This is a genomic window from Klebsiella sp. GG_Kp173 (assembly GCF_040062415.1).
GTDB lineage: Bacteria > Pseudomonadota > Gammaproteobacteria > Enterobacterales > Enterobacteriaceae > Klebsiella > Klebsiella quasipneumoniae.
This window is the reverse complement of the sequence record NZ_JBEAFZ010000011.1, coordinates 1-56,396: the sequence shown is the minus strand read 5'-3', so window position 1 is coordinate 56,396 and position 56,396 is coordinate 1. Positions and strand designations below refer to the sequence as shown.

Below are 56,396 nucleotides of genomic sequence, written 5' to 3'. Positions count from 1 at the left end.
ATGCCTGCCGAACAACACAACATAATTTTTTTCATAAGTACCGCTCCTGATGAGGTTGGATGTGCGGACTATAGTCAAAATGGATGCATTACGGAAAGCGATTTCCGTTTATGGATTTATTTATTGTGACCATGATCACCTATGGCAGGCTTTCACTTTCCGGTGTTGTGGGCGATCATCCCGGCGAGACAATCATTCGCAAAGGTAGGAGTATGAACATTCAGTTAATGAATGTGGCCGTGGACATCATCGAGCAGCGGCTGGCGCCGCTGGCGAATGTTCTGACGCGCAACAACCACATTACGGCGATGCGCGATAGCTTTGCGCTGGCGATGCCATTTGTGATTGTTGGCAGCCTGTTGGTTCCCATTTTGTTTCCGCCCGTTTCCATCGACGGCGCCTCGCGTTTCGGCCAGGTCTATTTGCTGCTGCGGCCTATCCTGCTGCCGACCTTTCAGCTAACCATTGGCCTGGTGGCGCTGATTGTCGCTTTCGGCGCCAGCGCCAGTCTCGCCAAGCAGTACCGTCTGCCGGAACGGCTCTGTGGTTTAACCGGGTGTCTGGCTTTTCTGCTGTTTATCGGCTTTCGCGAGACTGCGGTGAGCAACGTTTATCTCGGCGGCATGGGGATATTTACCGCCCTGATATCCAGTACCTATTCCATTGAAATAATTCGTTTTTTCTACAAAAAAGGCTGGTGTATCCGCCTGCCTGATGAAGTGCCGCTGATGACTCGCAATGGCTTTCAACTGCTGATCCCGCTGCTGGTGGTGATGCTGTCGATAAGCGTGATGAATGCCATACTGCTGCAGACGACCGGGCGCATCGTACCGGAGCTAATCAGCGAAGCGGTGCGGCCGCTGGTGCTGGCGTCCGACACGTTGATGGCGGTACTTATCTCTTTGTTTATCTGTAACTTACTCTGGTTTATCGGTATCCACGGCGCGCTGATTATCACCGGGATTATGAACCCCTTCTGGATGACCTATCTGTTTGAAAATCAGCAGGCTTTGGCGGCGGGTTCGCCAACGCTGCCGCATATTTATCTGCAGGGATTCTGGGATTTTTACCTGCTGATCGGCGGTATCGGCTCCACTCTGCCGCTGGTATTGATGGCGATGCGCAGCCGCTCACGGCAGCTGAAAAGCGTGGCCAAAATTGGCCTGCTGCCGTCGCTGTTTAATATCAACGAGCCGATACTGTTTGGTTTTCCGGTGATCATGAACCCGGTTTTTTTACTGCCGTTTCTCTTTGTTCCGCTGATAAATGCCTGTATTGCATGGTATTTGACTCAGCTGGGCATCCTCGATCGCGCGGTGGCGATGCTACCCTGGTCGATGCCTTCTCCGCTGGGGGCGGCATGGTCGGCGAACGGCAGTTGGAAAAATTTGTGCATGAGCCTGTTCGCGATGTTTAACGCCTGGATGCTTTATCGCCCCTTCTTCAAAGTTTACGAACGCCAGCTCGCGGAAACCGAGCGCTGATCCCCTCGCCGTCGGCGGCTTATCCCCCGACGGCACCTGTTCACTTTCTCTTTCTTCCGCTCTGCTGCCGGCTTCCGGCGGTATTCTTGTTATTTTATGTGATCAGTCTCACGAATATATTCGTCGCAGAGCGAATTTTGTGAACCAGATAGGCAATTATGGAAAGCGCTTTCCATTAGTGGATGTACATTTCCATTTTTGATCCGTAAATTTCCCCTCCGTTATCGGTTCGTGTTAACAAACATAACGTGGGAAAAAAATAATGATAAAGCTGAAACACTCAATACCTCTGGCTCTCCTCTCGCTGGCCGGGACCAGCAGCCTGGCCTGCGCCGATCCGAAGTATGATTTTGCGCTGCATGGCTATATTCGCTCCGGGATCCTTGCCAATTCTGATGGCAACCGCGCGGACTCCGTCGGCCTGATGCCGGACGGCAAGTGGCGACTGGGCAACGAAGAAGACACCAAGATCGAACTGATCCCCACCGTAACGCTGACGGCGGACAGCGGCGTGGTGGCGAAAGTGCAGGCCAACCTCACTCACCAGTCGAAATGCACCTCCGACTGGAACTGTCAGGATGACGATGGCCATGATGTGCAGTTTCGTGAAGGGTTCGCCGAGCTGAGCAATCTGGATTTTGCGCCGGAGATGACCTTCTGGGCCGGTAAGCGCTACAGCAGCTCCAACACTTCCAGCCATCAGTTTGACTGGGAGTACATTCAATACAATGGCACCGGCGGCGGCTTCGATAACATGGATCTGGGCTTCGCTCGCTTCGATGCCGGGGTCTACGCCTTTTCGCCCACCGATGAAACCAAAGCCTACCCGGTGGATAAGGGAGATCAGGGCTACCCGGATGACTACTCCCTCAACCTGTGGCTGAAAAAGATCGCCGGGACAGGCTTCGATCTGGAGCTGATCGGCCACCACATGAACCGTAACGAAAAGCATCCGACTTCCGCCGAAAAGGGCTATGGCGTGACCGGTATTTATAACTTTGACGGTTTTTATGGCCTCACCGGGGGGTACTCCCGCCTCGCATTGCAGTACGGCAAAGGGCTGGCGGCGGGCGACTCGCTGGGTAAAAACGGCTGGGGCTGGGCCAATCTGGAAAACACCCAGTCCTGGCGGGTGGTGCTGGATAGCGTGGCCTCGATGGGCGATCTGGAAATCTCCACCTTCGCCTTCTGGCAGAAGGATAAAAACTACCGCTGGTGGACGGAAGATGACAATGGCTGGGGACGCTCGATGTGGGTCGCCGGTATCCGCCCCTATCATCAGATCACCCGCAACTTTGCCATGCAGTACGAGCTGGGCTACGAATACCTGGATGACAAAAACTACAAAGGGGTTAACGGCAAAGGCAAAGGCGGCCTGACCAAAGTCACCGTTGCGCCAACGCTGACTTTTGACTCCGGCTTCTGGGCGCGCCCGCAGCTGCGTTTCTTCGTCACCTACGCGAAGTGGGACAAAGGTGTCTCCGATGCGCTGGACGGCAACTACAACTGGGATACCAATACCATCACCGCCGGCGGTTATTCCCGCAGTGGCTCAACCGACACCGTTAACTTCGGCGTACAGGCCGAAGTCTGGTTCTAAGGAGAGACAGCGATGAAGCCGATGAAAAACCTGCTGCTAATGGGGCTGCTGTCCGCGCTGGGGGCCGGCGGGGCGCTGGCCGCCGAGCGCTCGCATTTTGAACACTTTATCACTCGCGACGGCGCCGCTCTCAAGGATGGCGATAAGGTGTTTCGCTTCGCCGGGATCCACGCGCCGGAGCTGCACCGCATTGAAGACGACGCCCGCGGCCCCTGCAGGGCAGACCCGCGCGGCTGGGGGCAATACTTTAAATGGCCGACGGCCCAGGAGCAGCAAAACTGGATCCAGGCGATGGTGCAAACCGGGGCGAAAGCCCAGCGCGTCTACGTGCTGTCGGTGCAGCAGGAGTTTGACAAGGCCTGCGGCCGCGAGACCCATATTCTCGCGCCGGAAACGGCGGACGGCATGCCGCGGCTGAATGAGAAAGCCATGCGGGTGTATGACAACATGATTGCCGAAGCGGATAAACAGGGATTGCGACTGATCCTGCCCTTTATCGACCACTGGTGGTGGTGGGGCGGGCGCGAGCAGCTGGCGGCGTTCTACCACGAAAAAGCGGAAGACTTTTATCGTACCGATAGCAAGACCTTCAAAGCCTATCTGGATGTGATCCGTCAGGTCATCACCCGGACAAATACCGTCACCGGCCGCGCCTATTTTGATGAGAAGGCGATCATGGCCTGGGAGACCGGTAACGAGCTGGAGGATACCAATGCCGATTTTCTGCAGCAGACCGCGGCGTGGATTAAAAAGTGGGCTCCCAACCAGCTGGTGATGGATGGCACCTATAAGAAAATCAATTCTTTTGCGTTGACTGACCCCAATGTGGATATCGTCAGCAATCACTATTACACCAACGCCGATAATAACCATCCCGGGCAGGTGACGCAGGATCTACGCGCCGTCGGCGGGCAAAAAGTCTATCTCGTCGGCGAGTTTGGCTTGCTGCCGGCGGATCAGCTGAACGCCATTATGCAGTCGATTGTTCACAGCGAGGTCAACGGGGCGCAAGCCGCCGGGGGGCTTATCTGGGGCTTCCGCGGCCATCGTCACGACGGCGGCTTCTACTGGCATAAGGAGTCGACCGGACACTACAGCTACCACCTGCCGGGGTTTGCAAAAGAAGGCGAAGCGAATCAGGAGCAGGCGGTGGTTGATCTGGTGCGCACCGCCGCAGCGCAGATGGCCGGACAGCAGAGGATGGCGCCGCTGCCGAAGCCGGACGCGCCTCTGCTGCGCGAGACCACCTCGCCCTTCGCGATCAACTGGATGGGTGCCGCGGTAGGACGTAGCTACGATGTCGAACGCGCTGGCTCGCCGACCGGGCCGTGGACGGTGGTGGGCCGGGATATATCCGATGGCGTTAACGAATGGAACCCGGAAACCATGGTTCTGTTCCGCGACGATTATCGTCAGCTTCAGCTCGGGCGGACGTACTACTACCGGGTGACGGCGAAAAACGAGAGCGGTCGTTCTGTCCCTTCCAATGTGATTAGCGTGAAGCATAGTGAGGTGAATCAGCCGCCGGCTATCACGCTGGAACCCGCCTTAACTACCACTCAGGACCAGGGCGTCGAGCTTACGGCCAACTGGCAGGACGATGGCCTGCCGTCGCGAGAGGTGAAAGTGGGCTGGCAGCACGCCGGCGACGGACAGGTACATTTCTGCCATGCCGATCGGCCGCAAACCCGGGCCTGGTTCACGGCGCCAGGCACCTATGCGCTGACGTTCACTGCCGACGATGGGCTGCTGAAAAGCAGCAAAACCGTGACCGTGACGGTGGGCGAGGCGACGGGGAAGGCGCCGGCGGATTTCTGTCGTTATCACGGCAAAGTCTATGGCGTGGCTGAGGGGCGCCTGACGGTAATGAAGAGTGATAAAGACGCGCTGGCAGTTGGCGAGGACGGTTTTCTCGGCCCATTTGCCAGCGAGGGGGATAAGATCAGCTGGCAGGTGCAGGCGCCGTGGAGCGGTCAGTTCCAGCTCAACGTAACCTTCAACGGCAAATGGGGCGGCAAGCAGAACTCCTTTGTCGTCAACGGGGGCGCTCCGCAGGCCGTGGCCTTCCCGCAGACGGATGAGCAGGGCCAGCAGCTGCGGATACCCGTAACGCTGAAAGCGGGGAGCAATCAGGTTGACTTCGGCCGCTTCGCCGGCGACTGGGGCTATATGTTTATTAAATCGATCGAAGTGGTCGCGGAGTAGTACGCTCAGGCTGCGCCAGACGGGCGCAGCCTTTTTTCGAAAGGAGAGGTTATGCAGCAGTATCAGTTTCCGCAAGGGTTTCTGTGGGGGGCGGCGGCGTCCGGCCCGCAAACGGAAGGGGTCACCAATAAACGCCATCGTTCCATCTGGGACAGCTGGTTTGCTGAACAGCCGGAGCGATTTTATCAACAGGTAGGGCCGCAAACCGTGTGTGATACTTATCATCAGTATCCGCAGGACGTGGCGCTGATGAAACAGACCGGCTTCAACTCGTTTCGAACCTCGATTCAGTGGTCACGACTGATCGCGGATTTTGAAACCGGCTCGCCGGACCCGGACGCGGTGCGTTTTTATCACGCCTATCTTGATGAGATGATCGCCAACGGCATTGAGCCGATGATCAATCTCTACCATTTTGATATGCCTGAGGTGCTGCAGAAACAGTACGGTGGCTTTGAATCGGCGCACGTAGCAGAGCTGTTCGCCCGCTTTGCCCGCACCGCCTTTAACCTGTTTGGCCATAAGGTTAAATACTGGATAACCTTCAACGAGCCGATTGTACCGGTTGAGGGAGGCTACCTGTACGACTTCCACTATCCGTGTAAGAAAGATGGCCGGCTGGCGGCGCAGGTGGCGTTTAACATTATGCTGGCGCATGCCAAAGCGGTAACGGCTTATCGTGAACTGGCGCTGGCGGGCGAGATCGGCGTGGTGCTCAACCTGACTCCGAGCTATACGCTCACCGACAGCGACGCGGATAAAAAGGCCGCCTGGTATGCCGACCTGTTTTTTAACCGCAGCTTCCTTGACCCGCTGGTAAAACATGAATTCCCTAAAGCGCTGTGCGAGATCCTCGCCGCCCACGACTGCCTGCCGACGACCAGCAAAGACGACGTGGCGTTGATCCTCAGCGCGGAGATCGATTTTCTTGGGGTGAACTATTACGTGCCGCGGCGGGTAAAAGCGCGTGAGAGCGAATATGACCTCGATTATTTCACCCCGGAATACTATTTCGAAAACGCGGTGAACCCGCAGGGCCGCTTTAACCCCTATCGTGATAACAACGAGATCCTGCCGCAGGCTATTTACGACATTGCCGCCAATATTCGTGAAAACTACGGCAATATTAAGTGGTATCTCGCGGAAATCGGTATCGCGATGGATCGACAATCAGAGGGAGAGCCCGCGGCGGACGGGGTCATAGACGATACTTTCCGCATTCAACTGATGGAAGAGCATCTGGTGCAGCTGCACCGCGCTATCGCCGACGGCGCGAACTGCTTTGGCGTGCATCAGTGGACGTTTATCGACAACTGGTCGTGGATCAATGCCTTCAAACGGCGCTACGGCTTCTGGCGACTGGATCTGGAGACTGGCGAGCGACAGATAAAACGCAATGCGCTGTGGTTTGCCGAACTGGCGACCAGCAACGGTTTTACCCGCGACAAATAGCGCGCTGCGCCAGCGCTCCCTCCTGGCGGCGCGCAAAGAGGGAGCGTGCGAGGTCACACCAGTTCGTCTTTATTAATGCCCAGCCGCTTCATGCGCGACAGGAGCGTGGTGCGCTTCAGCCCCAGCCGCTGGGCGGCGCCCTTCGGCCCGGCCACCACGCCGTTGCTCTCCTTCAGCACCCGGACGATCAGTTGATATTCATCTTCGCCTTCCTCAGGCAGGACCTCTGGCGACCGCGGAGGCTCGATGATATCCCGCTCCGGCAGGGAGAGCTGCAGCACGTTGCCGCGGGTCAGCAGGACCGCCCGTTCGATGACGTTTTCCAGCTCGCGCACGTTGCCCGGCCACTCCATGCGCGTCAGGGTGCGCAGGGTTTCCGCCGGGATGCTGTCGATATTGCGTCCCATGCGGCGGGCGATTTTGAAGGTAAACGCCTTCACCAGCAGCGGGATGTCGTCGGGACGCTCGCGCAGCGGCGGCAGGTGGATCGGGAACACGTTGAGCCGGTAGTAGAGATCGCTGCGGAATTCCCTGTCGATAACCATTTGCTTGAGATCGCGGTTGGTGGCGGCGATCAGTCGGACGTCGGTCTGGATCAGCTTGTTGCTCCCCAGGCGTTCGAACTCCTGCTCCTGGAGGACGCGCAGCAGCTTGGGCTGCAGCTCCAGCGGCATATCGCCCACTTCATCAAGGAACAGGGAGCTTTTGTCCGCCAGTTCGAAGCGGCCGATACGCTGGGCGCTGGCCCCGGTAAACGCGCCGCGTTCGTGGCCGAACAGATCGCTCTCCAGCAGCCCGGCGGGCATCGCGGCGCAGTTCATCTTCACCATCCGCCGACTGTTTCGTCCGCTGAGGTTATGAATGGCGCGGGCGATAAGCTCTTTACCGGTGCCGGTTTCGCCGAGGATCAGCACGGTGCTGTCGCTGTGGGCCACCATCTCGACCTGCTTGAGCACATTGTTCATCGCCTCGCTGCGGCCGATGATCTCCCCGAATTCGCTCTCGACATTGTTGAGCTGCTCGGTGAGGGCGAGGTTCTCATCCACCAGTCGCTCTTTCAGGCGCTGAATTTCGCGGTAGGCGAGGGCGTTATCGATAGCGATCGACACCCGCTCGGCGATCTGCCGCAGCAGCTTGAGATTGGTGGTGGTAAACACCTGTTCGTCGCACTGCGCCAGCTTCAGCACGCCGAGCAGGGTGTTGCCGGACATCAGCGGCAGCAGGCACAGGGTCTGGATCTTGTTGCCCCACATCTCGAAGAGCATTTTCTCGTACGGCGCGAGAGTGTCATGCTCGTGCAGGTTAAGCAGCAGCATCTCTTTGCTTTTGAACACCCGCTCGGTGAGGGTGCCGGCTTCATCCACCTCGCTCTGGTCGTGAACCGGATGGCTGGCGTCAAGATAGTGGGTGGAATAGATGTTGAGCTTCCCTTTGCGGTTGCTGCGCAGCACTACGCTGATGGCATCGATCCGGAAGTAGCGATGGATCTCTTTCGCCACCTCGCTGACCAGCTCGTCGATATCCAGACGCGAGAGGACCGCGTTGGTGATCGCCACCAGGATGCGAAAGTTGTCGCGCTCGTGGCACAGCAGATCGTAATCGACGTTGTTGCTGACCCGGTTCTGAATCTGCTCGGTGACGACGGCGACGATCTGCGCGAAGGTATGCAGCCGCTGGAACTCTTTCTCGCTCCATGGCCGGTTGTCACGACGCAGAAATTCGCAACCGCCGAAGATCCGCCCGTCGGCCGCCAGCGGCAGCAGCGAATAGTACCCGAACGGGCGATAGATCCCGCTACGGATAAGCTGCGGCCAGGTGTCGGCAAAGGTCTCATGATCGCAATGCAGGGCATCCGGCCGGGAGAGTAAGCGGCGCACCGGACCGTGGGCGAGCACGGTTTCATCTTCGTAGCTCACCGGCTGGCCTGCCTCATCGCAGGCGTATCTGGCCGCGCGGTGGTTGCCTGCGTTCCACAGGATAATGGCCGCTTCGTCGGCCAGCGCGGACTGTTGCACCAGGCGGGTCAGGGTTTCGCTCAGCGCAGCCAGATCGGGCTGCTGTAATAAAAGCCGGGTGATATCAAACAGACCCTGCTGGCCGAGATCGCTCATCGGTGTATACGACATGGCTTACATCCAAAACGCGCCGGCAACGCGGCGCATAAGAAAATGATGGTACAAATAATAGTATGTTAATAAGGCGGTTGTGACCGCCGTTAACCCATCCGTGGGCGCCCGCTGGTTTGGGCGGGATACTCATGCTGGCTTTTCCCGGCTTACGCTGCGCTTAGCCGGCTACAAGTGCGCGGAGTTTTGTAGCCGGATAAGGCGCCAGCCGCTATCCGGGCCCCGACGCCGTCGTTAACAAATTCTCGGCAGCGGCTCGGCGTGGGGAAGATCGAGCGTCCGCTTCACGCCGTACAGCCCGACGGAACGCACGCCCGGGCGGGCGACCACCTCGCCGATTATCGCCGCCTCGCATCCCAGGGCGTGAGACCGTAGATGCGTCAGCACATTTTCCGCTTCTTCGCGGGCGACGGCGATCACCAGCTTGCCTTCATTGGCGAAGTTCAGGGCGTCCAGCCCGAGCAGCTCGCAGACCCCGCGCACGGTGTCGTTGACCGGCAGCTTCGCCTCGTGCAGTTCTATGCCGCAGCCGCTGGCGACGGCGAACTCATGGGCGACGGCGTTGACGCCGCCGCGGGTGGCGTCGCGCAGGGCTTTTACGCCGCGCAGCGGCCGCAGGGTTTGGATCAGCGGCGTCAGCACCGCGCAGTCGCTGGACAGCGCGCCGTCGAGCCCCATCTGCTCACGCAGATTAAGGATGGTGGCGCCATGATCCCCCAGCGTGCCGCTGACCAGCAGCACATCGCCGGCGCTGATCTGCTGCGTCCCCCAGCGAACGTCCGCCGGGATGGCGCCGATGCCGGCGGTGTTGATAAACAGCTTATCCGCCGCGCCGCGCGGTACCACTTTGGTATCGCCGGTGACGATGGCGATCCCTGCCGCCCGAGCGGTATCGGCCATGCTGGCGACCACCGCTTCCAGGGTAGTCATCTCCAGCCCCTCTTCGAGAATAAACCCGCAGGAGAGATAGCGCGGGATGGCGCCGCTGACCGCCACGTCGTTGGCGGTACCGCAGACGGCCAGCTTGCCGATATTGCCGCCGGGAAAGAACAGCGGGTCAATCACATAGCTGTCGGTGGAGAAGGCGAGGCGATCCCCCTGAGCGGCAAGCGCCGCCAGATCGAGGCGCGCCTGATCCTCCTGCTCCGCCAGCCAGGGGTTGGCGAAAGCCTGCATAAACAGGTCGCCGATCAGCTGCTGCATTGCCTGACCGCCGCTACCGTGGGCTAACTGGACGCTTTTCATGCTTCATATTCCTGACTGCGATATTGATACCAGGCGGCGCAGGCCCCTTCCGAGGAGACCATCAGCGCGCCAAAGGCGCTTTGCGGATTGCAGGTGCTGGCGAAGAGCGGGCACTGGTGCGGTTTACAGCGACCGGTCAACACCTCGCCGCAGCGGGCGCGCGGGTCGTCGCACACGCGCTGCGGCGCCGGGCGGAAATGGGCCTCGGCATCTAAGCGCTGATAGGCCGGCGTGAGGCGCACGCCGGAGTCGCTGATGACCCCCAGACCGCGCCATTCGCTGTCGCCATCAAGGCAAAACACGTCGGCCATCGCCGCCTGCGCCAGCGGGTTGCCGGCATCCGGCACCACGCGACGGTACTGATTTTCCACTTCGCTACGCTGCGCTATTGTCTGCTCAACCAGCATCACCGCGCCTTGCAGTAGATCAAGCGGTTCGAAACCGGCGACCACTAACGGGCGATGATAGTCGCTGGCGATAAAGCCGTAGGCTTCGGTGCCGATCACCATACTGACGTGGCCGGGGGCGAGAAAGGCGTCGATACCGTTGTCCGGCTGATCCAGCAGACTGCGCAGGGTCGGCAGCAGGGTGATGTGCTGACAGAAAAAGAAGAAGTTTTCGACGTTGCGCTCCCGCGCCTGACGCAGGGTGAGGGCGGTGGCGGGCATGGTGGTTTCGAAACCGAGACCGAAAAAGACCACTTCACGCTGCGGGTTTTGCTGCGCCAGCCGCAGGGCGTCCATCGGCGAGTAAACGATGCGAACATCGGCGCCGCTGGCTTTCGCCTGCAGCAGTGAGCCGTTTTTGCCTGGCACGCGCATGGCGTCGCCGAAGGTACAGAAGATCACCCCCGGGCGGCTGGCAATCTCAATGCAGGCGTCGATGCGCCCCATCGGCAGGACGCATACCGGGCAGCCGGGCCCATGAATAAATTCAATATTCTCCGGCAACAGCTGGTCGAGACCGAACTTAAATATGGCATGGGTATGGCCGCCGCAGACCTCCATGATGCGTAGCGGTCGCGCGGCGGTGTGCGGCAGCAGATGGGCACGCTGCTGAAGATGGGCCACCAGCTGCATGACCTGCTCGGGGGCGCGGTATTCGTCAACGTAACGCATTATCGCTCCTCGCCGTACAGCAGGGCGCCGACGTCCGGCTCCACGTCAAACATATTTTGCAGCGCCTCGAGCGTATCGCGCGCTTCGGCTTCATTGATCACGCTCATGGCGAACCCGACGTGCACCAGCACCCACTGGCCGAGACGCGGCTGACCCTGCTCGTCAACGGCGCCCACCAGCGTCAGGTCAACGTCGCGCTGAATGCCACAGACTTCCACCTTCGCCAGCACGCCGTCGATGGCGCAAATTTGTCCCGGAATGCCTATGCACATCGTTGCGTCTCCAGCCAGGTGAGCCACTGGTCCATGCCTTCGCCGCTGGTGGCGGAGAGGAGGATAATTTCAATATGCGGATTGACCTCGCGGGCGCAGGCCAGGCATTTATCCACGTCAAAGTTGAGATACGGCAGCAGGTCGACCTTGTTGAGCAGCATCAGGCTGGCGGCGGCGAACATATGCGGATACTTCAGCGGCTTGTCTTCGCCTTCTGTGACCGACAGTACCGCCACCTTATGGCGTTCGCCGAGATCAAAGCTCGCCGGGCAGACCAGGTTGCCGACGTTTTCAATAAACAGAATGCCGTGGTCAGCCAGCGGCAGTCGCGGGGCGGCGTCGGCGATCATTTGGGCGTCAAGATGGCAGCCTTTCCCGGTGTTGACCTGGATCGCCGGAGTGCCGGTGGCGCGAATGCGGGCGGCGTCATTGACCGTTTGCTGGTCGCCTTCGATCACCGCGCAGTCGGCACGCCCTTTCAGCCGGGTGAGGGTTTCGGTGAGCAGGGTGGTTTTGCCGGAGCCGGGGCTGGAAACCAGATTCAGCACCAGCTGCTGCTTTGCCGCAAAGCGCGCGCGGTTGCGCGCCGCCAGGCGGTTGTTTTTATCCAGCACGTCGATTTCCACTTCCAGCATCCGCCGCTGGCTCTGGCCCGGGGCGTGAGTCCCCGCTTCGCCATGGCCGTAATGCAGATCGCCCTCTGTCGTGCGGGTGGGGGCGAAGTGGTCAGTTTTGACGCCGGTGATGGTCATCGTCTGGCGTGGGGCGGGCGCGAAGGGGGCGCTGCGGAACGCGGAATGCGGGTTTTGTTCGTCTCCTTCAATATAGAGGTTGCCTTCGCCACAGCCGCATGTCGTACACATAATTTACTCCAATTCTAAACGCTGAATCTGTAAGCCGTCATCCGCCACGATCTGTAGCTGGTCGTTATTGCAGTGCGGGCAGCGGCGGACGTGCTGCGAGACAAGATGGACGTACTGCTGACAGCGTTCGCACCAGCATTCAGCCTGTTGTTCGGCGATATGCAGTTCACACCCCTCCGCCAGCGTGCCGCGGCAGACCAGCTCAAAGCAGAAGGTCAGGGCGCTGGCTTCGACGCAGGAAAATGCCCCGACCTTAAGCCACACGCCGGTCACCCGTCGCGCGCCGGCCTGCTGCGCCTGTTGTTCAATAATTTCCAGCGCCCGCTGGCTGAGGGTGATTTCGTGCATAGTCGCCTCCGTATCGCGATGCGCCTTTTATGCAATAACGATGCCAGAACAGACTCATGGCGGTGGGAAATGTCGATGACGACGCGCCGGGGCTGTCATCGACATGTCGCGTCGGCAGGAGATAAATATAAAAACATAATTAAATCAAATAAATAAAATGTGGCACGGAAAATGCTTAAACGGTGCATCTCATGCTACGGAGAAACCGATATGACTATTTGGGAAATAAGTGAAAAGGCGGATTACATCGCCGACCGTCACCGGCAGCAGCAGGAGCAGTGGCATATCTACTGTAACTCGCTGGTTCAGGGGATCACCCTGTCGAAAGCCCGCCTGCATCACGCGATGAGCTGCGCGCCGGACAAAGAGCTGTGCTTCGTGCTGTTCGGCCATTTTCAGGTGTTCGTCGCCCTGGCGGAAGGCTTCAACAGCCACACCATCGAATACTACGTCGAAAACAAAGGCGGCGGTGATAAGTATCTGATTGCTCAGGCCACGCTCGCCGCGGATGGCACGGTGGACGGGCGGATCAGCAACCGCTCCCGCGATCAGGTGCTGGAGCACTATCTGGCGATTATCGCCACCGTCTATGACCGTCTGTACGACGCCATGGAGCAAGACCAACCGGTGGACTTAAGCCATCTGGCCCTGACCCACTGATCGCAAGGTGTCGACATGTGTCGAAAATGACACCTGCGCAACCTGATTTCGTCAAAAGTGACTTTCACCCGAGGATGACCCGGTGAACCGTTTTGTAATTGCTGACTCCACTGTCTGTATCGGCTGCCGCACCTGCGAAGCCGCCTGCTCTGAAACGCATCGCCAGCATGGCCTGCAGGCGATGCCGCGGCTGCAGGTGATGCGTAATGAAAAAGAATCGGCACCGCAGATGTGCCACCACTGCGAAGACGCCCCCTGCGCCGCTGTCTGTCCGGTTAACGCCATCCAGCGCGTCGATGGCGCTGTCCAGCTCAACGAGAGCCTGTGCGTAAGCTGCAAACTGTGCGGCATCGCCTGCCCGTTTGGCGCGATCGAATTTTCCGGCAGCCGTCCGCTGGATATTCCGGCCAATGCCAATACCCGACTGGCGCCCCCCGCGCCGCCGGCGCCGGCCCGCGTCAGCTCGCTGCTCGACTGGGTGCCTGGGGTGCGCGCCATTGCCGTGAAATGCGACCTCTGCCACTTCGATGACCAGGGTCCGGCCTGCGTGCGGACCTGTCCGACCAAAGCGCTGATGCTGGTGGATAGCCGTGATATCGCCCTGGCCAGCAAGCGTAAACGCCAGCTGACCTTTAATACCGACCTTGGCGACTTGTCGCTGTTCCAGGCGCAACAGGGGGAGAGGGAATGAGTGTAATTGGATTAGTCAATCAGGCGGTGACATGGTACGCCGCCAGCGCCGTGCTGGCCTTTGTGTTTGCCATGCGTAAACCGCTCAGCGGCGCCATTGCCGGGATCGGCGGCGCGGTGGCCAGCGCCATGCTGGTGGTTGCCGGCGGCGCCGCGCTGTTGATGCCGGATCGGATCCACGGCGGCATGCTGCAGTTTCTCCATCTGACGATGCGGGTGGGCGGCGTGAACGCCCTGTGGCTGCTGGCCATTGGCCTGTCGGCGCTGCCGGTGTCGCTGTTTAACATTAGCTGGCATCGCCACCCGCAGGTGAAGGCCAACGGCCTGCTGGTCAACCTGCTGCTGGCCGCCGCCACCTGTGCGGTGGTGGTGACCAATATCGGCTCGCTGGTGGTGATGGCGGAGATCATGGCGCTCTGCGCGGCGTTTCTCACCGGCTGCGCCGCCTCCGGCAAGCTGTGGTTTGCCCTGGGTCGTCTCGGCACGTTGCTGATGGCCTGGACCTGCTGGCTGGTGTGGTCGACCTACGGCACCCTCGAGCTGGCGCAGATCAATCTTCAGGCGGTGGATATGATGCAGAGCCCACTGCTGTGGCTGCCGGGGCTGGCGGGGTTCGCCCTGCTGGCGGGGGCTATCCCGCTGCACGGCTGGGCGCCGCAGGCGCACGCCGGGGCCAGCGCGCCGGCCGCCGCGCTGTTTTCCACTGTGGTCATGAAGGTCGGTCTGTACGGCATGTTAACCGTTTCGCTGGCCGGCGGCGTGCCGCCGCTGTGGTGGGGCGTGATGCTGCTGGTGCTGGGGATGATCACCGCCTTTATCGGCGGGCTGTATGCGTTGATGGAACATAACATTCAGCGCCTGCTGGCCTATCACACCCTGGAGAACATCGGCATTATCCTGCTGGGGCTGGGCGCCTTCGTCACCGGCGTGGCCACCCGCAACAGCACGCTGATGGTGCTGGGTTTCATCGGTGGCATGTATCACCTGATTAACCACAGCCTGTTCAAAACTACGCTGTTCCTCGGCGCCGGGGCGGTGTGGTTCCGCACCGGCCATCGCGATATCGAGAAGCTGGGCGGCATCGGAAAAAAAATGCCGCTGATCTCCCTCGCCATGCTGGTGGGGCTGATGGCGATGGCGGCCCTGCCACCGCTGAACGGCTTCGCCGGCGAGTGGGTTATCTACCAGTCCTTCTTCAAAATGAGCACCAGCGACCTGTTTATTGGCCGTCTGCTGGGGCCGCTGCTGGCGGTCGGTCTGGCGATCACCGGCGCGCTGGCGGTGATGTGTATGGCCAAAGTCTATGGCGTCACCTTCCTCGGCGCGCCGCGGAGCAAAGAAGCGGAAAACGCCACCTGCGCCCCCTGGCTGATGACCCTGAGCGTGGTCATGGCGGCGGTCTTCTGCCTCGTTGGCGGCATTGCCGCGCCGTGGCTGCTGCCGCTGGTGAGCGGTGCCTTCCCGCTGCAGGCCCAGGTGTCGAGCGTGGTGTCGCAGCCGATGATCGCGCTGCTGCTTATAGCCTGCCCGCTGCTGCCGTTCTTGTTGATGATCTTCTTTAAAGGCGATCGCCTGGCGGCGCGCTCGCGCGGCGCGGCCTGGGTCTGCGGCTACGATCACGAACAGTCGATGGTGGTCACTGCCCACGGTTTCGCCATGCCGGTGAAAGAGGCCTTTGCGCCGCTGCTGAAGCTGCGTCACTGGCTGAATCCGGTGCGTCTGGTGCCGGGCTGGCAATCGGCCTCGGCGCCGGCGCTGCTGCGCGGAATGGCGCTGGTTGAGCTGGCGGTGCTGGTGGTGATTGTCATTTCGCGAGGAGCCTGAGAATGAGTTTGTTAATTGCATTGCTACAGGCGCTGGCGCTGTTTGCCGTCGCGCCGCTGTTATCCGGGATCGTTCGCGTCGCCCGCGCGCGGCTGCATAACCGCCGCGGTCCGGGCGTGCTGCAGGAGTATCGGGATATCCTGAAACTGCTGGGCCGCCAGAGCGTCGGTCCCGACGCCTCGGGCTGGGTGTTCCGCCTGACGCCGTACGTCATGGTGGGCGTGATGCTGACCATCGCCACCGCCTTGCCGGTGGTGACGGTGGACTCTCCGCTGCCGGTGCTTGGGGATCTCATCACCCTGATCTACCTGTTCGCCATCGCCCGTTTCTTCTTCGCGATTTCCGGTCTGGACACCGGCAGCCCATTTACCGCGCTGGGCAGCAGCCGCGAAGCGATGCTCGGCGTGCTGGTGGAGCCGATCCTGCTGCTGGGCCTGTGGGTCGCCGCGCAGGTCGCCGGCTCGACGCACATCAGCACCATTACCGATACCCTTTATCACTGGCCGGCAGCGCGCAGCATTCCCTTGATTCTGGCGCTGTGCGCCTGCGCCTTCGCCACCTTTATCGAGATGGGCAAACTGCCGTTCGATCTGGCGGAAGCGGAGCAGGAGCTGCAGGAGGGGCCGCTTTCCGAGTACAGCGGTAGCGGCTTTGGCATCCTGAAGTGGGGCATCAGCCTCAAACAGCTGGTGGTGCTGCAGATGTTTGTCGGGGTCTTTTTCCCGTGGGGCCAGATGACCAGCTTCAGCGTCGGCGGCCTGCTGCTGGCGCTGGTGGTGGCCGTCGTCAAGCTGGTGGTGGGCGTGCTGATCATCGCGCTGTTCGAGAACAGCATGGCGCGTCTGCGTTTTTGTGCCACCTCCCGCGTCACCTGGGCCGGGTTTGGTTTTGCCTTTTTAGCCTTCGTCTCCTTGCTGGTGGCGTGATTTAAGAGAGTTTGAGCATGTCTGAAGAAAAAATCGGTCAACACTATCTTGCGGCGCTGCACCAGGCCTTTCCGGGCGTGGTGCTGGACGAAGCCTGGCAGACCAAAGACCAGTTAACCATCACCGTGAAGGTCAATTACCTGCCGGAAGTGGTGGAGTTTCTCTACTACCAGCAGGGCGGCTGGCTGTCGGTGCTGTTCGGCAACGATGAACGTAAGCTGAACGGCCACTACGCGGTCTATTACGTACTGTCGATGGAGCAGGGCACCAAATGCTGGATCACCGTGCGCGTGGAAGTGGACGCCAACAAACCGGAATACCCGTCGGTGACGCCGCGCGTGCCGGCGGCGGTGTGGGGCGAGCGCGAAGTGCGCGACATGTACGGCCTGGTGCCGGTTGGCCTGCCGGACGAACGCCGGCTGGTGCTGCCGGACGACTGGCCGGACGAACTCTATCCGCTGCGTAAAGACAGCATGGACTACCGCCAGCGTCCGGCGCCGACCACCGACGCCGAAACCTACGAGTTCATCAACGAGCTCGGCAGCAAGAAAAACAACGTGGTGCCGATCGGCCCGCTGCACGTCACTTCCGATGAGCCCGGCCATTTCCGCCTGTTCGTTGACGGTGAGAACATTATCGATGCCGATTACCGTCTGTTCTATGTCCACCGCGGCATGGAGAAACTGGCGGAAACCCGCATGGGTTATAACGAAGTGACTTTCCTGTCTGACCGCGTGTGCGGCATCTGCGGCTTCGCCCACAGTACCGCTTATACCACCTCGGTGGAGAACGCGATGGGCATCGTGGTGCCGGAGCGGGCGCAGATGATCCGCGCCATTCTGCTGGAGGTGGAACGCCTGCATTCGCACCTCCTGAACCTTGGTCTGGCCTGCCACTTCACCGGCTTCGACTCCGGCTTTATGCAGTTCTTCCGCGTGCGCGAAACCTCGATGAAGATGGCGGAGATCCTCACCGGCGCGCGTAAAACCTACGGTCTGAACCTGATCGGCGGGATCCGCCGCGACCTGCTGAAAGAGGACATGATCCAGACCCGTCAGCTGGCGCAGCAGATGCGTCGCGATGTGCAGGAGCTGGTGGATATGCTGCTCAGCACCCCGAACATGGAGCAGCGCACCGTCGGCATTGGCCGGCTGGACCCGGAAATCGCCCGCGACTTCAGTAACGTTGGCCCGATGGTGCGCGCCAGCGGCCACGCCCGCGATACCCGCGCCGACCATCCGTTCGTCGGTTACGGCCTGCTGCCGATGGAGGTTCACAGCGAGCAGGGCTGCGACGTGATATCCCGCCTCAAGGTGCGGATCAACGAGGTTTATACCGCGCTGAACATGATTGATTACGGTCTCGATAACCTGCCCGGCGGTCCGCTGATGGTGGAAGGGTTCACCTATATCCCGCACCGCTTCGCGCTGGGCTTCTCCGAGGCGCCGCGCGGCGACGATATCCACTGGAGCATGACCGGCGACAACCAAAAACTGTACCGCTGGCGCTGCCGGGCGGCGACCTACGCCAACTGGCCGACCCTGCGCTACATGCTGCGCGGCAACACCGTTTCCGATGCGCCGCTGATCATCGGCAGCCTCGACCCGTGCTACTCCTGTACCGACCGCATGACCGTGGTCGATGTACGCAAGAAGAAGAGCAAAGTGGTGCCGTACAAAGAGCTGGAGCGCTATAGCATCGAGCGTAAAGACTCGCCGCTGAAATAAGGAATCGCCATGTTTACCTTTATTAAAAAAGTCATTAAGACCGGCACCGCGACGCACGCCTACCCGCTGGAGCCGATGCCGGTAGATAAAAACTTCCGCGGCAAGCCGGAGCATAACCCGCAGCAGTGTATCGGCTGCGCGGCCTGCGTGAATGCCTGCCCATCGAACGCCCTGACGGTCGAGACCGATCTGGCCACTAACCAGCTGGCGTGGCAGTTCAACCTCGGGCGCTGCATCTTCTGCGGCCGCTGCGAAGAGGTCTGTCCGACGGCGGCGATTAAGCTGTCGCCGGAGTATGAGCTGGCGGTGTGGAAGAAAGAGGATTTCCTTCAGCAGTCGCGCTTCGCTATCTGCCACTGCCGGGAGTGCCAGCGGCCGTTCGCGGTGCAGAAGGAGATCGACTACGCCATCGCGCTGCTCAAGCATAACGGCGATACCCGCGCCGAGCTGCACCGCGAAAGCTTCGAAACCTGCCCGGAATGCAAGCGCCAGAAATGTCTGGTGCCGTCCGATCGTATTGAACTGACCCGCCACATAAGGGAGGCCAGCTGATGAGCACTTTACTTGGCCCGCGCGATGAAAACGGCATTCCGGTGCCGATGACGGTGGATGAATCCATCGCCAGCATGAAGGCCTCGCTGCTGAAGAAAATCAAACGTTCCGCCTACGTTTATCGCGTCGACTGCGGCGGCTGTAACGGCTGCGAAATCGAAATCTTCGCCACCCTTTCGCCGCTGTTCGACGCTGAACGCTTCGGGATTAAGGTTGTGCCTTCGCCGCGCCATGCCGATATCCTGCTGTTTACCGGGGCGGTGACCCGCGCGATGCGCTCCCCGGCGCTGCGAGCCTGGCAGTCGGCGCCGGATCCGAAGATCTGTATCTCCTACGGCGCCTGCGGCAACAGCGGCGGCATCTTTCACGACCTGTACTGCGTCTGGGGCGGTACCGATAAAATCGTACCGGTCGATGTCTATATTCCGGGCTGCCCGCCGACGCCCGCCGCCACCCTGTACGGCTTCGCCATGGCCCTCGGCCTGCTGGAGCAGAAAATTCACGCCCGCCTGCCGGGCGAGCTTGACGAACAGCCGACCGAGCTGCTGCACGCCGATATGGTGCAACCCCTGCGGGTGCGCATCGACCGCGAAGCGCGGCGTCTGGCGGGCTATCGCTATGGCCGGCAGATTGCCGACGACTATATGCGTCTGCTCGGCCAGGGCGACAGCCAGGTGCTGCGCTGGCTGGAGGCGGAAAAAGATCCGCGTCTGACCGAGATCGTCACCCATCTCAACCAGGTGGTTGAGGGGGCGCGTATCCGATGAGCGAGACGGTGGTGTTCAGTCAGCTGAGCCGTAAATTTATTGATGAGAACGACGCCACGCCGGATCAGGCGCAGCAGGTGGTCTATTACAGCCTGGCGATTGGCCACCACCTCGGCGTCATCGACTGTCTTGAGGCGGCGCTGAGCTGCCCGTGGGACGCGTATCTGGCATGGATCGCCACCCTTGAGGCCGGGAGCGTCGCGCGGCGCAAAATGGAGGGCGTGCCGAAGTATGGCGAAATCGTCATCGACAGCAGCCATGTGGCGATGCTGGCCAACGCCTTTGATAAAGCGCAGTCCGCGCAGACCCCGCAGCAGCAGGCGTGGAGTAAAACGATGCTCAGCATGCTGCATGATATTCACCAGGAGAGCGCCATCTATCTGATGGTGAGGAGATTACGTGACTGACGTTTTACTCTGTGTTGGCAACAGTATGATGGGCGACGACGGCGCCGGACCGTTGCTGGCGGAGATGTGCGCGGCGAACCCGGCCGGCCAGTGGGTGGTCATCGACGGCGGCAGCGCGCCGGAAAACGACATCGTGGCGATCCGTGAATTACGCCCCGAACGCCTGCTGATTGTTGATGCCACCGACATGGGCCTTAACCCCGGCGACATTCGCGTCATCGACCCCGACGACATCGCCGAGATGTTTATGATGACCACCCATAACATGCCGCTCAACTATCTGGTCGATCAGCTGAAAGAGGACGTCGGCGAAGCGATCTTCCTCGGCATTCAGCCAGATATCGTCGGTTTTTATTATCCGATGACCCAGCCGGTGAAAGAGGCCGTAGTCCGGGTGTACCAGCAGCTGGCAGGCTGGCAGGGCCACGGTGGCTTTGCCCGGCTGGAGGCCGCAGACGATTAACCCTGCGGCGATCAGGGCTCCCCGACGGCGCGCGACTGGCCTGCCGGGAGCCCCGTTACCGGCGGCGCCAGCTCAAGATTCTCTATCACTAATTTACCGGGCGACACCGAGACTCTGACCTGCGTGCCGACCGGAAATCCCGCCTGCTCCAGCCAGTCGCCGTTCAGGCTCAGGGCCGCGTGGCGGGTGTAGCGCCGCGTCTCCCGCGTTTTGCGGTTCTCATGGCGTTTTCTGACATAACCCACGGTTAACTGGCGAATGGCCCTGACGATCCCTCTGGCTGCGGGGGGCTGCTGTGCGTTCATGATCTGCTCCTTGCTGAAGATACCCCTGAAAATATACTGGATAAAATACCAGTTGTTGTGAACGGGAGGCAAACCAGAAACTGGAATCAGGCTCGAGAAAAAAACATGTAATGGATGCAACAGAAAGCAGACGCCCGTCCCCCGGTCAGCGCAGGGGGACGGGCGAGCGCCGGAGACGCGCTTAGTCGAGGTCGGCGCCGTTGCTGGCTATTACCTTCTGGTACCAGAAGAACGACTTTTTACGCTTGCGCGCCAGCGTGCCGTTGCCGGCGTCGTCGCGATCGACATAGACAAAGCCGTAGCGTTTGCTCATCTCGCCGGTTGACGCCGAGACCAGATCGATACAGCCCCAGCTGGTGTAACCCAGCACCGGAATACCGTCGCCGATGGCGTCGCGCATCGCCTTGATGTGCTCGCGCAGGTAGCTGATACGATAATCGTCATTGATCTCGCCCCTGGCGTCGATCTCGTCCCGGGCGCCGAGCCCGTTTTCCACCAGGAACAGCGGCTTCTGATAGCGGTCGTACATCATGTTCATGGTGATGCGCAGACCCAGCGGGTCGATGCCCCAGCCCCATTCGCTGGCCGGAATGTGCGGATTCTTCAGCGACTTGACGATATTGGCGGCATTGGTGTTGCTGGCGTTCATCTCCGCCGAGGCGCAGCGTGAGGCGTAGTAGCTAAAGGAGACGAAATCGACGGTGTTTTTGAGGATCTCGTCATCGCCCGGCTGCTTCGCAATGGTGACCCCCTTTTCCCGGAACACCCGCGCGGCCCACACCGGGTAGGCGCCGCGCGCCTGGACGTCAATAAAGAACAGGTTTTCGCGGTCCTTCTCCAGCGCCATCCAGACATCTTCCGGCTTGCAGGAGTAAGGGTAGAAATTACCGCCCGCCAGCATGCAGCCGATCTGATTTTGCGGGTTTATCTCGTGGGCGATTTTTGTCGCCAGCGCGCTGGCCACCAGCTCGTGATGCGCGGCCTGGTACTTCACCTGCTCCTGGTTTTCTCCCTCTTCAAACACCAGACCGGCGCCGGAGTAGGGGCTGTGCAGCATGATGTTGATTTCATTGAAGGTGAGCCAGTATTTCACCAGACCGTCAAAAGCTTCAAAGCAGGTGCGGGCGTAGTGGCTAAAGAAATCCACCATTTTGCGGTTGCGCCAGGAGCCGTACTCCATCACCAGGTGCATCGGCACGTCAAAATGGCACAGCGTGACCAGCGGCTCGATACCGTGCTTTTTGCACTCTTCGAACAGCGAGCGATAGAAGGCGATGCCCTGCGGATTCGGCTGCTGCTCGTCGCCGCGCGGGAACAGGCGGCTCCAGGCGATGGAGGTGCGAAAGACGCTGAACCCCATCTCCGCCATCAGGGCGATATCTTCCTTGTAGCGGTGGTAGAAATCGATCGCCTCGTGGCTGGGGTAGAATTCGTCTTCGCGAAGCGTGAAGCGCTTCTCCAGGCCTAATTTTACCGGCAGACGGTGGGCGCCGTGGGGGAGGGTATCCACGGTGGCCATCCCTTTCCCCCCTTCGCGCCATGCGCCTTCAGACTGGTTGGCGGCCAGTGCGCCGCCCCATAAAAATCCCTGTGGGAAACTCGCCATGCGTTACCTCGTTATCAATGATGTGTTCAGGCGTGGGTTGCCTGGGCCTGGGCCTGGCGCGCTCGGGCGTCGGCGGCGGCCTGTTCAACGGGAATATCTTCAAAGCCGAGGATCAGCGTCAGGGCAAACGACAGCACTACCGACAGCGCCATCACGCCAAACACCCAGACGATGGTCATTGGATTGGCTGGATCGAAAAACTGCACGCTGGTGAACAGCCCCGGCGCCGCCATCGAGTGGCTGGCCAGTCCGGCGATACCCGCCACCGCGCCGCAGATAAAGCCGCTGATCAAGCTGGCGATCAGCGGGCGTTTCAGGCGCACCGCCACGCCGTACAGCGCCGGTTCGGAAATCCCGGCCAGAATCGCCGATGCCGCGGCGGCCAGCGCCGTCTGGCGCAGTTCCGGGTTTTTGGTTTTCCACGCCACCGCCAGCGAAGAGCCGCCGAGCGACAGGTTGGCGCCGATCTCCGACGGCATTACCATGCCCTCTTTGCCGGTTTCGGCGATGGTCTGAATGATGGTCGGCGTAAAGACCCGGTGCATGCCGGTCATCACCAGCAGCGGCCACAGCCCGCCCATGATCGCCACCGACAGCCAGCCGAGATAGCTGTGGATCGTATAGACCAGCGCGGAAATGGCGCTGCCGATCCAGATGCCGAGCGGGCCAATCAGCAGGATCGCCAGCGGGGCGGCGATCAGCACGATCAGCATCGGCTTAAGGAAGTTTTTCGTCACCGCCGGGGTAATGCGATCCACCCAGCGTTCGATATACGACAGGCACCAGGTCATCACCAGCGCCGGGATCACCGTGTAGGTGTATTTCACCGCGGTCACCGGGATAAAGGCAAATTCAACGTGTTCGCCCTGAGCGGCTTTGGCCATTAATTCGATAAACCCGGGATGCACCAGCACCCCGGCGATAGCGATGGCCAGCGACATATTGGTTTTGAATTTCACCGCCGCGGAGGCGGCCACCATCAGCGGCAGGAAGAAAAATGCGCCGTCGCCGATAAGCGTCAGGAGGGTCAGCGTCGGCGAGCCTTTCGGCAACGCGCCGCTCATCTCAAGGATCATCGACAGCAGCTTGACCATCGATCCGCCGATAATCGCCGGGATCAGCGGCGACATGGAGCCGATCAGTGCGTCAAGGATCCCGGCGCCGATGCGTTTCAGGGTGACCGGCGCTTTGCCCTGCGGCTCGACCGGGCGCAGGTCGCCGGGCAGCAGATTCAGCACCTCGCGATAGGCCTGTGAGACCGTGTTGCCGATGATCACCTGGCACTGGTTATCGCTGCGCACGACGCCGAGCACCCCGGTCAGGCCTTTCAGTGTAGGGCTATCGACCTGTTCGTTGTCTTTGACCACGAAGCGCAGACGAGTCATGCAGTTGGTCACGGCGACGACGTTATCGACTCCGCCTAATGCCGCGACTATCTGTTGCGCCAGGGCTGCATAATTTTTCGACATCGGATTTTATCCTGTTTATCAATAGGGTACTGATCTGTTACCGCGCCGTATCGCCGGGCGATACCATGTTTTATAGGAAACCGGTTCCACAAAATCATGGTGAGTTTCATTTAATTGCACAAGAAATAAAAAAATAGGATCTCAGTTTTGTGATTTTGATCGCTAATCGTCGCGGTGAGCAGGGGAGTGCTGTAAAAGCGGGAAACGTGCAGTACACTGCCTGCAACTTTTGCAACAGGAAGAATCACATGGCAACGATGCTGGAGGTCGCTAAGCGCGCGGGGGTATCGAAGGCGACCGTGTCGCGGGTGCTGTCGGGCAACGGCTATGTCAGCCAGGAGACCAAAGACCGGGTGTTTAAGGCGGTGGCGGAGAGCGGCTACCGACCGAATCTGCTGGCGCGCAACCTGGCGACCAAAACCACGCAAACCCTCGGCCTGGTGGTGACCAATACCCTGTACCACGGCGTCTATTTCAGCGAGCTGCTGTATCAGGTGGCGCGGATGACCGAGGACCAGGGGCGGCAGCTGATCCTCGCGGATGGCAAGCACAGCGCGCAAGAGGAGCGGGAGGCGATCCAGTACCTGCTGGATCTGCGCTGCGATGCGATCATCATCTACCCGCGTTTTCTCACTGTCGACGAGATGGATGAGATCGTTGAGAACCACTCGCAGCCGATCATGGTGCTTAATCGCCGCCTGCGCCGCCACGCCAGCCACTGCGTCTGGTCCGATCAAAAAGCGTCGGCGATGCGGGTGGTGGAGCGGCTGATTGCCCTGGGCCACCGCGATATCGCTTTTATTACCGGCTCCCTTGACTCGCCCACCGGCGTTGAGCGTCTTGCCGGCTACAAAGACGCGCTGGCTGGCCACGGCATTACCCTGAACGAGGCGCTTATCGCCGAAGGGCGCTGGACGCCGGAAACCGGCGCGGCGGCAGTGGAGAGCCTGCGTCAGCGCGGGGTGACCTACAGCGCGCTGGTGGCAAGCAATGACGATATGGCCATCGGGGCGATGAAGCAGCTTCACCAGCTGGGCATTAAGGTGCCGGAGCAGGTCTCGGTGGTGGGGTTTGACGATATTGTGCTGGCGCCGTACATGGTGCCGTCGCTCGCCAGCGTCCGGGTGCCGGTGACGGAGATGATTAAAGAGAGCATTAATCGCCTGATATTTATGCTCGATGGCGGGGAATTCAATGTTCAGCAGAGCTTCCCAGGGGCGCTGATCGAGCGTGAGTCGCTGGTGGCGGGTCCCTGCGCCTGACGTCGTCAGCTGTCATCGTCACTACTGACGATGACAGCGCATTACCGATTAAAATCTATTTATTATCAATAACATAAAAATTGGAACGTATTATGCATACTCCGGCGCCTAACCCTCTTACTGCTGGAGAAATGGATGAACCGTTTCATTATCGCCGATGCGAGCAAATGCATCGGCTGTCGCACTTGCGAAGTGGCCTGCGTGGTGTCCCATCAGGAACATCAGGACTGCGCCTCCCTGACGCCGCACACCTTTCAGCCGCGTATTCATGTGATAAAAGGGGTCAATGTCTCCACGGCCACCGCCTGCCGTCAGTGTGAGGACGCCCCCTGCGCCAACGTCTGCCCGAACGGCGCTATCAGTCGCGATAAAGGCTTTGTTCACGTGATGCAGGAGCGCTGCATCGGCTGCAAAACCTGCGTCGTCGCCTGCCCGTACGGGGCGATGGAGGTAGTGGTGCGGCCGGTGATCCGCCATAGCGGCGCCGGACTGAACGTCGTGGCGGAAAAAGCCGAAGCCAACAAGTGCGATCTCTGCTTCCACCGCGACAGCGGCCCGGCCTGCATGGAGGTCTGCCCGACGCACGCCCTGGTCTGCGTAGACCGCAACAAGCTGGAGCAGATGAACCAAGAGAAACGTCGCCGCACGGCGCTGGCCTGGTAACCTCTGGCATGAACGGGGTGCAAATCCGCATTCGCGGTAAGGTGCAGGGGGTGGGGTTCCGCCCCTTTGTCTGGCAGCTGGCTCAGAGGCAGGCTCGCTGCGGCGATGTCTGTAACGACGGCGAGGGCGTTCTGGTGCGGCTGGCCGGAGGCGATGACGGTTTTACTGCCGCCCTCGCTGCCCACTGCCCGCCGCTGGCGCGAGTCGACAGCGCCGACTGCGCCCCTTATTGCTGGGCGACTCCGCCGCAGGGCTTCACCATCCGTGAGAGCGGGGCGGGACGGATGCGCACCCAGATCGTGCCCGATGCCGCGACCTGCCCGGCGTGCCTCGCGGAGATGAATGATCCCCGGGCGCGCCGCTATCGCTACCCCTTTATCAACTGCACCCACTGCGGGCCGCGGTTGACCATCATTCGTGCCATGCCTTACGACCGGCCTTTTACCGCGATGGCGCCGTTTCCGCTCTGTCCGCCCTGCGAGGCGGAATACCGCGATCCCGCCGATCGCCGCTTTCACGCCCAGCCGGTGGCCTGCCCCGACTGCGGGCCGCGGCTGGAGTGGCGGGCCCAGGGTGAAGTGCGGCGCGGCGAGGCGGCGCTGCAGGCGGCTATCGCCCGGCTGGCGGCGGGCGACATCGTGGCGATAAAAGGCGTCGGCGGCTTTCATCTGGCCTGCGACGCCGGCAACCCCGCTGCTGTTGCCACGCTGCGGGCGAGGAAACACCGTCCGGCGAAACCGCTGGCGGTGATGCTGCCCTCTGCGGCGGGGTTACCTGCCGACGCCGTGGCGCTGATGGACTCCCCGGCGGCGCCCATCGTACTGATTAGCAAAGCGCAGGTCTCCGGCCTGTGCGACGAGATTGCGCCAGGGCTTGCGGAAGTTGGGGTGATGCTGCCGTCTAATCCGCTGCAGCATTTGCTTCTGCAGGCGCTGGCGCGCCCTATCGTGATGACCTCCGGCAACCTTAGCGGCCGCCCGCCGGCGTTAAGTAATACTGAAGCACTCAACGACTTAGCCGACATCGCCGACGGCTTTTTGCTCCATAACCGCGACATCGTGCAGCGGCTGGATGATTCTCTGGTGCGCTCGAGCGGAGAAATGCTGCGCCGCGCCCGGGGCTATGTCCCGGATGCGCTGCCGCTGCCGCCGGGTCTGGACAAGGTGCCGCCGCTGCTGGCGCTGGGCGCGGACATGAAAAACACCTTCTGCCTGGCGCGCGGGGGCGAAGCGGTTCTCAGCCAGCACTTCGGCGATCTTGGCGAGGAGGGCGTCGAGCAGCAGTGGCGCAGCGCGCTGCAGCTGATGCAGAACATCTTCGCCTTTGCGCCGCAGCGGGTGGTGGTTGACGCCCATCCTGGCTATCGATCGACGCAGTGGGGAGCGGCTCTGCCGCTGCCGGTGGAGACCGTGCTGCATCACCATGCTCACGCCGCGGCGTGCCTGGCAGAGCACCGCTGGCCGCTCGACGGCGGAGACGTTATCGCCCTGATCCTCGACGGAATCGGCATGGGGGAGAACGGCGCGCTATGGGGAGGGGAGTGCCTGCGGGTTAACTATCGCCAGTGCGAACATCTCGGCGGGCTGCCGGCCGTCGCCCTGCCGGGCGGCGACCTGGCGGCGCGTCAGCCGTGGCGTAATCTGCTGGCTCAGTGCCTGGCCTTTGTCCCTGACTGGCAGGATTACCCGCAGACCGGTACGCTGCGCCAGCGCAACTGGCCGCTGCTGGCGCAGGCCATCGACCGCGGTATTAACGCGCCGCGCGCCTCGTCCTGTGGACGGCTGTTTGATGCCGTCGCCTGCGCGCTGGACTGCGCCCCGGAGAGCCTGAGCTATGAGGGGGAGGCGGCCTGTCGGCTGGAGGCGCTGGCCGCCAGCTGCCCCGGCGTCAGCCATCCGGTCACGCTGCCGTGGCGCGGCAATGCGCTGGACCTGGCCACCTTCTGGCGACAGTGGCTGCGCTGGCAGGCGAGCCCGGCGCAAAAAGCCTGGGCATTTCATGACGCCCTGGCCAGCGGACTGGCGGCGATGGCCCGCGACTGTGCGACTACCCGCGGCATCGACACGATTGTCTGCAGCGGTGGGGTGCTGCATAACCGTCTGCTGGCGGCGCGATTGACCTTTTATCTGGCGGATTTTACTCTGCTGTTTGCGCAGCAGTTGCCGGCCGGCGACGGCGCAATCGCCTATGGTCAGGCGGTGATCGCCGCCGCTCGCGTTCAGGCTCAAGGAACACAACAATGATAATGACAGTTTTACGCCAGCAGCCGCGTGCCGCGGGCCTGGTGTTGGGGTTGATCGCGGCGAACTTACTGGCCTGGTGCTGGGCGCTGCAGGCCTTTGGCGACAGCGGCGCGCTAATGGCCGCCAGCCTGCTGGCCTGGGGCTACGGCCTGCGCCACGCGGTGGATGCCGATCATATCGCGGCGATTGATAACGTCACCCGCAAGATGATGCAGCAGGGGCGGCGGCCCTTCGCCGTCGGGGCCTGGTTCTCGCTGGGCCACTCGTCGATTGTGGTGCTGGCCTCGGCAGCGATTGCCGCGACCGCCACGGCCTTCAGCGCGCAGATGAACTGGCTGCACGACACCGGTAGCATCATCGGCACCGCTGTGTCGGCGCTGTTTCTGCTGGCGATGGCCTTTATCAACCTGGTGATATTGCGCAGCGTCTGGCGTAGCTTTCGGGCGTGGAAGCGGGGTGAGCCGGTGAGTGAGCAGATCGTCAGCGGCGGCGGGGTGATGAGCTGGCTGTTTGGCAAAACCTTTCGTCTGGTCAGCCGTAGCTGGCAGATGTACCTGGTCGGTTTCCTGTTCGGCCTCGGGTTTGATACCGCCACCGAAATCGGCGTGCTGGGCATCTCCGCCGCCGGGGCGTCGAGCGGGATTTCCGTCTGGTCGATTATGGTCTTCCCGGCGCTGTTCGCCAGCGGCATGGCGCTGGTGGACACCCTCGACAACGTGCTGATGGTCGGCGCCTACGGCTGGGCGTTCAGCAAGCCGCAGCGCAAGCTTTACTACAACATGACCATCACCGGCACTTCGGTGGTGGTGGCGCTGTTTATCGGCGGCCTGGAAGCGCTGGGTCTGCTGATGGATAAGTTTGCGCTCAGCGGCGGAATATGGCGCTGGGTAGGGGCGTTAAACGACAACCTCGGCGACGCCGGGTTTGTGGTGGTCGGGCTGTTTGTCGCCTGTTGGGCGCTGTCGGTGCTCAATTATCGCTGGCGCGGCTACGATAATCTGGCGCGTTAGGTTCAGCATTTTCCCGGCTTGCGCTGCGCTAAGCCGGGCGATCATCACTCTCTGGCGGCGCTTCTCTGCGCAGGTTCCCACCGGTCGTCACGAACCATCGCTCTACGTTAATCAGCTCACTTATTTAACTCATTGAAAAATTATTATTTTTATCAAATCTTCATTTCTCTTCGTTTTAACGACCCGCAGCATCTGTGATTCACCTCTTATTTACATCATTTAAACCATTCGTTAACTGGATAAAAACGCGGCAGCCTCGTTATAGTAGTTTTGTAAAATAAAACACTATTGTACAGGGTAAAACAAAACGAGGTATTCATGGAGATCGTTACCGCGCCGCACCTTGCGGTCAGAAACGAGTGGCTTGCGTTACATCGTGAAGCGCCATTACAACCCGAGCTGCCCATCATTGATGCGCATCATCATCTTTGGGATCGGCAAACCGGCCGCTATCTCACCCATGAGTTCAGCGACGATATCCAGACCTCAGGGCATCGCGTTGTCTCATCGGTCTATGTGCAATGCCGCTCCATGTTGCGTCGCGACGGGCCGGAGACGCTTAAACCGCTTGGTGAAATCGAGTTTGCCAGCGGTATCGCCGCGATGTTCGCCAGCGGGCATTATGCAAACGCGCTCGGATGCGAAGCCGTCATCGGCGGCCTTAGCTTGCTGGCGGGCGATGCGATGCAGCCTGCCATCGAGAGCGCGATAGCGTTATCCGGCGGGCGGCTGCGTGGGATGCGTAATCCATTGGCCTGGCATCCCGATCCGCGGGTCACGTCCAGCCCGGTTACGCCACCGCCAGGACTGGCGCTGAGCGATCCGTTCCATCGGGGCGCTCTCTGCCTTGCGAAAAATGGATTGTCGCTTGATGTGTGGGTTTACCACACGCAACTGGATGAAATTGCCGAGCTGGCGCGGTACATACCAACGCTTCAGATTGTGCTCGATCACTGTGGCGGGCCAGTCGGCGTTGGACCCTATTCAGAACGGGATCCAGAGATGTTTCAGCAGTGGCGAAACAGTATGCGACATCTGGCGGAACTGCCGAACGTATGCGTAAAAATTAGCGGATTTGGTATGACGGTCAGGGGATTTCCCTTCGCAGCGGCAGAAACACCGCCGGATTCGCAAATGCTGGCACAGGCCTGGCAACCGTGGTTTGAGACCATCGTTTCGCTTTTCGGTGCGGAACGCTGCATGTTCGCCAGCAACTTTCCGGTCGATAAAGGCATGTTCAGCTACGGCGTTTTCTGGAACGCCTGCAAACGCCTGGCGCAACAGATGTCCCCTGGCGAACAGGCGCAGTTGTTCTGGCGCACTGCCGCAACCTGTTATCGGTTAACCTCTGTGGAGAAGATCAATGACCAGTAAAAGCGAGCTGAATCAATTTACTGCGACTAAAGCGACGCCTGACACATTGCCACAGCGCGTTGCTGAGAGGCGGACGCTGGCGCTGGGCGGCCTTGGCTGGACATTTGAAAGCTATGACTCCTTTCTGCTTTCATTGCTGTTGCCAGTACTGGGCGTGGTGTTCGGTATTAATAAAACCGAGCTTGGGCTGTTTATCAGCGTCACGGCCGGGGGGCAGATTATTGGCGGGATCCTGTTTGGTTTTATCGCCGACAAAATTGGCCGTGTAAAAACGGCGCTGACCTGTATCGCCATCTATTCACTCTTTTCCGGCCTGTTAGCCTTTACGCACGATCAACAACATTTCGCGCTGTTACGTTTTTGCGGCGCGCTGGGTATGGGCGGAATGTGGACATCGGGCGCGGCGCTGATTGCGGAAACCTGGCGGCCAGAGCGGCGCGCGCGCGGCGGCGCGCTGATGCAAATGGGGTTGCCCGTTGGCGCGATTCTGGCCATCAGCCTGACGGCAATCGTCAGCTCGGTTAATGGCGGCCTGGAGCAGGGGGCATGGCGCTATCTGTTTATGATCGGCGCGCTGCCGGTGTTCATTATGAGCGTGGTGGCCTGGTTCACACCGGAATCGCAGGTTTGGCTTGCTCGTCAACAGGCGAAGGCGACGAGTAGTCAACCTGCCGCGAAGCTGGGGAAACACAATCTGCGAGGTCTGCTGCTGGCCTTTGTCTTTATCTTTTTTATTCAGTATCTGTTCTGGGGCGTATTTACCTGGACACCCACCTATCTGCGAGAAGTCAAACACCTGGATTTTCTGCACAGTCTGAAATTTGTACTTGCGCTGCAGGCTGGGGCCATCGCGGGGTTTCTGGTGTTTTCGGTGCTGGCGGATAAGTGGGGACGCCGTCCATTGTTCCTGATTTATCTGTTAACGGGCGCCATTGCCGTCGCGCTTTACCTTGTGACCACTCAACCCATCATTCTGATGGTGGCGATTTTCATGGCCGGTTTCGGGGTTAACGGTATTTTTGCGGGCTCCGGACCCTTCCTGGCGGAAATCATCGGGGACACCTCTTCCCGGGGCTTCCTGATGGGGCTCGCCTATAACGGAGGCCGTCTGGGCGGATTTATTGCGCCGCTACTGATTGGCGCTGTCGCCAATGCCGGCGGTTTCACCGCGGGACTGGCGACGACCGTGGTTGCTTTCCTTGCGGCGATGCTGGTGGTGTGGCGAGCGCCGGAAACCAGAGGCATCAAGCTGAAGTAACTTATTTCATCTCTACATCGTTTTCCTGATAAACATAATGAAACCCTGCGAGGAAACCATGACCGATCAATTACCGAACCGCGCGAACGATAACGACGCGCTGGAAAAAGAAACCATGCGACGGGTTATCTGGCGCATCCTGCCTTTCCTGGTGGTGAGCTACCTGGTGTCGATTATTGACCGGGGCAATATAGGCATGGCGGCGCTGCAGATGAATGAGGATCTGGGGCTAAGTAAGGCGGCTTTTGGCTTCGCGAGCAGTTTGTATTTTGTCGCCTATTTTATTTTTGAGGTACCCAGCAACCTGGCGATGCAGAAAGTGGGGGCACGCTTGTGGCTGCCGCGCATTATGATCAGCTGGGGAGTGGTATCGATGTGTATGGCGCTGGTGCAAAATACGACCTCACTGTATATCGTCCGTTTTTTGCTGGGCGCCGCCGAAGCGGGCTTCTTTCCGGGCGTGGTGCTTTATCTTACGTGGTGGATCCCGTCGCGCTACCGTGCGCGCATCATAGCCTCTTTTATGGTGGCCATTCCGCTGGCTAACTTTATCGGTTCACCGCTTTCAGGGTTGATCCTGACCCTGGATGGCTGGTTAGGGCTGCGTGGCTGGCATCTGTTATTCATTATTGAAGGGCTGCCGGCGGTACTGCTGGGAATAGCCGCGTTTTTTATTCTGCGCGACCGCCCTCACCAGGCTGGCTGGTTAACCGAGCGGCAAAAAACGTGGCTGGAAAACACCCTTCAGGCGGAGCGGCAACAGCAGACACAGATCGGCCACACCACGACATGGCAACTGTTGAAGCATCGCCAGATCTGGCTTATGGCGCTGATTTACGCCGGCGCTTCTTCTGCCGGCACCACGCTAAGCGTCTGGTCTCCACAGCTGCTGAAGTCGTTCCATCTTGATAACCTGACCACCGGGCTGCTGAATGCCATCCCCTATGGCCTGGCCTCGGTGCTGATGATTGTATGGGGACGCAGTTCGGACCGGAATAATGAACGCCGCTGGCACACGGCCCTTGCCCTCTTTATGATTGCGGCTGGCGTGTTCGCGGCATTTATCAATCTATCGCTGCCGGCCACCATTATGATCCTCAGTACCATACTGATTGGCGCATATGCGGCGAAGGGCCCCTTCTGGGCGCTGGCATCGGGCTGGATGAGCAGCACGTCAGCTGCCGCCGGGCTGGCGGCCATCGGCGCGATCGCCAACCTGATTGGCGGCGCGGTGATGGTGAATGCCTATGGCATTATTAGCGAACGGACAGGAAGCTATACGCTGGCGATGCTGCCGCTGGCCGCCTTGTGTCTGGCAGGCGGCATTGCGGTGCTGGCGATGGGGCGCCGTTACTCGCAGTCTGCCAGGCAGGAAAAACAGGTGACCCATTAATAAGCAAAGGCGGGATTTTTCCCGCCTTCTCAGCAAAGCTACTCTTTCACACCGTAAAACGTTTCGCAGAAAGGCTTGCTGGCCCCTAGCTTGAGCGACAGGCGGTTGGCCGTCTCCTGCATGAGCTGGCTGATGCCGCTCGTTTTACGATCTTCCGTCAGACGCGATGCCGGCCCGGTCAGGGCCAGCGCCGCGATCAGTTTATCGTGGACGCCAAAAACAGGCATTGCGAAGGCCGCAGTGTGCGGGTCGCGCGCGCCGGAGGTATAGAACGGCAGCGTCGACTCGTCTTCCGGCAACGATTCACCCAATCCCCAGTGGCGTAAAACCTTGCTGATAGCGGAACCATCCAGCGGGAACTGGCTGCCGGGCAGGTTGCTGTGGCGTAATCCCTGGGAGGCTTCGGCGCGGAACAGGCACAGGCGTTGCCCACCTTCAATCACATACCAGCTCGCGCTTTCGCTGGAGGCCTGCGACAGCGCCTGCAATTCCGGCTGTACGACTCTGGCAAGTTCAAATGATTGCTCATAGAGCTTGCCGAGATAGAGCAAACGGTGGCCGAGCGTATAGGTGCCATCGTCGTGCCGGATGATGTAGTTCATTCGCTCAAGCGAATTCATCAGGCGATAAACGGTTGTTTTGTGATATCCCGAAAGCTGGGCCAGCTCGGTTAACGTCAGACTGTCATTACCGGGACGGAAGCAGTCAAGTAAAGCCAGCGCCTTTTCAACGGCAATTACGCCTTCATTCCCCATCATGTTCTCCTTTTTGCCGACCAAAATTGTACCTGAATTTTGTGAGTAACTTCGTGTTTACATCACAAACAACTTCGCAACACTGGCGAAAAGCGACGCAATGCTCGTATAGTGTTTTATATAGTACACATTAGTTGTATCTAGTAAAACAAATGGAGAGTCACCATGCCTGCTTCACAACAGAAACTCATCAATCTTGATATTGCGCGTGTTGACGCGGAAGAGGTCCGTCAGGCTGCCGAATTTCAGGCTGCCATCCTGGCTGACGTAGCCGGACGCCGTGGCACATTACATGGCCGCATCAAGCCGCTGGCGCCGCATATGACGGTTGCCGGGCCGGCGATTACCGTAGAGGTACGCCCAGGGGATAATCTGGCTATTCACGCCGCAATGGCCGTCGCCAAACCTGGCGACGTGCTGGTCATCGACGGGAAGGGCGATCTCTCCTGCGCGCTGCTGGGAGAGATCATGGCAACGCAGGCGCAGGCCAGCGGTATCGCCGGGATCGTCATCGATGGCGCTGTTCGTGATGCGGAAACCTTAAGTAAACAACGCTTTCCGGTTTTCGCAGCCGGCCTGAATCCGTGCGGCCCCACCAAGTTCATTCCTGGCCGGGTCAATCATGCCATTTCGGTCGGTGGCGCCGCGGTGCAGGCAGGTGACTTAGTGGTAGGGGATATTGACGGCGTGGTTGTTATCCCGCGCGATGAAGTCCGCACTATCATCGAGCTGGCGAAAGGTAAACTGGAAATGGAATCAAAACGTCTGGTTGCTATCCGCGACGGCGACCTTCGTCCGCACTGGCTGGAGAGCGCTCTGCGTCAGGCGGGGATGCTGAGCGAAGGGGAGACACTGCCATGAGCGCTAAAAATGTCATACTGATTACCGGCAGCGATTTGGCTGACGCGGCGCTGGGGATGCTGGAAGATTACGAACTTGTCTTTGCCGGCCGCCAGCCTACAGAGGCCCAGCTGATCGCGCTGTGCCAGCAGCACAATCCCGTCGCCATCCTGGTGCGCTATGGCCACATCACTGCCGCCGTTATGGATGCCGCCCCGGCATTGAAGGTGATTGCCAAACATGGCAGCGGCATCGATGTCATTGACGTTGAGGCGGCTGCCGCGCGCGGCATTCTGGTTCGCGCGGCGACCGGGGCGAATGCCGCCGCGGTTTCCGAACACACCTGGGCGTTAATTCTGGCCTGTGCTAAGTCGGTCATTCCGCTTGATCGCCGCCTGCGCGAAGGGCACTGGGATAAATCAACGCATAAATCGCTTGAGCTTGAGGGCAGAACGCTGGGACTCATCGGCCTCGGCGCCATTGGCAGCCGGGTGGCGAAGATTGCCTGTGCCTTTGGCATGAAGGTTCTGGCTTACGATCCCTATGCGAAAGCGGTTCCGCCGGAATGTGAACGTGTTGCTGAACTTAGCGAGCTGCTCATGCAGGCCGATGTGCTGTCGCTTCATTGCCCTTTGACGCAACAAAACAGGGGAATGATCAATGCCGCCACGCTGGCGCAGTGTAAGCCGGGCGCCATCCTGGTGAATACCGCGCGCGGCGGGTTGATTGACGATGCGGCGCTGGCCGCGGCATTAAAAGCGGGGACCTTGCGCTGGGCGGCGCTTGACAGTTTTAATAGTGAACCATTAACCACGCCGCATATCTGGCAGGCGATCGATAATGTCATTCTCTCTCCGCATGTGGGCGGCGTTAGCGATGCCTCTTACGTGAAAATGGGGACCGCCGCCGCGGCCAACATTCTGCAGGTGCTGCAGGAGTTGGCTCAGACAGAAACAACGTATTAAGTGTTAACCGAACCTGCGCTCCCGGTTAATTATTCTGCCCTTATGCACTTACGGGCGGCGTCCGCAGGCCGGGTAAGCGTAGCGCCAGCCGGCGAAATTACCGCGCAACAGGCTGCGTGGGAGGTAATCAATGCTTGCCCGGCGGCGCTGCGTGTATTGCAGATACGGTTATCGGAATGCCACTTTGTCACTCCGGCAACAGCGTCTGTCGCCTGTAACTTCAGCGTACATTGCGCTCCCGGTTAATCTTCTGCGTTATGTCTTTCATGGCGCAGGGAGCGCACAGGGGGCGGCCAGTCGCCGTCGCCCCCTGTACCCCCGGGCTCCGGCCAGCAAAATCGCCGCTGCGCGGTCCCTTCGACTTATCCCTGCAGGCTTCGGGTCGGGCCGAGGCAGCGTCCGTGCAAAACACGGCCCTCAGCCCGCATCCATGCGGGCTGCCCCGGCCTTCCGGGAACGTCTCAGCGATTTTGAGGCCGTCAGCACCGGCAGTTTCAGCGACCCCAGCGCCAGCGGTGATTTGGGGCTGTAGGCCGGGTAAGGTGCAGCTGCCACCCGGCAAACTAATGGCGCAACAGGGCTGCCTGGAAGGTCATCAACTCACCAGCTGTTTGAGCAGGGCAAAGGCGTCTTTCATCTTGTCTTCGCTGACCACAAAGGCGCGCAGCTGCTTCTCACCATCCAGCCCTTTCGCCGCCAGCCCCTCTTTGGCGGCCACGATGTTCCACGTCAGATCCTCGCGACGGGTATCGCCGGCCAGATGCAGCGGCAGATCCGGGGTCTTCACCTTCACCAGCATCGGCGGCAGTTTCAGTTCTCCCGTCTGCGCCAGCAGGTTTTTACTCAGGCACATGGCGCTGAGTAAAATCGGCTGCAGGAACGGCAGTACCCTGCCATTGATTTCCGCACAGTCGCCGAGGGCGTAAATCGCCGGGTCGCTGGTTTGCAGCTGGCTATTGACCACCACGCCGCGGTTAATCTGCAATCCGGCGTGGCGCGCCAGCGAGGTTTCCGGGCGCAGGCCGGCGGCGGCCACCACTGCATCGACGGTTATCACGCGCTGGCGATCGAGGCTAACGCGGATGCCGTCGGCGGTATGCTCAAGCCCTTCCAGCTGCGTTTTTAACATCAGATGGACGCCCATCCCGGTGAGGCGATGCTGCAGACGGCTGCTGACCTCCGGCGGCATCAGCGCCGCCAGTACGCTGGCGGCGTTATCAACCACCGTTACCGCTTTACCGGCGCGACAGAAATCCATTGCCAGCTCGCAGCCAATCAGGCCGCCGCCGACGATCAGCACCCGCCTGGCGTCGCGGAGCTGGCTCTGCGCGGCGCCATATTCGCGCTGGCTGTTCAGCGTCAGCATCAGCTCGCGGCCCGGCACCGGGGGGATAAACGGCGTGGCGCCGGTGGCCAGCACCAGTTTGTCGTAGCGCCACTGCTTATCCAGGCTTTTCACCCGATGGTTTTCAGCGTCGACATCGTTCACCCAGGTATGGGGAAACAGGCGCAGATTGTACTGCTCGGCGAACTCGCAGGCGCTTTGCAGGGTGAGATCGTCGGCGTGCTGTCCGCGGCTGATGACGTGGCTGAGATCGGGCTTGTTGTACTCATCCATGCTATCTGCGGCGATGAGGGTCAGCGGGATTTCGGCATCCTGCTTACGAATATTTTTCACCAGCTGGCGGGCCGCGAAGCCCGAGCCGATGATGACGATACCATCACTCATTTTGCCTCCATCGCCAGGACGTCAAAGACATCTTTGCCAAGAGAACACTCAGGACAAAGGAAATTGTCCGGCACTTCACTCCAGGGCGTACCCGGCTGGACATCCTGGTTAGGTTCGCCTTTCGCCGGGTCATACACCCACTGGCAGACGCTGCACTGCATCATGGGACCGAGATCGGCGGCCGTGGCGGCGGCACAGGCGCAGTCCTGTTGTTCCGGCGTGACTGACGCTTCAGCGACCGGCAGCGGGGAGAGGGCCCACTGGCGGGCGATGTCGCGACCGTGTTGGCGGCACAGTTCGAGCGCGTCGATATCCGGGCGCCATTTGGCTTTCAGGCTCAGGGACATCTCAAAGCCGGCATCCTGCAGGCGGGTGGACAGGCGGTCTACCGCGCCGCCGCTCCAGCCGTGGGAGCCAAAGGCGCTGGCGCGTTTGTTGCGAAAACGCAGTCCGGTCATCTCTTCCACCAGCCCGGCGATTTTCGGCATCATCACGTTGTTCATGGTGGAGGTGCCCACCAGCACGCCCTTCGAGCGGAAAACATTGGTGAGGATATCGTTTTTGTCGCTGCGGGCGACGTTAAAGATTTTCACCGCCACCCGTGGGTCGACCTCAGTGATCCCCTGGGCAATGGCGTCCGCCATCATGCGGGTGTTGTTGGACATGGTGTCGTAGAAAATCGTGATGCGATCTTCCTGATAATCCGCCGCCCATTCGAGGTATTTCTCGACGATTTGCGTCGGGTTATCGCGCCAGACCACGCCGTGGGAGGTGGCAATCATCGCTACCGGCAGATTGAAGCCGAGGATTTCGTTAATTTTCGGCGTCACCAGGCGGCTGAAGGGCATCAGGATGTTGGCGTAGTAGCGCTGGCACTGTTCGTACAGTTCACTCTGGTCCACTTCATCGTTGAACAGATGTTCGTCGCAGTAGTGCTGCCCGAAGGCGTCATTGCTGAACAGCACCGCGTCGCCGGTCAGGTAGGTCATCATGCTGTCCGGCCAGTGCAGCATTGGCGTTTCGACGAAGATCAGCTGCTTACCGTTGCCGATATCGAGAGTGTCGCCCGTTTTCACCACGTGGAAGTTCCACTCCGGATGGTGGTGATGACCGTTGATGGAGTCGATGGCGTTGGCGGTGCAGTAGATCGGCGTATCCGGGATCTGCATCATCAGCTCAGTCAACGCGCCGGCGTGGTCCTCTTCGGCGTGGTTAATAACGATGTAGTCGAGGTCGGCGAGGTCGATTTCGCGGCGCAGGTTCTGCACGAACTCGCGGCTGAATTTGTGATCGACGGTATCGATCAGCACGTTTTTCTCTTCGCGGATGAGATAGCTGTTATAGCTGCTGCCGCGCAGCGTTTTATATTCGGTGCCGTGGAAATCACGCACTTCCCAGTCACGTTGGCCAACCCAAAGAATGTTATTTTTCACCACAATAGACATAGCAACCTCAATCAATACAGTGTGTTTAAACTCAGTTGCCTGGTGTATTACAAGTTGCGTGCCAGTTTTTTAATTAATTGATAATTATAAGTTTTTAATTTTTTATGGTTTTGGTTGCTGTCAAAATGACAATGATTAAAATAGTCGATATGACTATGATGGTTGTCAAAATGACAATGGAGCGATGATGAGTTTTTCCGTCGAGGCGCTGGCGAGAATCGCCATTGATTTACAAAGCGATATCGGTCACGTCGACCGCTTTTCGCGCCTGATCGCCACCCTGCGGCAGATCCTGGGCTGCGACGCCTCGGCGCTGCTGCGCTATGAGGCCCATCAGTTTGTGCCGCTGGCGATCGATGGCCTGGCGCAGGATGTGCTTGGCCGGCGCTTTGCGCTGGATGGGCATCCGCGGCTGGAGGCGATCGCCCGCGCCGGCGATGTGGTGCGCTTCCCGGCGGACAGCGACCTGCCGGACCCCTATGACGGCCTGATCCCCGGCCAGGAGAGCCTCAAGGTTCACGCCTGCGTGGGGCTGCCGCTGTTTGCCGGGCAAACGCTGATCGGTGCACTGACCCTTGACGGTATGGATGCCGACCGCTTCGACAGCTTCAGCGATGAAGAGCTGCGGCTGATCGCCGCCCTGGTGGCCGGGGCGCTGAATAACGCGCTGCTTATCGCCCGCCTTGAAGCGCAAAACGTCCTGCCGCCGCAGGTGGTGAATTACCCGCAGCCGGAGCGCCAGGAGCTCATCGGCCTGTCGGCGCCGATGCTGCAGCTGAAAAAAGAGATCGAGATTGTCGCTGCCTCGGATTTAAACGTGCTGATCAGCGGCGAAACGGGGACCGGCAAAGAGCTGGTGGCGAAGGCGGTGCATCAGGGTTCGCCGCGGGCGGCTAACCCGCTGGTGTACCTCAACTGCGCGGCGCTGCCGGAGAGCGTGGCGGAGAGCGAGCTGTTCGGTCACGTGAAAGGGGCGTTTACCGGGGCTATCAGCAACCGCAGCGGCAAATTTGAGATGGCCGATAACGGCACGCTGTTCCTCGACGAAATCGGCGAACTGTCGCTGGCGCTGCAGGCGAAGTTGCTGCGCGTCCTGCAGTATGGCGATATTCAGCGTGTCGGCGATGACCGCAGCCTGCGTGTCGATGTGCGGGTGCTGGCGGCGACCAACCGCGATCTGCGCCAGGAGGTGGTGGAAGGGCGCTTTCGCGCCGATCTCTATCACCGCCTGAGCGTCTTCCCGCTGTCGGTTCCGGCGCTGCGCGAGCGGGAAAATGACGTGGTGCTGCTGGCAGGCTATTTTTGCGAGCAGTGCCGCCTGCGGATGGGGCTGGCGCGGGTAATTTTAAGTGAGGCAACGCGTAACAGGCTGCAGCAGTGGTCGTGGCCGGGCAACGTGCGCGAACTGGAGCATGCCATTCACCGGGCGGTGGTGCTGGCGCGGGCTACCCAGGCTGGCGATGACGTAGTACTGGAGCCGCAGCATTTCCAGTTTACAGCGGCTGCGCCGACGTTGCCGACCGAGGAGATGGCAGCGGCGCCGGCGATGGGCAACGTGAATCTGCGCGAAGCCACGGATAACTTCCAGCGCGAGGCGATTTCCCGCACGCTGGCGGCACATCAGGGCAACTGGGCGGCGACCGCCCGCGCGCTGGAACTGGACGTCGCCAACCTGCACCGGCTGGCGAAACGTCTGGGGCTTAAAGGATCCCGGCCTGGTAAAAGTTCTGCAGGTTGATGGCGCCGACCAGCAGGCCGTTTTCATCCACTACCGGCGCGGCACTGATTTTATGTTTCATCAGCCGCTCTTTGGCTTCCACCGCGCGGCTCTCCGCCTGCAGCGTCACGCCGTTGCGGGTCATCGCCTGCGTTACGCCGTCGTTTAAGGTGCCGCCGCCCACCAGCCAGCGGCGCAGGTCGCCGTCGGTGAAGACGCCCTGCACGCGGTTGGCCTCATCGCAGACCGCCACCAGGCCGAGCCCGGTGCGGCTCAGCTCGAGCATCGCGTCCATGACGTTGGCGTCTGTACCGACGCGCGGCACTTCGTCGTCGCGGCGCATCAGATGATGCACTTTGTTCAGCAGACGCGCGCCGAGCGCCCCCGCCGGATGGGAGCGAGCGAAATCCTCTTCACTGAAGCCGCGGGCTTGCATCACCGCCATCGCCAGCGCGTCGCCGAGCATCAGGGTGTTGACGGTGCTGGAGGTCGGTGCCAGATGCATCGGACAGGCTTCGCGCTCCACGGCGATATCCAGCACTGCTTTCGCCGCCAGCGCCAGCGGCGAGGTGGATTTGCCGGTCATCGCCAGCAGGGGTATCCCTTTTTCCTCCAGCCGCGGCACGATCAGATCCAGCTCTTTCGCGCTGCCGGAGTAGGAGATAAACAGCATCACATCGCGACCGTCGAGCATGCCGAGATCGCCGTGCAGGGCTTCCGCCGGGTGGACGAAAAAGGCCGGAGTGCCGGTGCTGGCGAAGGTCGCCGCCAGCTTTTTGCCGATATGACCGGATTTCCCGATACCGGAGACAATCAGTTTGCCCTCGCAGTGGATGATGGTCTCCGCCGCGCGGATGAAGTCATCGCCCAGGCGTTCCGGCAGGCGGCTCGCCTCCTGTAGCTCCAGCATCAGGGTCTGGCGTCCGGCCTCTAACAAAAAGTTACTCATGATGTTCTCCAGTAATGATGACTTCTATGCCTTTGGCTTCCAGCGCCCGCTGGAATGCAGGGTCAATATCGGCATCGGTAATCAGTTTATCCACGCGCTCCAGGCCGCAGACAATATTGGGGCTTTTACGGCCAAACTTTGACGAGTCGGCCATCAGGATCACTTCGCGGGCGGCGTTGCACATCGCCTTGCTGACGGTATACACCTCATTGAAGGTGGTGACGCCGGCGTTCAGATCGATGCCGTCGGTGCCCATAAACAGCTTGTCGAAACTGAACTGTTCGAAAGCGTTTTCCGCCAGCTGGCCGTGAAAGGAGGCAGATTTTTTGCGGAAGGTGCCCCCGGGCATCAGGATAGTCTGTTCATTATCCAGTTCGGCAAGGGCATTGACGATATGCAGGCTGTTGGTCATCACCGTGATGTTATTGAAGCGGCTGAGCAGCGGGACCATCTGCAGCACCGTGCTGCCGGCATCGAGGATGAGGGAGTCGCCATCATGAATAAAACGCACCGCCGCTTCGGCGATGCGCGCTTTCTTATGGGTGTTGATCAACGTCTTATGATCGATCGGCGGATCGGCTTCATCCTTGTTGAGTACCACGCCACCGTAGGTGCGAATGACGGTGCCGGCGTTTTCCAGCGTGACCAGATCCTTACGGATGGTGGTGCCGGTCGTATCGAAATGTTGCGCCAGCTCTTCGACCGAGCATTTTCCCTGCGACTGCAGGAACTCGAGAATGGCTGCCTGGCGCTGACGTGGTTTCATAGCGTCTATCCTGCGTTTAAGTTTCGAAGTGATAATTTCGCAAGATATTTACTTTTACAACGAAATTATCCATGTTTCGGATTAAGCGCTAATGATAGTGCATTCTGACAGCGCGGATCATGGGGAAAGATCACATCAGGCTGCAATTCCGCGATATGTTTGCCGTCCAGCGCGGGGATTTTTTGCGGACGGGCGAAAATGGTGAAGCCTTTCATCAGCAGCGTGTCGCAAATGCGGTTGTCATCATCAACGGCGATAGCGACGATGGCGCGCGGTTGAAAGCGTCCGGCGGAGCGGCCGACCCCCACCCGACCCTGCTGGCACAGGCTGTCGAAAGCGCGATTGAAACGGCGGATCTGCCAGCCGCCAAAGGCCATTTGGGTAAGCCAGGCGATGGCGGCGACGGTGATTAATGCGCTAACCATAGGTATCTCCTTAAGGGGGGCGGGAACAACCCGGGTCGTGGCGCGAGCGCCTAACCCGAGCGATCCGCGGTGCCTTTTCGTCGGGTAGCGGCTAACGCCTTACCCGACCTACAGTTTTGTAGCCCGGATAAGCGCGGCGCCATCCGGGATCCCTTTAAAACATCACCTGACCGCCGGTAACGTTGATCGACTGACCGGTGCAGTACGACGCCTGCGGGCTGGCGTAAAACATTAATACGTTCAGCACATCCTGATATTCGCAACCGCGCTTCAGGGGCACCTTGTCGATGTAGTACTGCTCGACCTCGCTCTCATCGATACCGAGCTTGGTGGCGTACTGCGGCAGCAGCGACTGGAACATCGGCGACTTCAGCAGATTGCCGAGCATCAGTGAGTGTACGGTTATGCCGTATTCCGCCAGATCCAGCGCCAGCGACTGGGTCAGTCCGACGCCGCCGAACTTCGCCGCGCTGTAGCCGGAGTTGTGCTTGCTGCCGACTTTGCCGGATTTCGAGTTGATCTGAATGATGCGTCCCTTAATGCCGTCGCGGATCATCAGCCGGGAGAATTCGCGGGCGCAGAGGAAGTAGCCCACCAGATTGACCTGTAGCGAGCGGTCGAAATCCCCCAGCGCAAAGTCGCTAATAAACGCCGCTTTGGCGATGCCGGCGCTGTACACCAGCAAGTCGACGCGCGAGAAAATCTCATCCACCCCATGGGCCAGCGCGGTGACGCTGGCCTCGCTGGTGGCGTCGGCGCCGAAGCCATACGCCATGCCTTCGCCATATTCAGCGTTAATCTCCTGGGCGACGCGGCTGGCTTTTTCGCTCTGAATATCGACCACCGCCACGCGGTAGCCCTCGGCGGCCAGCCCGCGGCACAGAAACTCTCCTAAGGTTTGTCCACCGCCAATGACAACAGCAACCTGATTCATCTTTCTCTCCTGTTAAGCAACAAATTTCAGTACGCAGCCGGGCGCAATGGCGTCCGGCACCGGGCCCGCCACGTGGACGGTCCCCGGAAACTCCGCGTCGCGATGGCCGTCAAAGCGCAGGGTGATATGGCCCAGCTCGCGCAGATTTTGCTCGGCAACGTCGCCGACGGCGGTCACCGGGTAGCGCAGCTCGCCAAGCTGCAGCTCTGCACCCGGCTGCAGCGAACCGGCAAGCTCGCCGTGGTTGTGAATAAAGCAATACGCTTCGATATCCGCCGGGGCGCCCTCGCGGAAGGTGATCAGCATTTGCTCTTCCAGCGCCATCGCCGCGCAGGCGCCGATGTGCGTAATGGTGGTCTGGTAAATCACGGTCATGTTCTGGCCCCTCTTACTGGTAAATAAATCCGGAAACGAACCACGCGATCAGCACCGTTGGCGCGCCGGTCAAAAAGCGGCTGACCAGCACCGACGGCACGCCGACGCGCACGGTATCCTGGCGAGCTTCGGCCAGCGACAGGCCAACCGGGATAAAATCGCAGGCGGCCTGGGCGTTAATGGCGAACAGCGCCGGCAGGGCGAGGTGCGGCGGAATATTGCCGAGGCCGATCTGCACGCCGATCAGTACGCCAATCACCTGGGCGATAACCGCGCCGGGGCCGAGAAACGGCGACAGCAGCGGGAAGGAGCAGATCAGCGCCAGGGTCACCAGACCCAGCGGATGGCTGGCGAGCGGCGCCAGGCCATGGGCGATCCAGTCGCCGATGCCGGAGGCCATGATGATGCCGATCAGCGCCGAGACGAAGGCCATAAACGGCAGGATGGTTTTCAGCACCGTATCGATGGTGTCGCGTCCGGCCTGGAACAGCACCGCCACCACCGAGCCCATCCCCATCCCGACCTTCGCCAGTAGGCCATCGCTCTGTTCAGTGATCTTTTTGCTGGCGTCGTAGTCGCGACCCGCGCGGTTGTTCTCCGCCGGTGGCTCGGGAGCTATCGTGCCGCCGGTCGCGATGCGCTGAATGTTCTCCTCCTTGACGCCGGAGACGTAGATATCTTCTGTGATGTACTGGGCCAGCGGCCCCGATTTGCCGGTGGCATGGATATTCACCGTCGGGATGCGGCGCTTGGGATAGAGCCCGCAGCGCAGGGTGCCTCCGCAGTCGATAATCGCCACGCCGATGTCGCTTTCCGCCGGTTCGCCCTCTTTAAAACCGTCCACCGCCTGCCAGCCGGTCAGGCTGGCGATGCGGTCAACGATCGCCGGGCGGGTGCCGGCGGCGATATAGACGATCTTTTTGCCCTCGACGACGTCGAGTTCAAGGGGGCCGCCCCAGCCGCCGGTGCCTTTCTCAATACGAATCCGGGTCATGATGTCGCTCCTGACAGATGCACTTTCTGAGCCAGCTGAATCGCCATTTTTCGCTCGAAAATCGAGGTGGTCAGGTCGGTAACCCAGCCGCGGAAGAAGTTGGTCACCAGCCCGACCAGCAGATAGCTCACCGCCAGCGGACCGAGCGGCAGGCCGAGGGTGGTGAGGCCGTTGGCGATGCCGAGATAGACGAACAGTTCGCCGGGGTTGATATGCGGAAACAGACCGTTCATTGAGTGGCAGCTATAGGACGCCGCCGCGTAATAGCTGGGCTTGTACTTCTCTGGCATAAAGCGGCCCAGGCTCAGGGTCATCGGGTTACAAAACACAAAGGTACCGATGCAGGGCAACAGCAGGTAGCGGGAGATCGGGTTCCCGGCGCAGCGCTGCGCCAGTTTTTCGATCCGCTGCTGGCCAATAAAGTTGATCAGCGCGTTCATGATCACCAGCAGACTGATCAGCAAGGGGAGGATCCCGGTCACCATGCCGGTAAACACCTCGCCGCCTTTCTGAAACAGGCCGATAAACCACTCCGCGCCGTGGGTCACGACGTCAATCATTGTTCTCTCCTTCAGCATGTTATTTTTCTTGCTAACTGCAGGCCGATTTTAATCATTTTGAAAGGTTTTAAAGTGTTAAATGGATCGCAAAATGAAAGATAAATATTTTATTTTGAAAGATTGGCACTGAGAGGATGAAATAACGAGGGGCATGACAGCATGCAGGGAAGGGGTCGGTGAAGGACTATTTTGTCTACAAACGGATTGTCACTTTCTTGTTGGTCGTCGCATGCTTTACCATAATTATCCCTTGCTGAATTTGTTAAACGGAATTCCCATGTTGAAGCGTCGCTCTCTGGCTTTACTTCCCCTTTGTGTGCTCCTCGCTGCCTGCAGCAGCAAACCCAAGACTCCCGCGGAAACGGAGATGGCGAGTGGAACCGGCGGCTTTTTGCTGGAACCGCAGCATAACGTGATGCAGATGGGCGGCGACTTCGCCAACAACCCGGCGGCGGCGCAGTTCATCGATAAGATGGTGGCGAAGCACGGCTTCGACAGGCAGCAGCTGCAGGAGATCCTGTCGCAGGCGAAGCGTCTGGACTACGTTCTGCGGCTGATGGATCGTCAGGCGCCGACCGGCTTGCCGCCGACCGGGCCAACCGGCGCCTGGCTGCGCTACAAGAAACAGTTTATTACCCCGGATAACGTGCAGAACGGCGTGGTGTTCTGGAATCAGTATCAGGACGCGCTCAACCGCGCTTATCAGGTCTACGGCGTGCCGCCGGAAATCATTGTCGGTATTATCGGCGTGGAGACCCGTTGGGGACGGGTGATGGGCAAAACCCGCATCCTCGACGCGCTGGCGACCCTGTCGTTTAGCTATCCGCGCCGCGCCGAATACTTCTCCTCCGAGCTGGAAACCTTCCTGCTGATGGCGCGCAGCGAAAGCGACGACCCGCTGGATCTGAAAGGCTCTTTCGCCGGGGCGATGGGGTACGGCCAGTTTATGCCGTCGTCCTATAAGCAATACGCGGTGGACTTTAACGGCGACGGCCACATCAACCTGTGGGACCCGGTGGATGCTATCGGCAGCGTGGCCAACTACTTCAAACAGCACGGCTGGGTGAGCGGCGATCTGGTGGCGGTGCAGGCGCTGGGCCAGGCGCCGGGGCTGGAGAATGGTTTCAAAACCAAATACAGCGTGTCGCAGCTGGCGGCGGCGGGATTAACTCCGACCCAGCCGCTGGGCAACCATCAGCAGGCGAGCCTGCTGCGCCTGGACGTCGGTACCGGCTATGAATACTGGTACGGGTTGCCGAACTTCTACACCATCACTCGCTACAATCACAGCACCCACTACGCGATGGCCGTCTGGCAGCTTGGCCTGGCGGTTTCTCAGGCCCGCAGCGGTTATTAATACTGTCATCCGGCTGACAGTATCCGAGCCTCCCCGGATAACGGCGCGTAGCGCCTTATCCGGGCAACGGTCTGTTATCTGGTTGGTGGCCCCGTAAGCGCAGCGCGACCGGGGGATTTCCCGGAAAGGCCGCGCTTATCCTGCTGTTTCTTCCTGTCGGCATGCCTCCTGTCGACCTTTGTTACATTTCGCTCACCGACGCTGATTTACAATCTAATCCCGCCTCTGTATTGTTATGTTATAACATTTAATAAAAGGGGTAAGGATATGTTCGCATCGGTTTTTATGGCATCCGGCGCGGCGCGCCTGGCCATCGCTGGAATGCTGCTGGCGGCGCTATGGCTGGCGACCTGGTGGGCGGTGACGCTGCCATGATTGAACTGGAACAACTGGTAACCGGCTATGGCGGGGCGGCGATCACCCCTCCGCTGAGCGGGATGATATGTCCCGGCAGCCTGACGGCAATCGTTGGTCTCAATGGCTGCGGAAAATCGACCCTGCTGAAAACCCTCGCCGGGTTTCTTCCGCCGGTCAGCGGCCGCCTGCGCTGGCAGGGAAAGCGGCCGGTGATTGGCTGGCTGGCGCAGCGCCATGCCCTCGAGTCACAGTTTCCTCTCAACGTGCAGGATGTGGTGAGTCAGGGCGCATGGCCCGGCGTGTCGCTGCTGCGCGGTCTGAGCGGCGATACCCGGCGACGCATCGGCGCGGTGCTGGAGCGGGTCGGGCTGGCGAGCCTGGCGAAAACCCCGATCGAAGCGCTCTCCGGCGGCCAGTTTCAGCGCATGCTGTTTGCCCGGGTGATGGTGCAGCGGGCGCCGCTGGTGATGCTCGACGAGCCCTTCACGGGTATCGATGAAGTGACCAGTCGCGAACTGATGGAGCTGATCCTCGACATGCACCGGCAGGGGCAAACCATCCTGGCGGTGCTGCATGATAACCAGCGGGTAGCCGACTTTTTTCCGGAGACGCTGCTTTTAACCCGCCAGCGCGCCTGCTGGGGTGCCACCCGGGCGGTTCTCCCGGCCTTCAGCCAGGCGAGGTCAGCATGATCTGGCACACCTTCTTTCAACCTTTTATTGAATTCGGCTTTATGCGCCGGGCGCTGGTGGTCTGCCTGGCGCTGTCGCTAAGCACCACCATGCTGGGCGTCTTCCTGTTGCTGCGGCGCATGAGCTTGATGGGCGACGCGCTGTCGCACGCCATTCTCCCCGGCGTGGCGGTGGGCTATCTGCTGAGCGGCATGTCGCTGCTGGCCATGACCGTGGGCGGCTTTGTCGCCGGCATCGCGGTCGCGCTGGTGGCGGGATGGGTGAGCCGGCGGACGCCGTTAAAAGAGGACGCCAGCTTTGCTGGATTTTATCTGGGATCGCTGGCGCTGGGCGTCACTCTGGTGTCGCTGCGCGGCTCCAGCGTCGACCTGCTGCATCTGCTGTTTGGCTCCATTCTGGCGGTGGATCGTGACGCGGCGCTGTTTGTCAGCGGCGTCGCCAGCCTGACGCTGTTGTGCATCGCGCTGTGCTACCGCGGTCTGGTCAGCGAGGCGTTCGACAGTGCCTGGCTGCAGGTGAATAACCGCCGGCTGCCCGCGGTGCTGCATGGGCTTTTTCTGGCGCTGCTGGTGCTTAACCTGGTGGCGGGATTTCAGGTGCTCGGCACGCTGATGGCGGTAGGGGTGATGATGCTTCCGGCGGTCGCCGCGCGCTGCTGGGCGCGAACGCTGCCGGGCATCCTGCTGCTGGCGGCGCTCTCCGGCGCGCTCTGCGCCTGGCTGGGTTTGAGTCTCTCCTGGGCGGCCAGTCTTCCCGCCGGGCCCGCCATCGTGCTGACCGCCAGCGCGCTGTTTTTTATTTCGCTGTTTTTTGGCACGCGCAGCCGACTGCTGGTCGGCTGGCGCAAATTGATGGGGTAAGGAAATGATGAAACGTAGTGCAATAGTGGTCGCGCTGGCCTTCGGCCTGATGGCGCAGGGGGCGATGGCGAAAACGCTGAATGTGGTAAGCAGTTTTTCAGTGCTGGGTGATATGGTGCAGCAGGTTGGCGGGGAGCATGTCCATGTGGATACCCTGGTCGGCCCGGATGGCGATCCGCACACCTTCGAGCCGTCGCCGAAGGATAGCGCGCTGCTCAGCAAGGCCGACGTGGTGGTGGTTAACGGCCTGGGACTGGAAGGCTGGCTGGATCGCCTGATTAAGGCCTCTGGTTTTAAGGGCGAGCTGGTGGTGGCGTCGAAGGGCGTCAAGACCCATACCCTCGATGAAGACGGCAAAACGGTGACCGATCCCCACGCCTGGAACAGCGCAGCGAACGGCGCATTGTATGCGCAGAATATCCTCGATGGTCTGGTGAAAGCCGACCCGGAAGATAAAGCGGCGTTGACCAGCAGCGGCAAGCGCTATATCGACCAGCTGACGGCCCTCGACGGCTGGGCGAAAGGGCAGTTCAGCGCCATTCCGCTGGCCAAGCGCAAGGTCCTGACCAGCCATGACGCTTTCGGCTATTTTGGCCGCGCTTATCACGTAACCTTCCTCGCGCCGCAGGGGCTCTCTTCAGAGAGCGAGGCCAGCGCGGCGCAGGTGGCGGCGCTGATTAAGCAAATCAACGCGGACGGCGTCCATACCTGGTTTATGGAGAACCAGCTTGACCCGCGGCTGGTGAAGCAGATTGCCAGCGCCACCGGCGCGCAGCCCGGCGGAGAACTCTATCCTGAGGCGCTCTCCGCCCCGGGGGGCGTCGCGGATAGCTATGTCAAAATGATGCGTCATAACGTGGCGCTGATCGCCGCCAGCATGAAGTAAGCGTGCGATTTCTCATCCCGGCGCCGCCGGGATGATTCATTTTGGATGTCCCCTCGTAAATTCCACACCTCGTCCCCATATCTCTGTGGAAAGTGCTATCTTTGATGGCCTCTTTATCCGGAGCAAAGCGGGGCGATAATGACCGATTCAGAATTAATGCAGCTAAGCGAGAAGGTCGGCCGGGCGCTGCAGGCGCAGGGCGAGACGGTGACCACGGCGGAATCCTGCACCGGTGGCTGGATAGCGAAAGCCATCACCGATATTGCCGGCAGCTCAGCGTGGTTTGAACGCGGTTTTGTGACTTACAGCAACGAGGCCAAATCGCAAATGATCGGCGTCAGCGAAGCGACGCTGCGGGACAACGGCGCGGTGAGCGAACCGGTGGTGGTGGAGATGGCGATCGGCGCGTTGCGCGCCGCGCGCGCGGACTATGCCATCTCGGTTAGCGGCGTCGCCGGGCCGGATGGCGGCAGCGACGAAAAGCCGGTCGGGACGGTGTGGTTTGGCGTCGCCAGCGTTAGCGGGCAAGGGGTGACGCGGCGGGAATGCTTTGCCGGAGACCGCGAAGCGGTACGTCGTCAGGCGACGGCCTACGCGCTCAATCTGCTCTGGCAACAATTTCTACAAAAGACTTGATACTGTATGACTATACAGTATAATTGCCTCAACTGAACAAATATTAACGGCGAAGCGAACACGCTTCACCCTGCATGATTAGGAGTAACAATGGCGATCGACGAAAACAAACAGAAAGCGTTGGCGGCTGCACTGGGCCAGATCGAAAAGCAATTCGGTAAAGGCTCCATCATGCGCCTGGGTGAAGACCGTTCTATGGACGTAGAAACCATCTCCACCGGCTCGCTTTCTCTGGATATCGCGCTGGGCGCCGGCGGTCTGCCAATGGGCCGTATCGTCGAGATCTACGGGCCGGAATCCTCCGGTAAAACCACCCTGACGCTGCAGGTTATCGCCGCAGCGCAGCGCGAAGGTAAAACCTGTGCGTTCATCGATGCGGAACACGCGCTGGATCCGGTCTATGCGCGCAAGCTGGGCGTGGATATCGACAACCTGCTGTGTTCTCAGCCGGATACCGGCGAGCAGGCGCTGGAAATCTGTGACGCGCTGGCGCGCTCCGGCGCGGTTGACGTTATCGTCGTCGACTCCGTCGCGGCGCTGACGCCGAAAGCGGAAATCGAAGGCGAAATCGGCGACTCTCACATGGGCCTCGCGGCGCGTATGATGAGCCAGGCGATGCGTAAACTGGCGGGTAACCTGAAGCAGTCCAACACGCTGCTGATCTTTATCAACCAGATCCGTATGAAAATCGGCGTGATGTTCGGTAACCCGGAAACCACCACCGGCGGTAATGCGCTGAAGTTCTACGCCTCCGTGCGTCTGGATATCCGTCGCATCGGCGCGGTGAAAGAGGGCGACAACGTCGTCGGTAGCGAAACCCGCGTCAAAGTGGTGAAGAACAAGATTGCGGCGCCGTTCAAACAGGCTGAATTCCAGATCCTCTACGGCGAAGGCATCAACTTCTTCGGCGAGCTGGTTGACCTCGGCGTGAAAGAGAAGCTGATTGAGAAAGCGGGCGCCTGGTACAGCTACAACGGCGACAAAATTGGTCAGGGCAAAGCGAACGCTATCACCTGGCTGAAAGAGAACCCGGCGGCGGCGAAAGAGATTGAGAAGAAAGTGCGCGAACTGCTGCTCAACAACCAGGACTCTACGCCGGACTTCGCCGTTGACGGCAACGATGCAGAAGAAACGGAACAAGATTTCTGATATCGTCTAACAGAGTGATAAAGGGCTGCTTATGCGGCCCTTTTGCTTTTCTTAGATTATTGAGGTGCCTGTGACTGAACCTTCATCACGCCGCTCCGGCTACGCCCGCCTGCTGGACCGCGCTATCCGCATTCTGGCGATGCGCGACCACAGCGAACAGGAGCTGCGGCGCAAACTGGCTGCTCCGGTAATGAGCAAAAACGGCCCCGAGGCGCTGGACGTCATCCCTGAAGAGCTGGAGCAGGTGGTTGCCTGGTGTATCGAAAACCGTTATCTCGACGATAATCGTTTTGTCGGCCAGTTCATCGCCAGCCGGAGCCGCAAAGGCTATGGCCCCGCGCGCATTCGTCAGGAGCTCAGCCAGAAAGGCATTGCGCGCCAGGCCGTGGAACAGGCGATGCGCGAATGCGATATCGACTGGGTGAGCCTTGCCAGGGCGCAGGCGCAGCGTAAATACGGTGAACCGTTACCCTCCGCCTTTGCTGAGAAAGTGAAAATCCAGAGATTCCTGCTGTACCGTGGCTACCTGATGGAAGATATCCAGGAAATCTGGCGAAATTTTGCAGATTGACCCATCCGGGATTTTACTTCGCCGTAAAGAAAACTTATCTTATTCCCACTTTATTCCGTCGGGCCGCTGGTTGTGACAGTGCAGGCAGCGTCCTGGGCGATTATTCCTTTACACAAAATCATTCAAGCTGCATCAGGGCGGCAAGAGAGACTATCTTCCGCAACGCACGTCAGTTCGGTGCCGGAAGAGCAAGCGCAGCCAGGACAGAGGCGACTTGAAGGATGACGTGTAGCTTGATTTCAGGATAATTATGAGCAAGAGCACCGCTGAGATCCGTCAGGCGTTTCTCGACTTTTTCCATAGCAAGGGACATCAGGTAGTTGCCAGCAGCTCCCTGGTGCCGCACAACGATCCGACCCTGCTGTTTACCAACGCAGGGATGAACCAGTTCAAGGATGTCTTCCTTGGTCTCGACAAACGTAATTATTCGCGTGCGACCACCGCGCAGCGTTGCGTGCGTGCGGGTGGTAAACACAACGATCTGGAAAACGTCGGTTACACCGCGCGTCACCACACCTTCTTTGAAATGCTGGGCAACTTTAGCTTCGGCGACTACTTCAAGCAGGATGCCATCAAATACGCGTGGGAGCTGCTGACCGGTGAGAACTGGTTCGCGCTGCCGAAAGAGAAGCTGTGGGTCACCGTTTACGAGACCGATGACGAAGCATTCGACATCTGGGCCAATGAAGTAGGCGTCCCGCGCGAGCGAATCATCCGCATCGGCGACAACAAAGGCGCGCCGTTTGCTTCAGACAACTTCTGGCAGATGGGCGACACCGGTCCGTGCGGTCCGTGCACCGAGATTTTCTTCGACCATGGCGATCACATCTGGGGCGGCCCTCCGGGAAGCCCGGAAGAAGACGGCGACCGCTACATTGAGATCTGGAACATCGTCTTCATGCAGTTCAACCGTCAGGCTGACGGTACCATGGAGCCGCTGCCGAAGCCGTCCGTCGACACCGGTATGGGCCTGGAGCGTATTGCCGCGGTGCTGCAGCACGTTAACTCAAACTATGACATCGACCTGTTCCGCGATCTGATCGCCAGCGTGGCGAAAGTCACCGGCGCCACCGATCTGACGAACAAGTCGCTGCGCGTTATTGCCGACCACATTCGCTCCTGCGCCTTCCTGATCGCTGACGGCGTAATCCCGTCGAATGAAAACCGCGGCTATGTGCTGCGCCGCATCATTCGCCGCGCGATCCGTCACGGCAACATGCTGGGCGCGAAGGATACCTTCTTCTGGAAACTGGTTGCCCCGCTGATCGCCGTGATGGGCTCCGCCGGCGAAGAACTGAAGCAGCAGCAGGCTCAGGTTGAGCAGGTGCTGAAAACCGAAGAAGAGCAGTTCGCCCGTACTCTGGAGCGCGGACTGGCGCTGCTGGATGAAGAGCTGTCGAAGCTGAAAGGCGACACCCTGGATGGCGAAACCGCCTTCCGTCTGTACGACACCTACGGCTTCCCGGTCGACCTGACCGCGGACGTCTGCCGCGAGCGCAACATCAAGGTTGACGAAGCCGGCTTTGAGGCCGCCATGGAAGAGCAGCGCCGTCGCGCGCGCGAGTCCAGCGGTTTCGGCGCTGACTATAACGCGATGATCCGCGTTGACGGCGCCTCTGAATTTAAAGGTTACGATCATCTGGAGCTGAACGGCAAAGTGACTGCGCTGTTCATCGATGGCAAAGCGGTGGATAGCGTCAGCGCGGGTCAGGAAGCGGTAGTGATCCTCGACCAGACCCCGTTCTATGCGGAGTCCGGCGGCCAGGTGGGCGATAAAGGCGAACTGAAAGGCACCGGCTTCTCCTTCGCGGTCAGCGACACGCAGAAGTACGGCCAGGCCATTGGTCATATCGGTAAAGTCGCCAGCGGCTCCCTGAAAGTGGGCGACGCGGTGCAGGCCGATGTGGACGAGGCTCGCCGTCAGCGTATCCGCCTGAACCACTCCGCGACGCACCTGATGCACGCGGCGCTGCGCCAGGTGCTCGGCACCCATGTGGCGCAGAAAGGCTCGCTGGTCAACGATAAAGCGCTGCGCTTTGACTTCTCGCATTTCGAAGCGATGAAGCCGGAAGAGATTCGTGCAGTGGAAGATCTGGTCAACGCGCAGATCCGTCGTAACCTGGCTATCGAAACCAACATTATGGATATCGATGCCGCGCGCGCATCCGGCGCGATGGCGCTGTTCGGCGAGAAATACGATGACCGCGTCCGCGTGCTGCGGATGGGCGACTTCTCCACCGAACTGTGCGGCGGGACTCACGCGGCGCGTACCGGTGATATCGGCCTGTTCCGTATCACGTCTGAGTCCGGTACCGCCGCTGGCGTGCGCCGTATCGAAGCGGTGACCGGTGAGGGCGCGATGGCCATGCTGCACGCGCAGAGCGATCAGCTCAGCGATATCGCACAGCTGCTGAAGGGCGACAGCCACAATCTCGGCGAGAAAGTTCGCGCCGCGCTGGAGCGTACCCGTCAGCTGGAAAAAGAGCTGCAGCAGCTGAAAGAGCAGGCTGCGGCGCAGGAGAGCGCAAACCTCTCCAGCAAAGCGGAAGAGATTAACGGCGTTAAGCTGCTGGTCAGCGAGCTGGCCAGCGTGGAGCCGAAGATGCTGCGCACCATGGTTGACGATCTGAAGAACCAGCTGGGTTCGACGGTTGTGGTGTTGGCTACGGTCGCAGACGGTAAAGTTTCCCTGATTGCCGGTGTGTCTAAGGATGTGACAGATCGCGTCAAGGCTGGGGAGCTGGTTGGTATGGTCGCTCAGCAGGTGGGCGGTAAAGGGGGCGGTCGTCCGGATATGGCGCAGGCCGGTGGTACCGATGCGTCTGCTCTCCCTGCAGCGTTAGCCAGTGTGAAAGGCTGGGTCAGCGCAAAACTGTAATAACTATAAACGCATATACCCTAAATAATTCGAGTTGCAGGAAGGCGGCGACACAGCGAATCCCCAGGAGCTTACTCAAGTAAGTGACTGGGGTGAGCGAGGAAAACCAACACACATGCAACTTGAAGTATGGCGGGTTTAGGTGCCGTAACCTCAGGGAAATGGCACCTTGCGCGAGAAACACCGATAACGATAAAGTCGGGTTGAAATTGTGTATATCGGCTAAACTTAGGTTTAACAGAATGTGATGCCATGACTGCTTATACCGTAAGGTATTTGTCATTGCTTACTTTTTGGCGTTATATGATGGATAATGCCGGGATACGAGAGACCCGACTCTTTTAATCTTTCAAGGAGCAAAGAATGCTGATTCTGACTCGTCGAGTTGGTGAGACCCTCATGATTGGAGATGAGGTCACTGTGACAGTTTTAGGGGTGAAGGGTAACCAGGTTCGTATTGGCGTAAACGCCCCTAAAGAAGTATCTGTACACCGTGAAGAGATCTACCAGCGTATTCAGGCTGAAAAATCCCAGCAGTCCAGTTACTAAGGTTTCCGCGCCTCGCTGTTCAGTGAGGCGCATCACTTACCGCCGCTTTTTCCCTTTTTCTGTTTCTTCCCCCTGCATCATACCGCTTTTCATTACCCTTTGCCGCTTTGGTTGTTTGGCGTTATGCCAGCGTCAGGGCTGATTTCCTGTTGATAAATTGCCCTTTTTGCCGTTTTTGCACGCGAATTGCGTGCGAAGTGTGCAAACGAAAAAAGGTCTCGAAAAAGTGTTTGACTTATAAGTACCAGAAAGTAATATGTGCGCCATCGCAGCGACGAAGAGCAGAAACAAGTTCTTCGAAGCACTCGAAAGAGGCGTGTGTGGTGAGGTGGCCGAGAGGCTGAAGGCGCTCCCCTGCTAAGGGAGTATGCGGTCAAAAGCTGCATCCGGGGTTCGAATCCCCGCCTCACCGCCATTTTGCATCCGTAGCTCAGCTGGATAGAGTACTCGGCTACGAACCGAGCGGTCGGAGGTTCGAATCCTCCCGGATGCACCATCTTCTTTCTGAATTAAGAGAGAAGAGCTGCTGTGAAAGCAGCGGCCCGCAGTGCGAGGCATAATCGAGTCACTCTACCGATTAGGCCGTCATACTCAGTGTGGCATGTGTTAGTTGTGACACTGACGCGTAGTAAAGCAAGTTTCCCGATGCATCCGTAGCTCAGCTGGATAGAGTACTCGGCTACGAACCGAGCGGT

At 59.9% G+C, this 56,396-nt stretch carries 52 protein-coding genes and 2 tRNA genes (1 of these 54 running past the window's edge); 34 read left to right on the top strand and 20 right to left on the bottom strand.

Annotation, left to right across the window (positions count from 1 at the left end; genetic code table 11):
* Positions 1 to 35, bottom strand: the start of a protein-coding gene (locus ABLU50_RS08625; RefSeq protein WP_002914979.1) for a PTS sugar transporter subunit IIB. The gene continues 280 nt to the left of window position 1, outside the view; only the first 35 of its 315 coding nucleotides appear in the window; its start codon is at positions 33 to 35; its stop codon lies beyond the left edge, outside the window.
* Positions 36 to 212: 177 nt separating this feature from the next.
* Between ABLU50_RS08625 and ABLU50_RS08620 the strand changes: the two genes are divergently transcribed.
* From ABLU50_RS08620 to ABLU50_RS08605, 4 genes are all read left to right on the top strand, one after another.
* The gene (locus ABLU50_RS08620) at positions 213 to 1,484 is read left to right on the top strand and encodes a PTS transporter subunit EIIC (RefSeq protein WP_004151052.1); all 1,272 of its coding nucleotides are present in this window, start codon (positions 213 to 215) and stop codon (positions 1,482 to 1,484) included.
* Between the two features lie 262 nt (positions 1,485 to 1,746).
* Complete coding sequence (locus ABLU50_RS08615) at positions 1,747 to 3,084, top strand: carbohydrate porin (protein WP_004205637.1); 1,338 nt, start codon at positions 1,747 to 1,749, stop codon at positions 3,082 to 3,084.
* A gap of 12 nt (positions 3,085 to 3,096) precedes the next feature.
* Complete coding sequence (locus ABLU50_RS08610) at positions 3,097 to 5,289, top strand: CBM35 domain-containing protein (protein WP_087832728.1); 2,193 nt, start codon at positions 3,097 to 3,099, stop codon at positions 5,287 to 5,289.
* A gap of 51 nt (positions 5,290 to 5,340) precedes the next feature.
* The gene (locus tag ABLU50_RS08605) at positions 5,341 to 6,741 is read left to right on the top strand and encodes a glycoside hydrolase family 1 protein (protein ID WP_069602536.1); all 1,401 of its coding nucleotides are present in this window, start codon (positions 5,341 to 5,343) and stop codon (positions 6,739 to 6,741) included.
* A gap of 53 nt (positions 6,742 to 6,794) precedes the next feature.
* Here ABLU50_RS08605 and flhA read toward each other — a convergent pair whose 3' ends face one another.
* The 6 genes from flhA to hypA all read right to left on the bottom strand — a co-directional run bounded on the left by flhA (position 6,795) and on the right by hypA (position 12,713).
* Entirely contained in the window at positions 6,795 to 8,867 is a 2,073-nt protein-coding gene (gene flhA / locus ABLU50_RS08600; RefSeq protein ID WP_087832729.1) for a formate hydrogenlyase transcriptional activator FlhA, read from the bottom strand.
* A gap of 234 nt (positions 8,868 to 9,101) precedes the next feature.
* Entirely contained in the window at positions 9,102 to 10,112 is a 1,011-nt protein-coding gene (gene hypE, locus ABLU50_RS08595; RefSeq protein ID WP_043520715.1) for a hydrogenase expression/formation protein HypE, read from the bottom strand.
* Positions 10,109 to 11,230, bottom strand: a complete 1,122-nt coding sequence (hypD, locus tag ABLU50_RS08590) for a hydrogenase formation protein HypD (RefSeq protein ID WP_087832730.1) — start codon at positions 11,228 to 11,230, stop codon at positions 10,109 to 10,111. Before hypD ends, hypE begins: the two co-directional genes overlap by 4 nt.
* On the bottom strand, positions 11,230 to 11,502 hold the full coding sequence (locus tag ABLU50_RS08585; RefSeq protein ID WP_002914934.1) for a HypC/HybG/HupF family hydrogenase formation chaperone: 273 nt from the start codon (positions 11,500 to 11,502) through the stop codon (positions 11,230 to 11,232). The genes hypD and ABLU50_RS08585 overlap by 1 nt, the downstream gene beginning before the upstream one ends.
* Positions 11,493 to 12,365 (bottom strand): hydrogenase nickel incorporation protein HypB, encoded by an 873-nt coding sequence (gene hypB / locus ABLU50_RS08580; RefSeq protein WP_087832731.1) that lies wholly within the window; start codon positions 12,363 to 12,365, stop codon positions 11,493 to 11,495. The genes ABLU50_RS08585 and hypB overlap by 10 nt, the downstream gene beginning before the upstream one ends.
* Positions 12,366 to 12,368: 3 nt before the next feature.
* Positions 12,369 to 12,713, bottom strand: coding sequence for a hydrogenase maturation nickel metallochaperone HypA (hypA, locus tag ABLU50_RS08575; protein WP_004205644.1), 345 nt, complete (start codon positions 12,711 to 12,713; stop codon positions 12,369 to 12,371).
* 210 nt (positions 12,714 to 12,923) lie between these two features.
* On the opposite strand from hypA, the gene hycA reads away from it, so the two are divergent.
* The 9 genes from hycA (at position 12,924) to hycI (ending at position 20,729) form a co-directional block, all read left to right on the top strand.
* Positions 12,924 to 13,373, top strand: a complete 450-nt coding sequence (gene hycA, locus ABLU50_RS08570) for a formate hydrogenlyase regulator HycA (RefSeq protein WP_004205645.1) — start codon at positions 12,924 to 12,926, stop codon at positions 13,371 to 13,373.
* Between the two features lie 82 nt (positions 13,374 to 13,455).
* Complete coding sequence (locus tag ABLU50_RS08565) at positions 13,456 to 14,064, top strand: 4Fe-4S dicluster domain-containing protein (protein WP_004205646.1); 609 nt, start codon at positions 13,456 to 13,458, stop codon at positions 14,062 to 14,064.
* Positions 14,061 to 15,887, top strand: a complete 1,827-nt coding sequence (hycC, locus tag ABLU50_RS08560; protein ID WP_004205647.1) for a formate hydrogenlyase subunit 3 — start codon at positions 14,061 to 14,063, stop codon at positions 15,885 to 15,887. The genes ABLU50_RS08565 and hycC overlap by 4 nt, the downstream gene beginning before the upstream one ends.
* A 2-nt stretch (positions 15,888 to 15,889) precedes the next feature.
* On the top strand, positions 15,890 to 16,813 hold the full coding sequence (locus ABLU50_RS08555; protein WP_004205648.1) for a respiratory chain complex I subunit 1 family protein: 924 nt from the start codon (positions 15,890 to 15,892) through the stop codon (positions 16,811 to 16,813).
* Between the two features lie 17 nt (positions 16,814 to 16,830).
* Positions 16,831 to 18,540, top strand: coding sequence for a formate hydrogenlyase subunit HycE (hycE, locus tag ABLU50_RS08550; RefSeq protein WP_087832732.1), 1,710 nt, complete (start codon positions 16,831 to 16,833; stop codon positions 18,538 to 18,540).
* Positions 18,541 to 18,549: 9 nt separating this feature from the next.
* Positions 18,550 to 19,092, top strand: coding sequence for a formate hydrogenlyase complex iron-sulfur subunit (locus tag ABLU50_RS08545; protein WP_004205650.1), 543 nt, complete (start codon positions 18,550 to 18,552; stop codon positions 19,090 to 19,092).
* Positions 19,092 to 19,859 (top strand): NADH-quinone oxidoreductase subunit B family protein, encoded by a 768-nt coding sequence (locus ABLU50_RS08540; RefSeq protein ID WP_002914891.1) that lies wholly within the window; start codon positions 19,092 to 19,094, stop codon positions 19,857 to 19,859. The genes ABLU50_RS08545 and ABLU50_RS08540 overlap by 1 nt, the downstream gene beginning before the upstream one ends.
* Positions 19,856 to 20,266 carry a formate hydrogenlyase maturation HycH family protein gene (locus tag ABLU50_RS08535; RefSeq protein WP_023290792.1) on the top strand — a complete coding sequence of 137 codons (411 nt, stop codon included), beginning with the start codon at positions 19,856 to 19,858 and terminating at the stop codon, positions 20,264 to 20,266. Before ABLU50_RS08540 ends, ABLU50_RS08535 begins: the two co-directional genes overlap by 4 nt.
* The gene (hycI, locus tag ABLU50_RS08530) at positions 20,259 to 20,729 is read left to right on the top strand and encodes a hydrogenase maturation peptidase HycI (protein WP_087832733.1); all 471 of its coding nucleotides are present in this window, start codon (positions 20,259 to 20,261) and stop codon (positions 20,727 to 20,729) included. Before ABLU50_RS08535 ends, hycI begins: the two co-directional genes overlap by 8 nt.
* Positions 20,730 to 20,740: 11 nt before the next feature.
* Here the strand turns inward: hycI and ABLU50_RS08525 are convergent, their stop codons facing one another.
* The 3 genes from ABLU50_RS08525 to ascF form a co-directional block, all read right to left on the bottom strand.
* Positions 20,741 to 21,034: a SymE family type I addiction module toxin gene (locus ABLU50_RS08525; protein ID WP_004205653.1), complete on the bottom strand. Its 294-nt coding sequence runs from the start codon at positions 21,032 to 21,034 to the stop codon at positions 20,741 to 20,743.
* Between the two features lie 181 nt (positions 21,035 to 21,215).
* Positions 21,216 to 22,640 carry a 6-phospho-beta-glucosidase gene (locus ABLU50_RS08520; RefSeq protein ID WP_049116029.1) on the bottom strand — a complete coding sequence of 475 codons (1,425 nt, stop codon included), beginning with the start codon at positions 22,638 to 22,640 and terminating at the stop codon, positions 21,216 to 21,218.
* Positions 22,641 to 22,666: 26 nt separating this feature from the next.
* The gene (gene ascF, locus ABLU50_RS08515; protein ID WP_087832734.1) at positions 22,667 to 24,109 is read right to left on the bottom strand and encodes a PTS cellobiose/arbutin/salicin transporter subunit IIBC; all 1,443 of its coding nucleotides are present in this window, start codon (positions 24,107 to 24,109) and stop codon (positions 22,667 to 22,669) included.
* A gap of 248 nt (positions 24,110 to 24,357) precedes the next feature.
* Here ascF and ABLU50_RS08510 point away from each other — a divergent pair, with 248 nt between their 5' ends.
* The 7 genes from ABLU50_RS08510 (at position 24,358) to ABLU50_RS08480 (ending at position 33,312) form a co-directional block, all read left to right on the top strand.
* Positions 24,358 to 25,371 (top strand): LacI family DNA-binding transcriptional regulator, encoded by a 1,014-nt coding sequence (locus ABLU50_RS08510; protein ID WP_004205657.1) that lies wholly within the window; start codon positions 24,358 to 24,360, stop codon positions 25,369 to 25,371.
* 135 nt (positions 25,372 to 25,506) lie between these two features.
* Entirely contained in the window at positions 25,507 to 26,034 is a 528-nt protein-coding gene (gene hydN, locus ABLU50_RS08505) for an electron transport protein HydN (protein WP_004205658.1), read from the top strand.
* 8 nt (positions 26,035 to 26,042) lie between these two features.
* Positions 26,043 to 28,277, top strand: coding sequence for a carbamoyltransferase HypF (gene hypF / locus ABLU50_RS08500; protein WP_087832735.1), 2,235 nt, complete (start codon positions 26,043 to 26,045; stop codon positions 28,275 to 28,277).
* A complete protein-coding gene (locus tag ABLU50_RS08495) occupies positions 28,274 to 29,287 on the top strand; it encodes a HoxN/HupN/NixA family nickel/cobalt transporter (RefSeq protein WP_087832736.1) in 1,014 nt (337 codons plus the stop codon). The genes hypF and ABLU50_RS08495 overlap by 4 nt, the downstream gene beginning before the upstream one ends.
* A gap of 318 nt (positions 29,288 to 29,605) precedes the next feature.
* Positions 29,606 to 30,661: an amidohydrolase family protein gene (locus ABLU50_RS08490; RefSeq protein WP_087832737.1), complete on the top strand. Its 1,056-nt coding sequence runs from the start codon at positions 29,606 to 29,608 to the stop codon at positions 30,659 to 30,661.
* Positions 30,651 to 31,919, top strand: a complete 1,269-nt coding sequence (locus ABLU50_RS08485) for an MFS transporter (RefSeq protein WP_087832738.1) — start codon at positions 30,651 to 30,653, stop codon at positions 31,917 to 31,919. The genes ABLU50_RS08490 and ABLU50_RS08485 overlap by 11 nt, the downstream gene beginning before the upstream one ends.
* A 58-nt stretch (positions 31,920 to 31,977) precedes the next feature.
* Positions 31,978 to 33,312, top strand: coding sequence for an MFS transporter (locus ABLU50_RS08480; RefSeq protein WP_060656674.1), 1,335 nt, complete (start codon positions 31,978 to 31,980; stop codon positions 33,310 to 33,312).
* A gap of 38 nt (positions 33,313 to 33,350) precedes the next feature.
* On the opposite strand, the gene ABLU50_RS08475 is transcribed toward ABLU50_RS08480, so the two are convergent.
* Positions 33,351 to 34,067 carry an IclR family transcriptional regulator gene (locus ABLU50_RS08475; protein ID WP_048325482.1) on the bottom strand — a complete coding sequence of 239 codons (717 nt, stop codon included), beginning with the start codon at positions 34,065 to 34,067 and terminating at the stop codon, positions 33,351 to 33,353.
* Between the two features lie 165 nt (positions 34,068 to 34,232).
* Here ABLU50_RS08475 and ABLU50_RS08470 point away from each other — a divergent pair, with 165 nt between their 5' ends.
* Together ABLU50_RS08470 and ABLU50_RS08465 are read left to right on the top strand one after the other, a co-directional pair.
* Positions 34,233 to 34,928, top strand: a complete 696-nt coding sequence (locus tag ABLU50_RS08470) for a hypothetical protein (RefSeq protein WP_004205665.1) — start codon at positions 34,233 to 34,235, stop codon at positions 34,926 to 34,928.
* A complete protein-coding gene (locus ABLU50_RS08465) occupies positions 34,925 to 35,872 on the top strand; it encodes a hydroxyacid dehydrogenase (protein ID WP_004205666.1) in 948 nt (315 codons plus the stop codon). The genes ABLU50_RS08470 and ABLU50_RS08465 overlap by 4 nt, the downstream gene beginning before the upstream one ends.
* A 595-nt stretch (positions 35,873 to 36,467) precedes the next feature.
* On the opposite strand, the gene norW is transcribed toward ABLU50_RS08465, so the two are convergent.
* Together norW and norV are read right to left on the bottom strand one after the other, a co-directional pair.
* On the bottom strand, positions 36,468 to 37,601 hold the full coding sequence (norW, locus tag ABLU50_RS08460; protein WP_323083815.1) for an NADH:flavorubredoxin reductase NorW: 1,134 nt from the start codon (positions 37,599 to 37,601) through the stop codon (positions 36,468 to 36,470).
* Positions 37,598 to 39,046: an anaerobic nitric oxide reductase flavorubredoxin gene (norV, locus tag ABLU50_RS08455; RefSeq protein ID WP_087832740.1), complete on the bottom strand. Its 1,449-nt coding sequence runs from the start codon at positions 39,044 to 39,046 to the stop codon at positions 37,598 to 37,600. The genes norW and norV overlap by 4 nt, the downstream gene beginning before the upstream one ends.
* A 187-nt stretch (positions 39,047 to 39,233) precedes the next feature.
* Between norV and norR the strand changes: the two genes are divergently transcribed.
* Positions 39,234 to 40,784: a nitric oxide reductase transcriptional regulator NorR gene (gene norR, locus ABLU50_RS08450; RefSeq protein WP_043521289.1), complete on the top strand. Its 1,551-nt coding sequence runs from the start codon at positions 39,234 to 39,236 to the stop codon at positions 40,782 to 40,784.
* Here norR and gutQ read toward each other — a convergent pair.
* The 7 genes from gutQ to ABLU50_RS08415 all read right to left on the bottom strand — a co-directional run bounded on the left by gutQ (position 40,747) and on the right by ABLU50_RS08415 (position 45,766).
* A complete protein-coding gene (gutQ, locus tag ABLU50_RS08445) occupies positions 40,747 to 41,712 on the bottom strand; it encodes an arabinose-5-phosphate isomerase GutQ (RefSeq protein ID WP_004205670.1) in 966 nt (321 codons plus the stop codon). The two genes, norR and gutQ, sit on opposite strands and share 38 nt — an antisense overlap.
* Positions 41,705 to 42,478, bottom strand: coding sequence for a DNA-binding transcriptional repressor (locus tag ABLU50_RS08440; protein WP_004205671.1), 774 nt, complete (start codon positions 42,476 to 42,478; stop codon positions 41,705 to 41,707). The genes gutQ and ABLU50_RS08440 overlap by 8 nt, the downstream gene beginning before the upstream one ends.
* A 65-nt stretch (positions 42,479 to 42,543) precedes the next feature.
* Entirely contained in the window at positions 42,544 to 42,903 is a 360-nt protein-coding gene (gene gutM, locus ABLU50_RS08435) for a transcriptional regulator GutM (RefSeq protein ID WP_049004300.1), read from the bottom strand.
* 154 nt (positions 42,904 to 43,057) lie between these two features.
* Positions 43,058 to 43,837, bottom strand: a complete 780-nt coding sequence (gene srlD / locus ABLU50_RS08430; RefSeq protein ID WP_002914815.1) for a sorbitol-6-phosphate dehydrogenase — start codon at positions 43,835 to 43,837, stop codon at positions 43,058 to 43,060.
* A gap of 12 nt (positions 43,838 to 43,849) precedes the next feature.
* On the bottom strand, positions 43,850 to 44,212 hold the full coding sequence (srlB, locus tag ABLU50_RS08425; protein WP_004205674.1) for a PTS glucitol/sorbitol transporter subunit IIA: 363 nt from the start codon (positions 44,210 to 44,212) through the stop codon (positions 43,850 to 43,852).
* Between the two features lie 13 nt (positions 44,213 to 44,225).
* Positions 44,226 to 45,206, bottom strand: a complete 981-nt coding sequence (locus ABLU50_RS08420) for a PTS glucitol/sorbitol transporter subunit IIB (protein WP_087832741.1) — start codon at positions 45,204 to 45,206, stop codon at positions 44,226 to 44,228.
* Complete coding sequence (locus ABLU50_RS08415; protein WP_004205677.1) at positions 45,203 to 45,766, bottom strand: PTS glucitol/sorbitol transporter subunit IIC; 564 nt, start codon at positions 45,764 to 45,766, stop codon at positions 45,203 to 45,205. Before ABLU50_RS08415 ends, ABLU50_RS08420 begins: the two co-directional genes overlap by 4 nt.
* 277 nt (positions 45,767 to 46,043) lie before the next feature.
* On the opposite strand from ABLU50_RS08415, the gene mltB reads away from it, so the two are divergent.
* The 11 genes from mltB to ABLU50_RS08360 all read left to right on the top strand — a co-directional run bounded on the left by mltB (position 46,044) and on the right by ABLU50_RS08360 (position 56,197).
* Positions 46,044 to 47,123: a lytic murein transglycosylase B gene (mltB, locus tag ABLU50_RS08410; RefSeq protein ID WP_023318978.1), complete on the top strand. Its 1,080-nt coding sequence runs from the start codon at positions 46,044 to 46,046 to the stop codon at positions 47,121 to 47,123.
* A 338-nt stretch (positions 47,124 to 47,461) separates the two neighbouring features.
* On the top strand, positions 47,462 to 48,172 hold the full coding sequence (locus tag ABLU50_RS08405; protein ID WP_176391537.1) for an ATP-binding cassette domain-containing protein: 711 nt from the start codon (positions 47,462 to 47,464) through the stop codon (positions 48,170 to 48,172).
* Complete coding sequence (locus ABLU50_RS08400; protein ID WP_004205682.1) at positions 48,169 to 49,032, top strand: metal ABC transporter permease; 864 nt, start codon at positions 48,169 to 48,171, stop codon at positions 49,030 to 49,032. Before ABLU50_RS08405 ends, ABLU50_RS08400 begins: the two co-directional genes overlap by 4 nt.
* 7 nt (positions 49,033 to 49,039) lie before the next feature.
* Positions 49,040 to 49,918, top strand: a complete 879-nt coding sequence (locus ABLU50_RS08395) for a metal ABC transporter substrate-binding protein (protein ID WP_004205683.1) — start codon at positions 49,040 to 49,042, stop codon at positions 49,916 to 49,918.
* A gap of 138 nt (positions 49,919 to 50,056) precedes the next feature.
* A complete protein-coding gene (gene pncC / locus ABLU50_RS08390) occupies positions 50,057 to 50,554 on the top strand; it encodes a nicotinamide-nucleotide amidase (RefSeq protein ID WP_087832744.1) in 498 nt (165 codons plus the stop codon).
* Between the two features lie 90 nt (positions 50,555 to 50,644).
* Complete coding sequence (recA, locus tag ABLU50_RS08385; protein ID WP_004205686.1) at positions 50,645 to 51,703, top strand: recombinase RecA; 1,059 nt, start codon at positions 50,645 to 50,647, stop codon at positions 51,701 to 51,703.
* Between the two features lie 70 nt (positions 51,704 to 51,773).
* Positions 51,774 to 52,274 carry a recombination regulator RecX gene (recX, locus tag ABLU50_RS08380; protein WP_057213187.1) on the top strand — a complete coding sequence of 167 codons (501 nt, stop codon included), beginning with the start codon at positions 51,774 to 51,776 and terminating at the stop codon, positions 52,272 to 52,274.
* Between the two features lie 250 nt (positions 52,275 to 52,524).
* Positions 52,525 to 55,152, top strand: coding sequence for an alanine--tRNA ligase (gene alaS, locus ABLU50_RS08375; protein ID WP_087832745.1), 2,628 nt, complete (start codon positions 52,525 to 52,527; stop codon positions 55,150 to 55,152).
* A gap of 363 nt (positions 55,153 to 55,515) precedes the next feature.
* Entirely contained in the window at positions 55,516 to 55,701 is a 186-nt protein-coding gene (gene csrA, locus ABLU50_RS08370; protein ID WP_000906486.1) for a carbon storage regulator CsrA, read from the top strand.
* Positions 55,702 to 56,023: 322 nt separating this feature from the next.
* Positions 56,024 to 56,116: transfer RNA gene (locus ABLU50_RS08365), tRNA-Ser, on the top strand.
* Between the two features lie 4 nt (positions 56,117 to 56,120).
* Positions 56,121 to 56,197, top strand: a tRNA-Arg gene (locus tag ABLU50_RS08360).
* Positions 56,198 to 56,396 lie beyond the last annotated feature (199 nt).

What these genes read in the sequence shown, in the direction of transcription:
- ABLU50_RS08620 (WP_004151052.1), top strand. Translation starts at nt 213, where the DNA reads ATGAACATTCAGTTAATGAATGTGGCCGTGGACATCATCGAGCAGCGG.
- ABLU50_RS08615 (WP_004205637.1), top strand. Translation starts at nt 1,747, where the DNA reads ATGATAAAGCTGAAACACTCAATACCTCTGGCTCTCCTCTCGCTGGCC.
- ABLU50_RS08610 (WP_087832728.1), top strand. Translation starts at nt 3,097, where the DNA reads ATGAAGCCGATGAAAAACCTGCTGCTAATGGGGCTGCTGTCCGCGCTG.
- ABLU50_RS08605 (WP_069602536.1), top strand. Translation starts at nt 5,341, where the DNA reads ATGCAGCAGTATCAGTTTCCGCAAGGGTTTCTGTGGGGGGCGGCGGCG.
- flhA (WP_087832729.1), bottom strand. Translation starts at nt 8,867, where the DNA reads ATGTCGTATACACCGATGAGCGATCTCGGCCAGCAGGGTCTGTTTGAT.
- hypE (WP_043520715.1), bottom strand. Translation starts at nt 10,112, where the DNA reads ATGAAAAGCGTCCAGTTAGCCCACGGTAGCGGCGGTCAGGCAATGCAG.
- hypD (WP_087832730.1), bottom strand. Translation starts at nt 11,230, where the DNA reads ATGCGTTACGTTGACGAATACCGCGCCCCCGAGCAGGTCATGCAGCTG.
- ABLU50_RS08585 (WP_002914934.1), bottom strand. Translation starts at nt 11,502, where the DNA reads ATGTGCATAGGCATTCCGGGACAAATTTGCGCCATCGACGGCGTGCTG.
- hypB (WP_087832731.1), bottom strand. Translation starts at nt 12,365, where the DNA reads ATGTGTACGACATGCGGCTGTGGCGAAGGCAACCTCTATATTGAAGGA.
- hypA (WP_004205644.1), bottom strand. Translation starts at nt 12,713, where the DNA reads ATGCACGAAATCACCCTCAGCCAGCGGGCGCTGGAAATTATTGAACAA.
- hycA (WP_004205645.1), top strand. Translation starts at nt 12,924, where the DNA reads ATGACTATTTGGGAAATAAGTGAAAAGGCGGATTACATCGCCGACCGT.
- hycC (WP_004205647.1), top strand. Translation starts at nt 14,061, where the DNA reads ATGAGTGTAATTGGATTAGTCAATCAGGCGGTGACATGGTACGCCGCC.
- ABLU50_RS08555 (WP_004205648.1), top strand. Translation starts at nt 15,890, where the DNA reads ATGAGTTTGTTAATTGCATTGCTACAGGCGCTGGCGCTGTTTGCCGTC.
- hycE (WP_087832732.1), top strand. Translation starts at nt 16,831, where the DNA reads ATGTCTGAAGAAAAAATCGGTCAACACTATCTTGCGGCGCTGCACCAG.
- ABLU50_RS08545 (WP_004205650.1), top strand. Translation starts at nt 18,550, where the DNA reads ATGTTTACCTTTATTAAAAAAGTCATTAAGACCGGCACCGCGACGCAC.
- ABLU50_RS08540 (WP_002914891.1), top strand. Translation starts at nt 19,092, where the DNA reads ATGAGCACTTTACTTGGCCCGCGCGATGAAAACGGCATTCCGGTGCCG.
- ABLU50_RS08535 (WP_023290792.1), top strand. Translation starts at nt 19,856, where the DNA reads ATGAGCGAGACGGTGGTGTTCAGTCAGCTGAGCCGTAAATTTATTGAT.
- ABLU50_RS08525 (WP_004205653.1), bottom strand. Translation starts at nt 21,034, where the DNA reads ATGAACGCACAGCAGCCCCCCGCAGCCAGAGGGATCGTCAGGGCCATT.
- ABLU50_RS08520 (WP_049116029.1), bottom strand. Translation starts at nt 22,640, where the DNA reads ATGGCGAGTTTCCCACAGGGATTTTTATGGGGCGGCGCACTGGCCGCC.
- ascF (WP_087832734.1), bottom strand. Translation starts at nt 24,109, where the DNA reads ATGTCGAAAAATTATGCAGCCCTGGCGCAACAGATAGTCGCGGCATTA.
- ABLU50_RS08510 (WP_004205657.1), top strand. Translation starts at nt 24,358, where the DNA reads ATGGCAACGATGCTGGAGGTCGCTAAGCGCGCGGGGGTATCGAAGGCG.
- hydN (WP_004205658.1), top strand. Translation starts at nt 25,507, where the DNA reads ATGAACCGTTTCATTATCGCCGATGCGAGCAAATGCATCGGCTGTCGC.
- hypF (WP_087832735.1), top strand. Translation starts at nt 26,043, where the DNA reads ATGAACGGGGTGCAAATCCGCATTCGCGGTAAGGTGCAGGGGGTGGGG.
- ABLU50_RS08495 (WP_087832736.1), top strand. Translation starts at nt 28,274, where the DNA reads ATGATAATGACAGTTTTACGCCAGCAGCCGCGTGCCGCGGGCCTGGTG.
- ABLU50_RS08490 (WP_087832737.1), top strand. Translation starts at nt 29,606, where the DNA reads ATGGAGATCGTTACCGCGCCGCACCTTGCGGTCAGAAACGAGTGGCTT.
- ABLU50_RS08485 (WP_087832738.1), top strand. Translation starts at nt 30,651, where the DNA reads ATGACCAGTAAAAGCGAGCTGAATCAATTTACTGCGACTAAAGCGACG.
- ABLU50_RS08480 (WP_060656674.1), top strand. Translation starts at nt 31,978, where the DNA reads ATGACCGATCAATTACCGAACCGCGCGAACGATAACGACGCGCTGGAA.
- ABLU50_RS08475 (WP_048325482.1), bottom strand. Translation starts at nt 34,067, where the DNA reads ATGGGGAATGAAGGCGTAATTGCCGTTGAAAAGGCGCTGGCTTTACTT.
- ABLU50_RS08470 (WP_004205665.1), top strand. Translation starts at nt 34,233, where the DNA reads ATGCCTGCTTCACAACAGAAACTCATCAATCTTGATATTGCGCGTGTT.
- ABLU50_RS08465 (WP_004205666.1), top strand. Translation starts at nt 34,925, where the DNA reads ATGAGCGCTAAAAATGTCATACTGATTACCGGCAGCGATTTGGCTGAC.
- norW (WP_323083815.1), bottom strand. Translation starts at nt 37,601, where the DNA reads ATGAGTGATGGTATCGTCATCATCGGCTCGGGCTTCGCGGCCCGCCAG.
- norV (WP_087832740.1), bottom strand. Translation starts at nt 39,046, where the DNA reads ATGTCTATTGTGGTGAAAAATAACATTCTTTGGGTTGGCCAACGTGAC.
- norR (WP_043521289.1), top strand. Translation starts at nt 39,234, where the DNA reads ATGAGTTTTTCCGTCGAGGCGCTGGCGAGAATCGCCATTGATTTACAA.
- gutQ (WP_004205670.1), bottom strand. Translation starts at nt 41,712, where the DNA reads ATGAGTAACTTTTTGTTAGAGGCCGGACGCCAGACCCTGATGCTGGAG.
- ABLU50_RS08440 (WP_004205671.1), bottom strand. Translation starts at nt 42,478, where the DNA reads ATGAAACCACGTCAGCGCCAGGCAGCCATTCTCGAGTTCCTGCAGTCG.
- gutM (WP_049004300.1), bottom strand. Translation starts at nt 42,903, where the DNA reads ATGGTTAGCGCATTAATCACCGTCGCCGCCATCGCCTGGCTTACCCAA.
- srlD (WP_002914815.1), bottom strand. Translation starts at nt 43,837, where the DNA reads ATGAATCAGGTTGCTGTTGTCATTGGCGGTGGACAAACCTTAGGAGAG.
- srlB (WP_004205674.1), bottom strand. Translation starts at nt 44,212, where the DNA reads ATGACCGTGATTTACCAGACCACCATTACGCACATCGGCGCCTGCGCG.
- ABLU50_RS08420 (WP_087832741.1), bottom strand. Translation starts at nt 45,206, where the DNA reads ATGACCCGGATTCGTATTGAGAAAGGCACCGGCGGCTGGGGCGGCCCC.
- ABLU50_RS08415 (WP_004205677.1), bottom strand. Translation starts at nt 45,766, where the DNA reads ATGATTGACGTCGTGACCCACGGCGCGGAGTGGTTTATCGGCCTGTTT.
- mltB (WP_023318978.1), top strand. Translation starts at nt 46,044, where the DNA reads ATGTTGAAGCGTCGCTCTCTGGCTTTACTTCCCCTTTGTGTGCTCCTC.
- ABLU50_RS08405 (WP_176391537.1), top strand. Translation starts at nt 47,462, where the DNA reads ATGGCTGGCGACCTGGTGGGCGGTGACGCTGCCATGATTGAACTGGAA.
- ABLU50_RS08400 (WP_004205682.1), top strand. Translation starts at nt 48,169, where the DNA reads ATGATCTGGCACACCTTCTTTCAACCTTTTATTGAATTCGGCTTTATG.
- ABLU50_RS08395 (WP_004205683.1), top strand. Translation starts at nt 49,040, where the DNA reads ATGAAACGTAGTGCAATAGTGGTCGCGCTGGCCTTCGGCCTGATGGCG.
- pncC (WP_087832744.1), top strand. Translation starts at nt 50,057, where the DNA reads ATGACCGATTCAGAATTAATGCAGCTAAGCGAGAAGGTCGGCCGGGCG.
- recA (WP_004205686.1), top strand. Translation starts at nt 50,645, where the DNA reads ATGGCGATCGACGAAAACAAACAGAAAGCGTTGGCGGCTGCACTGGGC.
- alaS (WP_087832745.1), top strand. Translation starts at nt 52,525, where the DNA reads ATGAGCAAGAGCACCGCTGAGATCCGTCAGGCGTTTCTCGACTTTTTC.
- csrA (WP_000906486.1), top strand. Translation starts at nt 55,516, where the DNA reads ATGCTGATTCTGACTCGTCGAGTTGGTGAGACCCTCATGATTGGAGAT.